The following is a 50327-nucleotide window of genomic DNA, read 5'->3' as shown; positions in this document are numbered from 1 at the left end:
AGAAGTTAAGCCCCGCCACGCCGATGGTACTGCGCAAGTGGGAGAGTAGGTAGCCGCCAACTTATAGGAGAGAAAGCCGGAGAGGGGAACCCCTTCGGCTTTCTCTTTTTGTATATAGGACTCACAACGAGGCAAGGCAGGAGAGACACATGAACGCCCCCAAAGTTCCGAAAAGGTAAAAAGCTGTTCAAAGCGACACTTTTACCCCTCTCCCCCAGCCGTGTCCCGCAGCAAAATATAGGGGAGCTGTCCAAAGGACGGAGGGGTTAAATATACAAACAAAAATCCTTTCCTATCTTTTCACCTCTACCCCGAAGAAACGGTGGTTTCTTCGGTCTTTTCCCGTCGTTCCCGACGCTACTCCATACCCCTGATTTTCGGTTAATAACCCTTTGATAATATCTAATATATAGATTAATATCCTTAAAGGAAATCGTTTGGAGAAGGGTATGACAGCAGTGATTATAATTTTGCGAATGGGATTTTGGGTTGGGGACGGAGATATTCTTAAAAAGCTTTTGATAAAATAGAGATATATAAAAAAGAACGAGGAGTATGAATACTCCCCCTTCCAAATGTTTTCACAACGGAATAATCCTTATTGTGATTTGCTTTCAAATTTGTGTTGACAAATATACATATAATTTTTTTATACTATTGTATTTTTCGATAAATTTTTTTATGTTTACATATTAAATATAATAATACCATAAAATATATAGTAGGCATGAAAAACATCTTAGGATTAGATTTAGGTTCATCGAGTATAGGTTGGGCTGTTATAAGAGAAAATTCAGAAGAACAGGAGTTGGTAGCTATGGGTAGCCGAGTTGTATCGCTTACAGCCGCAGAACTATCTTCTTTTACACAAGGAAATGGGGTGTCTATAAATTCACAGAGGACTCAAAAAAGGACTCAACGTAAAGGATATGACAGGTATCAATTGCGTCGCACATTGTTAAGGAATAAGTTGGATACATTAGGAATGTTACCCGATGACTCTTTATCTCATTTGCCTAAACTTCAATTGTGGGGATTAAGGGCAAAGGCTGTTACGCAACGAATCGAGTTGAACGAGTTGGGGAGAGTTTTGTTACATTTGAATCAAAAACGTGGATATAAGTCAATAAAAAGTGATTTTTCGGGTGATAAGAAAATAACCGATTATGTAAAAACTGTTAAAACCCGTTATGATGAATTGAAAGAGATGAGACTGACTATTGGGGAATTATTTTTTCGAAGACTGACAGAAAATGCTTTTTTTCGTTGTAAAGAACAAGTATATCCCCGTCAGGCTTATGTCGAGGAGTTTGATTGTATTATGAATTGTCAAAGAAAATTTTATCCCGATATATTGACTGATGAGACAATCAGATGTATTAGAGATGAGATTATATATTACCAACGACCGTTAAAGTCGTGCAAATACTTGGTGTCGCGCTGTGAATTTGAAAAGCGTTTCTATCTGAATGCGGCCGGTAAAAAGACCGAAGCTGGCCCTAAGGTAGCACCGCGCACTTCTCCATTGTTTCAAGTATGCCGTTTGTGGGAGAGTATCAATAATATTGTAGTCAAGGACCGTCGGAATGAAATTGTTTTTATTTCGGCGGAGCAAAGAGCAGCTTTGTTTGATTTTTTGAATACTCACGAGAAACTCAAAGGTAGCGATCTCTTGAAACTGTTGGGTTTGTCCAAGACGTATGGTTACCGGTTGGGTGAGCAGTTTAAGACTGGAATACAAGGGAACAAAACCCGAGTGGAAATCGAACGAGCTTTGGGCAATTATCCTGATAAGAAAAGATTGTTGCAATTTAATCTTCAAGAGGAATCTTCGTCGATGGTTAATACTGAAACGGGTGAGATTATTCCCATGATTAGTCTGTCGTTTGAGCAGGAACCGCTTTATCGGCTGTGGCATGTATTGTATTCGATTGACGATCGGGAGCAGTTACAGTCGGTGTTGCGACAGAAATTCGGAATTGATGATGACGAGGTTTTAGAACGACTGAGCGCTATCGATTTGGTGAAAGCTGGTTTTGGAAATAAATCGAGCAAGGCTATACGTCGCATATTGCCATTTTTGCAGTTAGGCATGAACTATGCAGAAGCTTGTGAGGCTGCTGGGTATACCCATAGCAATAACTATACAAAGGCTGAAAATGAGGCGCACGCTTTGCTGGATAGATTACCGGCGATTAAAAAGAACGAGCTTCGGCAACCAGTGGTTGAGAAGATTCTCAATCAAATGGTTAATGTGGTGAATGCGCTTATGGAAAAATATGGACGATTCGATGAGATCCGTGTGGAGTTGGCTCGTGAATTGAAACAAAGTAAAGAAGAACGTTCTAATACATATAAAAGTATAAATAAGAATCAAAGGGAAAATGAGCAAATTGCTAAACGTATAGTTGAATATGGTGTGCCAACTCGATCTCGCATACAGAAATATAAAATGTGGGAGGAATCGAAACACTGTTGTATCTATTGCGGGCAACCGGTAGATGTGGGGGATTTTTTGCGAGGATTTGATGTCGAGGTAGAACATATTATTCCTAAATCATTGTATTTCGACGATAGTTTTGCAAATAAAGTTTGTTCTTGTCGTAGCTGTAATAAAGAGAAAAATAATCGCACTGCATATGATTATATGAAATCAAAAGGCGAAAAAGCCCTGTCCGACTATGTCGAACGAGTTAACACAATGTACACAAACAATCAAATCAGCAAGACCAAGTTGCAAAATTTATTAACCCCAGTCGATAAAATTTCTACCGATTTCATAGATCGACAATTACGAGAGAGTCAGTATATAGCAAGGAAAGCCAAAGAGATTCTGACATCGGTTTGTTATAATGTGACGGCTACGAGTGGTTCGGTTACCAGTTTCTTGCGACATGTTTGGGGCTGGGATACCGTATTACACGATCTTAATTTTGACCGATATAAGAAAGTGGGTTTAACCGAGGTAATAGAGGTAAACCATAGGGGCAGTGTCATTAGGAGAGAGCAAATAAAGGATTGGAGTAAGAGATTCGATCATCGCCACCATGCCATTGATGCACTTACGATTGCCTGTACCAAACAGGCGTATATTCAGCGTCTGAATAATTTGAGAGCAGAAGAAGGACCGGATTTCGACAAAATGAGTTTGGAACGTTATATACAGTCACAACCTCATTTCTCAGTTGCACAAGTCCGTGAGGCTGTTGATAGAATATTAGTGTCGTTTAGAGCCGGTAAGCGTGCGGTGACTCCCGGCAAGCGATATATTCGTAAGAACCGAAAACGTATTTCCGTCCAGTCAGTTTTAATTCCACGAGGTGCGTTGAGCGAAGAGAGTGTATATGGCGTAATTTATGTGTGGGAGAAAGATGAGCTAGGTCATGTTATACAAAAGCAGCGTGCTGTAATGAAGTATCCGATAACCTCGATTAATCGGGAAATGTTGGATAAGGAAAAAGTTGTGGACAAGCGTATTCATAGAATCCTTTCCGGTAGGCTTGCTCAATATAATGATAATCCCAAAGAGGCGTTTGCTAAACCTGTATATATAGATAAGGAGTGTCGTATTCCAATTCGCACGGTTCGTTGTTTTGCGAAGCCGGCGATTAATACGTTAGTTCCACTCAAAAAAGATGATAAGGGAAATCCTGTTGCTTGGGTCAATCCGGGGAACAATCATCATGTTGCTATTTATAGAGATGAAGATGGCAAGTATAAGGAACGAACCGTTACATTTTGGGAAGCAGTGGATCGCTGTCGGGTAGGTATACCGGCTATTGTCACTCAACCAGATACTATTTGGGATAATATACTTCAGCGAAACGATATATCTGAAAACGTTTTAGAATCCTTACCTGATGTAAAATGGCAATTTGTTCTTTCATTGCAGCAAAATGAGATGTTTATTTTAGGAATGAATGAGGAAGATTATCGTTATGCTATGGATCAACAAGACTATGCATTATTGAACAAATATCTTTATCGAGTACAAAAATTAAGTAAAGGTGATTATAATTTTAGGTATCATACAGAAACTTCTGTCGAAGATAAGTACGATGGAAAGCTCAATTTGGAATTGTCTAGGCAGATGGGAAAACTAAAAAGGGTGAGTATAAAGTCGTTATTGGGATTAAATCCTCATAAGGTGCATATCTCAGTTTTGGGTGAAATAAAGGAAATATCATGATCAAACGCACATTATATTTTGGGAATCCCTCGTATCTGAGTTTGCGCAATGCCCAGCTAGTACTGCGTCTGCCAGAAGTGTCGAATAACGACACATTACCCGATACTTTCAAAAAGGCGGCGGAGCGGACGATTCCTATCGAAGATATAGGAGTGGTCGTACTCGATCATTCGCAGATAACAATCACACAAGGATTGCTCGAAGCCCTTCTCGAAAATAATTGCGCTATTATCACTTGCGATAAAAGTCGTTTGCCTGTGGGACTCGTACTACCCCTTTGTGGGAACACGACACAAAACGAACGGTTCCGAGACCAACTTAATGCTTCGTTACCTTTGAAAAAGCAACTTTGGCAACAGACAGTGCAGCAAAAGATTGCCAATCAAGCTGCAATTTTGGAGAGTCGGGGAATTGTAGCCAAAAATATGCGGGCATGGGTGGGCGAAGTCCGTAGTGGAGACATCGATAATATAGAGGCACGGGCTGCCGCCTATTATTGGTCGAGTATATTCCCTCACCTCGATAGTTTTCGCAGAGACAGAGACGGTGATCCTCCCAACAATTTACTCAATTATGGTTATGCCATTCTTCGGGCTGTTGTCGCCCGGTCGCTCGTTATTAGCGGGTTGTTACCTACCTTGGGCATACATCATCATAATCGTTATAATGCATATTGTTTGGCCGATGATGTGATGGAGCCTTATCGCCCCTATGTCGATGGCTTGGTCTGTGAAATCATGGAAAGTGGAAAAGACTATTCGATGTTAACGACCGAATTGAAAGCAAAGCTATTGTCTTTACCAGTGGTAGAGGTAGGCATTCAAGGGCGGCGTAGTCCTTTGATGGTCGCAGTCGCCCAAACTACCGCCTCTTTATACAAATGTTTTAACGGGGAGTTACGTAAAATCATCTATCCAGAATTATAATTAATATGGATAGATTCAGCGAATATCGTATTATGTGGGTATTGGTATTTTTCGATTTGCCAACAGAGTCGAAACGGGAACGTAAATTATATGCCGACTTCCGTAAGAAACTGTTACAAGATGGGTTTACTATGTTCCAATTTTCCATTTATGTACGGCATTGTCCTAGTCGGGAGAATGCCGATGTACATATCCGCCGGGTGAAGCTTTCTTTACCGCCGTTTGGAAAAGTAGGTATTCTCTGTGTTACTGATAAACAATTCGGTATGATGGAAATTTTCTATGGGAAAAAGAGGTAAAGCCACAGGTTTTACCTCAACAACTCGAACTCTTTTGAAAAACAAAAAGCCGGTTTTTTAACCGACTTTTTGATAAAATACAGCTTTAATTTTTAATTCTAATTGATTTTGTAATTGTTTGACTATTAAATTGCTATACAAATTGTGCTGTATTTAATGTGTCAAAGATACAAATTTGAAAGCGAATCACAACTATGCTTGTCCTTGCAGTTACATTTCCGAAGCTGTATTTAATGTGTCAAAGATACAAATTTGAAAGCGAATCACAACCGCCGTACTGCGTACGTCCTGACGCTAAAGCTGTATTTAATGTGTCAAAGATACAAAGAACTTGCGTAATAATGGCAGGATAAGGGTGAAATTTGATAAGTGGTTGGTACATATACCATTTTTGTGTTACCTCACCATATTGTTAATTTCGGCAGAAGGAGCCGTATATGGTGGGTATTAGAGAAAGAAATGCTACCTATCCGTTGCCTTTTTATGGAAGGGAAAGTTGGTAGAAACAGCATCTTTAATCTCTTGCACATACCCTACAACAGCCACAAAGAACGCTTGTTTTTTCTATCATTGCACTGAAAAAGGTAATCATTTTTTCTCGTTGGAAGAAAAATACGGGAATGAGATTAATTGTCAAGTACTTGTTGCCTTGTTCCGCTATGTTCTACATGCCGTTCATTAACTCTGTAAAATTTATTTTTGCAACCAAAGAAATGAGTTATGAATCAGGCAGATGTAAAGGTGTCGTTCTACCTCAAAAAGAGCGAAGCAGATGCCAAAGGGAACTGCCCCGTAATGGCAAGGTTGAATGTCGGCAAGTATTCAGAAGCGGCATTCAGCGTTAAGATGTCTGTGCCACATACAATGTGGCACTCAGGTCGTGCTACGGGCAAGAGTGTCGCAGCACGCGAAATCAACCGTCAGTTAGACGAGATCAGAGCCTCGGCTCTACATATCTATCAAGAACAATCGGCAATACGAGAAGGAGTAAGTGCCGAAGATGTCAAGTGCCTGCTTTTGGGTATGGCTTCGAGGCAGCAGACCTTGATGAGTTATTTCCGCGCCTTTATCAAGAACTTCGAGAAACGTGTAGGTGTGAATCGTGTCGCAGGTTCTCTTCGTGCTTACAAGTATGCCTATATGCATGTAGAGAAATTCCTCAATGAGAAATACAAACTGCCAGATATTCCCTTTACGGCACTCGATCGTTCGTTTATTGAGAAATATGATCTTCACTTACGAACAGACTGCCATTTGGCTCTTGGTACGATAGTCCATCTTACAACCTCTTTTAGAACCATTATCAATGAAGCCGTAGCAGATGGTATTCTTACTTTCAATCCATTCTGGGGTTACGAGCCTGAACGCCCACAGCGTGAACAGAAGTATCTCACGGCAGAGGAATTAGAGTTGATTATGACAACACCATTGCATAATGCAAGACTTTACATCGTCAGAGATTTATTCTTGTTCTCCTGCTACACCGGAATATCTTATGGAGATATGTGTATGTTGACCAAAGAAGATTTGGTAACGGATGAAAACGGCACGCTCTGGATACGGACCTCCCGTAAAAAGACCAAGGTCGAGTATGAGGTTCCGCTCCTTGAGGTTCCCTTACATATACTTAATAAGTATCGTGATGTAGAGCCCAATGGAAAGCTGTTGCCTATGTACAGCAATTCAGACGTAAATCTTTCCCTAAAAAAGATTGCCGCAATATGCGGTATCAACCGTAGAATCGTCTTTCATGCGGCCAGACATACATACGCTACAGAGATTACTCTCTCGCATGGTGTACCATTGGAAACGGTCAGCAAGATGCTGGGACATACACGGGTGGATACCACTCAGATTTATGCCAAAGTAACCGATGAAAAGATTGATGCTGACACTAAAAGGCTCGACAGCAAGATTAGTGAACGCTTTACAATCGCCATTTGAAACCATTAAAGCGACTAAATATGAGAACAGACAAGAATACAGAGAATCAGAACACGAAGCGTCGCAGTACCTTCGCCATATTGTTCTACATCAACCGCACGAAAGTACGCAAGGATGGTATGTGCCAACTATTGTGTAAAGTTAGCATTGATGCTGAATGGGAACAAATCGGTACGAAAGTATCGGTGAATCCTTCTATCTGGAATCCCGATAAGGGTCGTGCCGATGGTCGTAGCGAAAATGCCGTAACGGTAAACAGAGCCATTGACGAACTTACCAAGGGGATAACCGAACACTATAATCATATCAAGAAGAGTTTAGGCTTTGTTACCGCAGAACTTGTCAAGAACGCAGTCAAGGGTATCGGCCAAAAGCCTGTAACATTGCTTGCCCTCTTCCGTGAACATAACGAGGAGTTCAAGAAGCGTGTTGGCGTGGATAGAATCAAGGAGACCTACGATTGTTATCAACGCTCATACAAGCACCTTGCAGCGTTTATTCAGGAGAAACGAGGTGTGGAAGATGTCACATTGCGAAGCCTTGACAAGGTGTTCTATGACGACTTTGAGATATTCCTGCAAAGCGATTGTCGTCTAAGTCCCAAGACGGTACACGAACATTTGTATAGACTGAAAAAGATGACAATGCGAGCCGTCAGTCAAGGCACTTTGCGTAGAGATCCTTACTGTCGACTACATCCACCGTTGCCTAAGCGCAAGAGCCGACATATGAAGTTGGAGGATCTTAAAACCTTGATGTCAACGCCTGTAGATAAGCCTCAATTGCAACGGGTACGCGATTGGTTTATCTTCTCGACTTTTACAGGATTGGCATACGCTGATTTAAGACGGTTATCCGTGAACGATATAACACAGGCAGAAGATGGCAGCTGGTGGATACACATCAAGCGTAAGAAGACTGACACACTATCATCTATTCGTCTGTTGGATATACCACTTCGGATTATCGAAAAGTACAAGCATGAGCGGCAAAGTGATAAGGTATTCAATACCTGGGATCGAAACTATATGTCAATGCTAATGCAGGAGTTGAGTGAGGTGTATGGCTTTCATATTACCTACCACAAAGCTCGTCATAATTTCGGAACGCATATTACTTTATCGCTGGGTGTACCTATTGAGACGGTAAGTAAGATGATGGGACATACCTCCATCACCACCACACAGATTTATGCCCATGTTACGGATAAGAAGGTTGATGAGGATATGAAACGCTTGCGTGAGGTTACAGCAGACAAGAAGATAGAACTCGCAGATGAGGGTCTGAAGTTTGAGAGATGTATCAAATGGAAGCGGACAACAGTATAAAAACAATAGCAACGGCCTCAAATCGGGGTCGTTGCTATTGTTTAGGGTCATACCCATCGCTGTTCCTCTACGCAGCGTTTATGGGAATCATTGAGAATCTTTTCAATCTCAGACTCCTTGTAAAGAGCTTTGCCCTGAACAAGGTAGTAAGGTATTGCACCTGCCGAGCGATACTCCTGCAATGTGCGGCGGCTCACTCTGAGTATCTTGGAGAGTTCCTCATCAGTCAGAAACCTCTCATTGTTCAATGTAGGTTGTACCAGAGTCTCCGTCTTTTGAAGAATTTTGTTTACTCGTCTCAAACGCTCAAGTATCTCCGCGATATGCGGGTCAGTCTTGTCTATAAAAAAGCTGCTCATGGTCTTTTCTTTTTAATGGGGTGATAAGTGCTGTCAATGAATCTCTGAATATCCTCGGGTTTGTAGAATATCTTGTGCTTTATGCGTGCAAACGGTATCAAGCCCTTCTCTCGGTACACTTGCAGTGTTCGTTTCGAGATGCGGAGTATCTGACACACATCCTGGTTATCCATCCAGTTCTTTAGGCCAAGATCCTGATTAGGTCGGCATAGTCTGTTCACTCTATCCTCAAACTCGTTGAAGTGGCTGCATATCTCATCAAATGCCTTCTTATCTATACATACGATTTCCATATTCCATACTTGTTTTGAGGTTAGACATTGGGATTATTTCTCATGCTTGCCGGAAGTGGCAAGCCCTTCTGCTCGAAGAAGTCCTTGACCTCGGAAGCCTTGTAGTATGTGCGTCCGTCAATCATATAGTAGCGGATAAGTTTCTTCTGGCGGTAGCGAGCAAGGGTACGGTGAGTCACGCCAAGCAGTTTGCTCAGGTCGTAGTTATCCAGCAGGGTATCGCCATCGAGACACTCCTTCATCTTGTTCTGTCGCTCCAGCATCTTCTCAATCTTATCGAAGCGTTCCATCAGTTTGTAGAACATCGCATGGGCGGTTTCATTATTTATCTGTAACATCGTATAATCTGTTTAAGTGTAAATAATCGGGTTACTACACCGTGTTGCGCAACAGGTTATACTATCTAAAGGGCATTTGGCGTGCCAACGACATGAAATGACATAAAAAGACACCGATACAGCATTGTGTATCAGTGAAATAAAAATTTTCAGCGTAAAAATCGGGGCTTTTTAAAGTATTGCAAAATGCAAGACTTTTTCGCAATCTGCTATTGCAAAATGCAAGAGTTGCGATAGATGATGCGTGTTATTCCGTTAGGGAAGGTTGTGGTCTTATGAACATTCCAACGGCTCGGAGTAAGGTCATCGAATACGGGTGTACCTTTGCCGAGAATAAGTGGCAGAGTATAGACGACCATCTCATCAATAAGGTTGTAGCGTGATAGTCCACGCATAAACTCTATGCTCTGCGTGTCGGATATTTCAGCGATGTAGATGTCGGATCTGTTCTTGTCGGAGTCTCTTTCAGCAAGCAGGTCAAGCAACGGATAGTTTGGTACAAGACGGTAGATGCTACGCTCGTGCCAATAAGGAAAACCCTTTGAGTCGTTCAACACCCACTGCATCAGGTTCTCGTCAGCTTTCGGAAGAAAGCCGTCCATTGTCACTGCTGTTATGATCTGAATCTTTGCCATATCGTTACCTCCGTTCAAAAAAGAAGCGTGGTCATCACGCATCTAAACAGAGGCTCTGGCAAGCCCAAAGTGATACACGCGATGCCACGCTATGCATACGCATAGCATAAGCATTACGCAATTCATCACTTTAACTTCCACTGCCAGATTTCTGTTTAGGATTCTTGCGAACTTATGTTATGTAAACGGACAGAGACCATTAATGTTCTGTCACGATATTTCAATTTTACGGCTCAAAGATACAACTTTTTGCCGATACGCGGTTCATATTACCCCCACAATCATCATTTTATGCCGTACTTTTTCATCTTACGGTATAGTGTAGATGAGTCTACATTGAGCATTTGAGCCGCTTTTGTCTTAACACCACCACACGACTGCAAGGCTCTGATGATGCTCTGTTTCTCCAGTTCCTCGTCCTTTAACGGAAGCAGTGGAGCCTCCGAAGCATCTGTTTGTATTGCAGGAGTAATGTTCAAATCCGCATAGTCAATGAGCGTATCTTTGGCCATCAATACCGCTCGTCTAATCTTGTTCTGCAACTCCCTGATGTTACCTGACCAGGAGTGTGAGAGCAACAACCGTTCCGCTTCAGCCGTGAAGCCCGTTCTTTTCCTATGAAGCTCCGCCGAATATTTCTCGCGGAAGAAGTTGGCAAGCGGGAGTATATCTTCGGGACATTCACATAGTGATGGTTGGTGTATCTCAAACTCACCTAAACGGTGATACAGATCCTCACGGAAACGACCGTCAGCAATAGCCTTCTCCATATTCTCGTTGGTGGCGGCAACGATACGCACATCTGCCACACGCTCCCTGCTTGAGCCGACAGGCATGAATGTCCCCTCCTGCAATACACGAAGCAATGAGGATTGCATTTCAAATGGCAAAGTGCCTATCTCATCAAGGAATAGCGTACCACCTTTGGCGGCATCGAAGTAACCTCCCTTATCAGTGTCTGCACCCGTAAATGCTCCTTTCGTATGTCCGAAGAACATCGAGGCGGCAAGTTCACGAGGTATCGCTCCGCAGTTCACCGCCACGAAAGGCATATCCTTACGGGTGCTGTGGAAGTGAATGCTTCGGGCGATGGACTCTTTACCCGTACCATTGGCTCCGAGTATCAATACCGTTATGTCCGATGAGGCAACGATTTCGGCAAGATGCTCCGCCTCCCTTGCCTTTGGACTTATACGCTTGAATAGTTCCTTCTCCTTGCTGCGCATCGTTGCTATGGGCTTCAGCAGTTCCTTGACCATCTCCACCAGCTGCTCGTGATATACAGGCTTGGAAAGATAATCTTTTGCACCTATCTTGATAGCCTTGACAGCATCGGTAATGGAGGTATATTCGGTCATTATCACAAATGGAATATCCATCTTCTCCTTGCCAATCCATTCAAGGAGGTGTATGCCGTCGCCTTGTGGCAGACGCACATCTGAAAGTATCAGGTCGAACTGTTCCTTGCGTAGCAGTTTGTGGGCAAAGGGCTCATTCATAGCCGTAGCTACTGAATATCCTTCACGCTCCAGCCAGTCTTTCTGTATATGCGAGAGGGCTATATTATCCTCTACTATCAGTATCCGTTTCTTCATCGGCTATTCTCTCTATCTCTTTACGGGCATCCTCCATTAGACGCTCTATGTGGGTTATAATCTGTCCTGTATGTACCAATAATGCCTGAATATCATTATCCTGTTCCTTCAATGCCTTGCGGTATGCAAGGAGTGTGTTCTCCATTGAGAGCATCTCCCACATCGGCATCATACGATGTACGACATTACGCATGGACTCCACCTTCTCTGTTGTCATCGCAATCTTCAAATCCGTCATATCCTTCTCACAGCTCTCCAGCAGTAATCTCAATACCTTCCTTTTGTCTGTAACCTCAGCAAGCAGTCCGGAGAAATCAGCACTTTCGTTCTGTTCCCTCTCCTTGACTACGGAGGCGAGGTGTTGCAGCAGGTCTACCATGGAGAACGGCTTGAAGATACAGCCGTCAAAGCCAGCATCCAGCAGAGCCTGTCTGTCGCCATCCTCTCTGGCGGTCATCGCCACCACCGGTACGGTTCGGGAATTGCCTATGCGTGATTTACGCAACAATTCCAAGACTCTGTAACCATTGGTGTCGGGCATCTGAATGTCGGTCAGCACAAGGTCGTAGTCCTTATTTCTAATCTCCTCAAAGAGTTCTTTGGCATTGATGCAGGTCTTGCACGAGACACCGTTACGCTCCAGCATCTCCTTGATTACCTCCAACTGCAAGGTATCATCGTCAATGGTGATTACGCTGCCAGGCAGGTGATGCGAGATATCATCCATTACCGTTTCCTCTTCCACACTCTCATCGGTTACAGGCAGAGGCAATTTAACAATGAAGATCGTTCCTGCACCTTGCTTGCTCTCCACCTCAATCGTTCCACCAAGCAGAGTGACAAGACCTTTGGTGATAGGCAGACCAAGACCGTAGCCATCGGCATTATTCTCATTTGTAGCACGCTCGAATGGTACATATATGCGTTTCATCATATCTTCGGAGATGCCGACTCCCGTATCGCTTACCTTCATTGTCAGCCAGCCATTCTCATACGAAGCCTTGAAACATACATTTCCCTCGGATGTGAATTTGACAGCATTGGTGATGAGATTGTTGATGATACGCTCTATCTTGTCCTTATCACCCTTTACCGTGACATTTGTATTTGTGTTGCGATGCTTGAATTGCAGTCCCTTCTCCTTTATCAGGTGTGATACGCTGTCGGCTATTCTCTCCAACGACTCGGACAGGTGGAACGGAACGGGATTCGGAGTCTCCTTGGCTTCATCCAGACGATAGACATCAAGGAGGTTATTTACAAGGTGCAGGACATGCTTGCATAGAATGGTAATGTTCCTGAGCTTGTGGTTGCGTCTCTTCTTGTCCCTCATATCCATAGCCAGCTCTGCGTTACCGCTGATACCGTTGAGCGGGCCACGGATATCGTGCGATATGGTCATGATGATCTTGTTACGCATTTCAAGCAACTCGGCATTTTTGCAGTTGCTTGCCTCCAATTTGCGGCGACCACGCTCTTTACGCCCGTAGTCACGCATAATTACGATGTATGAGAGCAGCAGAGCAAGGAAGATGAAGGCTGTTATACCTCCCAACCATACTTTTGTCCGTTCACGGGTCTCAATGATCTGTTGCTCACGCTCTTGCAGGTCTGTCGTGACACGCTCATCCATTGCAGCAATTAGACTCTTCAGACGTTGGTTGATGTTGAGATTACGCTGTGCCAGACTATCTGCCGTTTCGGATAGTTGCCTGCTCTGCTCGGACTGTTTCCTGATGACATCACGATTGAGGGTGTAGAGTTTCGTGGAAGTTGTGGATTGAGGCGGAGTCTTCTCCTTTTTCTTGAAGAGTCCCAAGAAACCACCTTTCTTCTTCGGGGGCTCCTGCGTACTCTCATAAGCGATGACGGGGACACGCTCGGCAAGTTCTTCGCCAAGTTCAACCTGTTTTTCAAAGAGTTGGAAGATATTGAATAGTTGGATTTCCTTCTCTGCCATCAGATGCCGCAGACTATCTATTCGTTCTCCCGAATAGTAGTTCTTGAACTCGCAGAGAATGCTGTCGACCTCCATGCGTTTGGCACGGTAGAGTGCGGTGTCTGCCTCCTCCCATTCGAGGATCGTCTCACCGAACATCGTGAGGTCGAGCATATGCACGTATGCTTCATGTACATTTTGTCGGAGTCGGTGAATCTCTTTCACTTCACGCTCCAATCTGTTCATCTGTCGCCACTCGTGCAGGTACGTATATACGATACCACCAATTAGGGCGACAATAATAGTATAGCCAATGGCTATCTTCCTTTCTATTTTCATTGCGTCCTATATTTAAGTCGGGTTAGTCCGATCTGTTTATCATATATGCCTTGGCCACAAAATTACTAATAAAGCAAAAAATTAAGGCGACTTTATCATTTCTTAATAGCTGTTCAAGGCTGTGACATAATATAAAACGCTAAAAATGTTGGCTATATTGTTATAAAAGTGGGCGATAGCATAAAAAAAGCCATCATATTTGTGTGAATATGACAGCTACTATTGATTATACCATTATCGGATTGACCTTCATCGTACTGAGGTTAAGATAGAGTCCGTGATGCTCTATCATACCATGTCGGAACATCTTCCAGAGGATATTGCAGCCAAGCTGTGCCAATGTGGAGTTGATGAACAAGTCCTGCTTCTCCAATGCCTCGGCAAGTGAACAGCTCGGACCAGAGTCCTCTTCTTTGATTCGGGCATACTTCACAAGTTTGGTAATGACCTTTAATGACGGTACGGTCTGATAAATTTGTGAGGTGGGTTGCTTTATCTTCTTTGGAATACTGCCTAAGACGACCTGTCCCGATGTTTGCGTATTGCCTAAGTCAAGCCAATACAGAGGTGTCTGATAGTTGGTGTAGTTGCACGCAGGCACAGCCTTGAGGATATTCCAAAGGTCTATTCGTGATTTGATGTTATCCGTACAGGTTATGGTTATATTGGCAAGATGTTCCTGTCGAACATCTTTCATATTGGAGGGATAGAATGCCGGCACAGCCTTCCAGTCATTCCCGAAGAAGTTGTTGATGCGTGTTATCAGGCAATTCGCCTTATTCAGCCCCAAGTCGGAATACCCGAAGAGTTGTCGTCCTATGTTGGCTTCAGTTACAATATCGGGATCATATAGTGTTACGAATAGTCCCGGATGTCCGAGGGCACGAAACGTTACATCCAATCGTGCAAGGTTTGTCAATACTTGTGAGCCTGTACCTCCACCACCTATAAGGTTTACCGTTACGGGGTGTTGTGGTACGAGCAGATAACTGTCGGTATAATGTACTCTTTTCATCGTAGTATATCTTTAAGTTTCAAATTCTTTAGAGGCTTTAACTCTTCGAGGTTGAAGGGAGCATCCTTTGCCGCCTTTGTTACGAGAACAAGGTTACTCTTTGTGGGATTTCCGTTACCTCCGAGATGTGAGAACTCCGTGAGCCAGAATTTCTTCTCCCAATACTCAAGTAATTTGTCGTAGGTAATCTCTGTCGGCTTGTCAATCTTTGCCGAGCCGAGACAGACGCTTGAACCCGTGACATTGAAGAACGGAGCAGCGTAGAGTTCCGTTTCGGGCTTCAGCTCCTTGTCTATGTATGCGTAGATATTCATACGCTCATCGCGCACCTCATAGATGACACCGGGCAGGTTGTACTCGGCATTCTCAATATGTAGCGACTCCTTGAAGAACATCATACGCTTTTGTGGCGGGTTGTACCAGATATATTTCTCGTAGCCCTTACGAGTATCACTCCATAGCATATTTGTTGGGATGCGACCATGCGGTGTGCTGCTGTGCCTTTCGGAATACCCCTTTATCAGTTCGTTGATGAAGTCCACCGTTACGGGACGGCCTTCGCTCATGGCTCCCTCATTATCTATGCTCCTTACTTCAAGGAAGTATGTATCTCCTCCATCTGTGGAGTATGCTATCAATGCCGCACGGGGGCGCAGCATTGTATTTATCTGCTTGGTAAGTTTATTGGTATCCATAGTGATTATCGTATGTAGTGAATAAAATCATCTGCCCACTTGAAGAACCTTTCGGGGTAGGTATCTTCAAGTGTAAAAACCTTGTCGGTCTTTGGAGAGACGGCAAAGGTTGATGCAGGAATAATATCGTATGACTCCTGACGGGAGGAATTATAGAAGTCGATAAGGTGTTCCGTCATTATATCATCGCTGTCATAGACAACTCTTATCTGCTGTTCGAGTGTCATCGGCAGATAATCGGGCTCCTCGTCATAGAACGGGTCATAGCCATAGTACATGATGGCTTTATCCGTCTTTATGAACTCAAGTCCTCTTCTCAGCAGTTCGATAAGACCTTGTTCAAAGCCATTCTTACACTCATATTCTTCTATGGCTTTCGGCAGGTTCTTGTAATAGGACTTTCGCCACACCCTGTCGAGGAGTTTATATGCTCTACCATCCTTGTATGATTTCACGAGCTTTTCCCTCGCTCGCCTCTCTTTGGCATCTTCATCCTCATAGCAGCCTTCAGTCAGCATATCCATAGCCCAGTCCATATCATCCTCATCGTTGATAGTGGTTATACCGTTCTCTTTCATAAAATTATGATAGAATGTGATGACAATGCGTCTGAGTGTGGGATTCAGTTCCTCCACGAACTTTACAGGGAAGTAGTACAGTGTGTACTCACCCCAAGTATGTGTGTTCCACACATTGAAGTATAGACAGCCATTGTCATCTTCGAGGTTGAGATACATACCGCTTTTATTTACGAGGTCGTTCATCTCATTGTAGAGATTGACAATACCTTCACCGATAGTTCTGCCTGGCGTATGCTCCGCCTTTACATTCATCAATTCGGCATAGCGGAAATAAGAATCACGCAGGTATTCGTAATTCTCCTGCGTGATTAGGTTATAACTGTTTCCACAATAGCTCTCCCTCATAATAGTCTGTGGTGCTATGGGAAGAATAGGTGTCTTTAGAAAAGAATTACGGCACCCGTTGGCGCCGTAACTCTCTCTACTCTTGTCACACCGTATCGTACCTCCCGCTTGGTCGATGCGATTATCATCCTTGCGAGCTGTTCCGACTGATGTTCGTCCAATGGTCTGCATGACTTCTTCTTTTTAGTGTCCTTACTCATAGTTATCATCCTTTTGTTCCGATGGTTGTCTTGAACTCGTACACAGCCTTGTCATCCTTGATGGTCGGGCCGTGTACGGTTGCGGTGGTCAGTTCCGGATAGATGTTCGAGTAGAAGCTCATCACACTCTCCGGAGAGTCGTTCGGATTGGGATCAGGAAGTGTAATCATCTCTGTACCTTTCTTAAAGGTGAATGATCGCTGCATTTCGTTTCTTAAAAGTGCCATAGTCTTAAACTGTTTGGGCGTATGCCTGTGAATAATGATTTTCTAACATTGACTGAGGGAAGTCGGGATATTCCTCATAATCCTCGGGGCGGTATGCAGGGCCTTCGTGCATATATGCCTGCTGTAACTCTTCAGGCATAGGAGGCTCTTCATGATGTGGGAACATCGGAATCTCACCCTGCGGATAGTGAGGATGCTGCTGTCCTACATTTTGAGGAGGATAACCGCCTTGTGGCACGGTGAACATAGGCTGCCCGCCATACTGAGGCTGTGGAGGTTGCTGAACAGGTCGCTGTATCGGCTGCTGCACGGGACGCATTACCGTCTGTTGTGGCTGTGGCGGCATCTGTCGTGGTGCTGCCTGCGGCTGTATAGTCTGCTGTGCAGATTGCGGTGCCACATTCTGCGGTTGTGCCACTTGTGGAGCAGGTGCAGGAGTCTCTTCCATCATCTCGAAGAGCGAGCCTTGGTTCATCGCCTTCTTCTGTGCGGCAATCTTCTCATCTACCTCCTTCTGCTTGTCGGCAGTGGCATACATACGAGCCTGCTGAAGTGCGGTGATGGCATCCTTATGATTCTTGGCAGTGATCAGCTCCTCTGCCTTCTTCATATGCTTCTCGTACTTCTCACGCTTCTCCTTCTCCTCTTTGGTCTCCTTAGCCTTGGCATCCTTTGCCGCCTTGCTGTTGGCAGCGGCCTTGTCTGCCTGCTTCTCGAACTCCATCAAATTGGAGATAAGTCCCGTAGCCTTGCGTATAGGCTGCATGATGTGTTGCAGGAACTCTGCATCCATCTCTTCGGGAGTACCAGTTAGTGTCAGCGGAATGATGTGGTTTGCAGCCTCATCTTTCAGCCCATTAGCCTTCGGCAGTGTTGATACAGTAAGTTGTCCGTTCGCTTTGCGGATGACCAGAGTCAGATCTACGCTCTCGGTCATCATCTGTGAAATTGATGTGAAAAACATAACTTTATGATTTAATGTTAATACTGATTGATTTTCTTGTGATGTTCACTGGTTGAAGAACTCTGCAAGCAGTCTGTTACGGTCAGGGTGCTTGCTTATCTCCAGAATGGGATTGAGCAGCTCCGATATATGTACCGGACCTCGTGAGCCTCTTGGCGGCAACTTGATTTCAGGTTCAGTGACCGTTACTCTTCTTCTACGTACCACAGGCATCTGCATCGGTGCCATCGGTACACTTGCGATGATTGCTTGATTCATAGCTTTATCTTTTATTATATGGTTAATACTCGGACTTTGGCAGTCCGTTGAACTACGAGGGCGTTAAGGCTAATGCTTCCGGTAAGGCAAGGTTTTCGGGGAAAATACCGCAGCACGGCGAGGATGATTTTCTCCGAAACCACCTGTGGCCCGACCTTGCTGTCCGATAAGAAGCATTGGCCAACTTTGCCCTGTAGTTCATCGGCTTGCCAATGGCTGGTATTTTCTCTATCCCTTTCTTCATTCATATCCTCATTCTTGAATCGTCCACCTACAAAAAGAGCCGTCCGAGAAGGACAGCTCCCATAACCCATATCGCAATATATCTGCTTATATGTTGTATGTCGATGACAAGACCTTTTCATTGCTTTAAGAGTTAGAAGACCAAGAAACTGAGTATGGCAAAGAGGATTAATGCTGCCATTACGATGCAGGCAATCTTGTATATGAATCGGAAGAAGCCAGGGAAACATACGATGGCTACCGCAGCCCATACGGGTGATACACCTCGTGTATAGAGATAGCTGAAACCTAATGCTGCTACTACGGCTAAGAGTATCATACCTATCCACTTCATTCTCTTTCTTACGGTCGGGTCATTTGTTTTCATATCCTATATTATTTAGTGGGAACAGTCGTTCCCGATTTCGTGGGCTTGGATGTGAATCGCCTCCACCTGCAAGGTTTTCGGGAAAAATACCGCAGCCGTGCGAGGATGATTTTTGCCGAAACCGCCAGCGGCACGACCTTGCGGGGTGGAATGAGGGCGGTTCACTACCTTTGCCTACGAATCGGGATGACTGACATCATCTTTTCTTACCTCTCTTCTTGTCGGGAAATGCCAGCGTTACATTGAACTCATCGTCAAAGGCTACGGCGGCATCGAAGGAGTTGCCTTTCTTTCCCTTGAATCCCTTGATCAGCTTGGTTGTTCCCGATGAGAGCAACTGCTCTAGATGCTGCTCGTTAAGCTCCTTGTTCAGTACCTTGCGGAATACAAGCAGACCGCAATCCGGATTGTCGCACTTGGCGACCTTCGGGCGTATCATCACTTTGCCTGTACCGCATTTGGGGCAAGGGAGGGTACGCTGTTTGGGTGCAGGGAATTTCAGTCCTAGTACCTCGCGTGTTACCTGCGAGGTAAAACTCTCGATGGAGTGCATAAAGGAGCGTGTCTCCAAAGTATGCTGCTCTATTTGAAGGAGCGTCTTCTCCCAACTGCCTGTCAGTTCCACATTGGCAACCTGCATATCCTTGACTGCCTCGTAGATATAGAGTCCCTTCTCAGTAGGTACAAGCGCTTTGCCTGAACGCTCGATGTAGTCGCGCTTGAAGAGTGTCGTGATGATGGCGGCTCGTGTGGCAGGTGTTCCGATACCCAGTTCCTTCATTGCCTCCTTAGCCTTCTCATCGGTGATGTTCCTGCCGCAAGTCTCCATAGCGGCAAGGAGTGTCGCTTCAGTGTATAAAGGTTTCGGCATAGTCTTACGCTGTGCTGTGCCATAGCCCGTAACGGGTATCTGCTCACCCTCGGCGAAGCGTGCCGTACCCTTGTTGGCTTCAGTCTCGTCCTTCTCGGCATCCTCCTTACGGGCAAAGACTGCACGCCAGCCCGGATTGACGATGGTGGTAGAGCGTGAACGGAACTTCATATCCTCGGCAGTCGCCTCCATTACCAATGATTCCTTCTCGCAGCGTGGCGAGAACGCTTCAAGCATACGCCCTGCAATCATCGTATAGACAATCTGCTCGTGGGTGTTCAGTTCCTCAGGCTCTACGCCTGTGATGATGAGTGCGTGGTGATCCGTCACCTTGTCATCATCTACACTACGCATATTCAGATGCTCGAAGTCGAAACGCTTGCCATACTCCTTGAACTCGGGCATAGTGGCAATCTTCCAAAGGGAATCATAGACCTGCTCCATCAAATCGTGCGAGATATATCTGCTACCCGTTCTCGGATATGAGATATACTTCTTCTCATAGAGAGCCTGTGCCACAGAAAGGGTTTTCTCCGCACTCATATCGTGATGCGTGTTGCAGTCCTTCTGCAATGTGGTAAGGTCGTACAGAAGCGGAGCCTGCTGGTAGGTGCGCTTGCGCTCCACCTTCGTGATGAGTGCCGTTGAGTCGGGCGAGAATCGTGCGTGTGCCGCCTCTGCCTGCTCCTTGCTCTTGAAGTCCTCGATATGTGCGAACTGACGGAACTCGCCCAGATGCTCAAGGGTGATGTGCAGTTGCCAATAAGGTGTGGAAACGAAGTCGCGATTCTCCTTGTAGCGACTGCATATCATCGCCAGCGTAGGTGTCTGCACTCGTCCGAGGGAGTTGTTGGGCATACCCGAAGCCAAAGCCAATGCACGGCTGGCATTCATACCCACGAGCCAATCAGCCTTTGCACGACAGTCGGCAGCGTGGTAGAGACTATCGTAAGCCTCGCCATCCTTGAGGTTGCTCATACCTGCACGGATAGCCTCGTCCGTGAGTGAGGAGATCCAAAGACGCTTGAAGGGCTTAGTATATCCGAGATAATGGTAGATGTATCGGAAGATAAGCTCACCCTCACGCCCTGCATCCGTTGCCACGATGATGCTGTCGCACTTGCTGAATACCTCGTCAATAACCTTGAGCTGCTTGGCGGCACCGATGTCCGTTACCATACCTCTGTCGGTCTTGATCTGTCTTACCACAAGCTGGAATGGTTCGGGGAGCATAGGCAAATCCTCATGCGAAGCCTTACCGTATCCGTATGCCGATGGCATGGCGAGGGAAACGAGGTGTCCCAATGCCCAGGTTACAAGATAACCGTTGCCTGCCATGTAACCATCCTTCTTCTCTGTTGCACCGATGACGCGGGCGATGTCCTGACCTACGCTCGGCTTTTCTGCTATAATTGCTATCATAATTATTCGGGAATTAAAGAAGCCGTCTCCCGTCCCGATTACGGTTCGGGAAACGGCTGTCAGGTTAGTAATGGAATCGTGTTACTGCGTGGGGTTGATACCGATGATTTCGAGCAGCGGAGAGTCGTTCTTGCGTACAAGCTGCAAAGTGGCATCCATCACCACATCTACACCGAGGAGTACAAGGCTCAGCGATACGACACCTGTCTTCTCGCCTCGGAGCAGTGTCTCAAGCTCTCCGGCCTGTTCGAGTTCATCCTTGAGGATACCGATACCTGATAGCTCGTCCCAGTTTACATCTTCCACCTTGAAAGGTGCTTTATTCTTATCGTTCATCTTAAAATTCATTTTAGAGTTATACATTGATTTGAGTTGTCCGAGTTATGGATTAGATGCTCTGTCCCTTTGACTGACGCTTCTCCTGTTTTTCGGCTACCACATTACGCTGTGATGCGTTGCGGTTTCGGTCGGGATTCTCGTTATAGAAGTCGAGCTTGTTCTGGTTGGAGTTCAGCTTGACATACTGCGAGATGCTCTTGCCATCGAAGCCCTTCATGCCCTCCACGAGTACCGACTTGCCGCTCTGAAGGTCGGCACGCTGCTGACCGGAGAGCTTGGCACCGAAGATCTCCTTCGGAATCTCGAACTTGGCACGCTCCTCAAAGCCGTCGGGAGTGCGAGAGTACATCAGTCGTCCCGTCTCAAGGTCTGCCTTGATGAACGATGAGAACTCCTCGCCACGGTTGTTCACCATATCATTGAGGAAGATGGCTCGACCTTCACGCAGGTCTTTCTGCTCCTCAGCGGTAAGTTTCACACCGCCTATCTCCTTCGGGATGTAGATTTCTCTTGCACCCTCGGGCGAGTCGGGATTGTAACGTGTGTAGTTAGGTCGTCCTGTCGCCTCATCGAGTTTCACATACGATGAGAAGAGTTCGCCATCCTTACGCTGCATATCCTCCACGAAGATTGCCTTGCCTGCATTGAGGTCTTCAATCTGCTGCTTGGTAAGCTCCACACCACCGAGAGCGGTACGGTTGAAGATACGGTCGTTCTCGAAGATGAAGTCGATACCTCTACGCTCGGCACTTACCTGAATGTGGGCGTTGAACTCGTTGCCCGACTTGGCGGTCATGCCCTCGATATAGACCTTCTTGCCCTCACGCAGGTCGTTCTTCTCCTGGTCGGTGAGCTGCACGCCCTTAATCTCGTTAGGGATATAGACATTCTCAGCACGCATGGCCACCACCTCGTTGGTCATCTTGTCAAGGCTGATGAACGATGGGATATACTCTCCGTTGCGACCTTTGAGTTCCACCACTCGGCCCATATTGCCTGTTTCGAGGAGGTTCTTCTTGTCCTCTTCCGAGAAGATGTGTCCGAAGTAAGGACGCTCCAATTCGGGTTGCTTGCGGATACCGTGGATGGCGAGTACCACCTCACCTGTGTTGGACTGCTGCAACGACAGGCGTGCGTCGGTACGCAGTACGGCAGAGCCGAAGTTAAGGTTGATAGGTACAAGTTGGTTGGTCTTGTAACCTTTGAGCATTGAGTCGAGGAGTCCTCGCTCCTGAAGATACTCACGTGAGAGTCCGAAGTTCTTCAACTGGTCCCAGTTGATCATAGACTCGTTGTAACGATACTGATTGTTCTGCTGCTGGTCGTTAGCTTCAACGACGGGCTGCTGGGTTTGATTTTTCTTTGCCATTTCTTCTGAATTTTGATTGTTAATACTCTGTTCTGTTTGGTTTTTTGGGGTTATCTCATACTTTTTGAGAAACTCTTCCACAGCTTTTGTTTTCTTACCTTCGGCAAGGTCTTCGATGGCCTGCTTGACTTCGGGTTTGTCAAACTCCTCCTCCTTCATCGTGAAAAGACCGAAGTGTGTAGGGTCTTTCAACTGACTCCAGAAGTTCTTGAGGAAATTCTCGAAGAAGGTCGCATAACGGTCAATCTTGAGAAAGGAGTTCTGATGCTCTTTGTCTGCCGGCACGGTGGAATACTTGCCATTCTTGTTGATTTCGGATACCGCCTGAATGAGCAGTTCCATCTTGTCTAAGACCAGCACGATGTCGCTCATCTGCGGGTTCTCGGTGACTTGTGTTTTTGAGGGGTCATCCCTTACATTTTTCTTTGCCATAACTGTGAGTTTTTAGCGTTAATAACTAATGTTGTCACCGCAAATATATATAGCAAAATTTGATAAAACATTGACATTTAAGTCGTTAGACTATACAAGTCATAAGATGTCATCACTTGTCATAGCAGGTACGAAAGCAAAGACACGAAAAAGGGCAAAAGAAGGGTGAAAAGAGGGAAAATGCTCCACACAAAAGCTGAGGTGGAAAGAGCGAAAAACGAAGGCAAAAAAATGTGCGAGAAAGAAGCGGTGTATGACCGAAAAGCAATAACTTTTGTAATATGCAGAGTTGAGAGCTGAGCTGCTTTTGTCCCCACTTAAAAATTGGGGCACTAAAAAGATGGCGGTGGTTGATAGACCTTATAGGAGAATATAGATATGGCAGTCAGGTTGAGAATAGAGATGCGGCATATCTTACCGCAATGGATTTTTGACCTGTTGTACTATGCGTCGTAGGTCGCTTCGCTTGCTAAGTCCCAACCTCTGTCTCAACTCGGACGGCGATACCGGAGCGTTTTTTCGGGTGAAAAATTATCGCAGAGAATTTTTTGCCCGAAAACCCTCGGCTTGAACGTGGAGGTATTGTCCCTCCGAGTTAACTTCTTGAAGGGACTTTGCGAGTGAAGCGGGATTTTCACGCTATATATACTTTTTGTAGCCCATTCTGTCTTTCAATCGTAAAAAACGGAGTAACTTTGCAGTATTATAAAAATATAGTATATGGCATATTTTAATGATAAATTCAAAATGGCAAGGCTTGATCAAAGTCCTTATCTTTTTCATTTCATCAATGGGTATGACCAGTCTCCTCATGAAACATTACGAAAGATTTTGGAAGAAAAGCAACTTGTTAGCAGCAAAGGTTATATATGTTTTTCGGCTTCACCATTAACTGCTATTACAAAATTTTTTGACGTAAAGGTTAAAAGCACTGGAAAACCCATGTATCAACCTTGGGGATTAGGTTTTTCAAGAGATATATTAGTTCGAGATTTTGGAGCTAGAAATGTTATTTATACAGACGGTACGGAGGAAATACCAGATCATTTAGAGTGGAGAACGCAGAAATTGGATGTAGATTCTTATGACTTTGAGTATCTGCGTGAATGGCGAATCAAGAACGGCAAATTTGATTTCTCTGGATTCCCTAGAGGAGATATGATTGTTATAGCTCCTGATTATAATTGTTTAAACGATTTAGTTGTAAGATTTGATATGGAATTCACCCCTTTTGTAAATCATTATACTGGAGATATTGAAGAAGACTGGAGTGAAGTTTGGAAACGAGAATGGAAAGGTCTTTCAGTAGATAAATTAGATTCTAATAATATATTGGATGATTTTGCTGTTTCTGGCTCTACAATTTCTCAAATATTGGAAGAAGATATGCTTGATAAATTACTATCAGATTCACCTTGGAGTGTGCTAACTAATAAATAAAAAGGCTATGGAAGAAATCAAATATTATTGTTACATATGTGATGAAGAACTTACTGATACCAATAATTCAGATGAGCATATTATACTAAATGCTATTGGAGGACATTTACATTCAAATAAACTTTTGTGTAAAAGATGTAATAATACATTAGGAGACACCGCGGATGCAAAATTGGCAGAAGATTTATCCTTTTATACAGATATGTTGAAAGTGAAAAAAGTACGCAAGAATCCGCATAAACAAATTATGTTAGATGATGAAGGTCGTGAAGTTGCAGTTTATAACGCTGGAGAAAAAATAGAATTAAGACGCCCATATGTGGATAAAGAAGAAAATCAAGGTAATATCAGCATACATATAACTGCTCGCAATGAAAAAGAGTTAAAGGGAATTCTTAATGGTCTAATTAGAGAGGGAACAATCTCTCAAGAAGAAGCAGATAAACTTATTGAGAAGGCTGTCACTGTTGAACATAAGCCGATCCTTCATAAACGAAATTGTATTTCGCAAGAAGCATTCCCTAGTATTATAAAATCTGCTGTAAATTATTATTTGTTTAAAACTCAAGATACTCCTCGAATAAAACATTTAATTCCTTATATAGTAGGAGAAAAGGATGCCAAAGAAGTCTTGTATCTTCATCATTTCAAGAAACTTCCATATGATGATACCAAAGAAGAGGTAACTCATATGATTCATATAGAAGGAAGTAAAGATACAGCATTATTATATGCTATGATGGAATACTATGGTATATTCATTTATATTGTAGTTTTAGATTCAAACTATCACGGAGATGATATAAATGAAACATATACATATGATACAGTAGAAGGTTGTGAAATAACTCGAACTTTTTCATTACCTCTTACTCTTGAAGAACTTAATGTTTTTAGAGAACAACCATATGATGAATATGTGAAAAATTTGCCATACATTGAAGAAAGATGTGATAGGGTTATGAATATATGGCAAAGAAGAAAGGATCATGAAGAATTATCAAAAACCATAGAAAAAGCATTTGGGAAATATCCTGACGGATGCGTTATAACGGAAGAAATGATTTCTGAAATAGGAGATGAGATTATGAAATTTGTAGAAAATAAGTTGTCATCTCAAATTTAATAATGCAAAAAAGCCAACTTAAGCCTGCATATACAGACCTAAGTTGGCTTTCTCATTTATAGGAATTAGCAGTTCCTATGTGTGTATGCTCCACCCGTGCATCGGCTCCATCAATACGGCAAATGATTGATCGGGCTTTCCGTGATAGAGCAAGCCTCCAACAATACCCGTTCTGCCATCGGGATATACCTGTCGGAATCCGAATGAGTGTGGAGCCGAGTCATAGTAGAGTTCAATTTCACACGGGCAGTTTGGATTTTCCTCCCATTGTTTCAAGCGGTCAATACATTTTTGCAGCGTGTCGTTCTCGATTTCCTTTGCGTAGGCAACAGCCTTTTCATAACGCTCTTGACATAAAATCTTCATACTTGATATGTTTTAAGGGGTTTATAATAAATCTTCATATACTCCAAAGCCGTAGCAGTCGGCAATGTAAAAGTCCTCACTGCCGATTTCTGCAAGTGACTTCATATCTTCCAGCGTGTCGCAATAGAAGAAAATGTCATCATCCTTTTCGGTATCGGAATCCATTCCGATGGCAATACGCACTTCAACGGTATCGTAGTTATCCTTATAGCGTATAAGACAATCGGCATAGTGAGGCTCGATGCCTCGCTCTGTAAAGAACTTCAAGCATTGGCGACTTATCTCTTTTCTGACTGCATCGGGCTTCTTCCAATCGGAGTCGTCAATAATTTCAAGGCTGAGACCTTCGACAACCAAGCAAGTAGCACCATCTACATTTGTCATAAGTGTACGCTTGCCCATATACTTCTTGCGTTCTTCTTCCCAGTTGGGTAAATCCCATCTTTCTGTGGTCCATTCTCCACGATAATCCTTTGGTTTGCGGAGATACTCTGATAATGTCATTCTAATCATAGTCTATCATTATTTAAGTTATACATTACAGGCGAAGCACTGTATTCTATTTCTTTACCGCCTTGACTGTTCCGTGCAGGATTGTGCAAGGTTGGCGGGAAAAATACCGCAAGCCCCGAGGGGCGAGGATGATTTTTCCACGACACCCACAGGGCTTGACCTTGCTCAATCCGTAAGGCACGGGACAACCTTTGCGGTAAGAAATAGGATACAGATTCTAATCGTTATCCTCTTCGTCCTTCTCGTCTGGCAACAATCGTTTACGCAACTCAGGATCAGCCTTGATTCGTTCCATTTCATCTTGAACTATCTGCTCAACCTCATCTTTGATACGGGAATAGTTACGCTCTATCTGCTCCTGCATAATGTCGTTGCCGTTCTCGTCTTTGAACTCATTGACGATAGGAATCTTCTTGTATGCCTTTGTCTCGGCATTGACCTTTGCACTATCCACGATGATGCGTGAGTGGAAAATCTTCTGGTCAATCTCCTCGCCGAAGTTATCCGCCACGCTACCCACAAATGTGCCTTGCGAGAGGTTGGAAATCTTCGAGGCAGGTATAAGGAAGTCCAACTGAGTATTGATAGAGGTAGATGTGTCCTGACGGTTGATAGATACCGACTGACGCTGCTGGAGTATCTTGCCGAAACGCTCCGATAGGTTCTTTGCAGTCTCGCCAACCACCTGTCCGCTGAAGATATTCCCCACCGTATTTTGGATAACCTTCGCCTCCTTGTCACCATAGTCACGAGCCAACTGCGAGTAATCCTGAAAACCGAGACAAACAGCTACCTTGTTGCTTCGGGCAGTGGCAATGAGGTTGTCGATACCACGGAAATAGATAGTCGGCAACTCGTCAATGATGATGGAACTCTTCAACTGACCTTTCTTGTTCACCAACTTCACGATACGGCTGTTGTATAGACCGAGAGCCGCAGAGTAGATATTCTGGCGGTCGGGATTATTGCCTACGCAGAGTATCTTCGGCTCATTGGGGTTGTTCAAGTCGAGGGTAAAATCATCGCCCGTCATCACCCAATAGAGCTGCGGAGAAATCATTCTCGACAGCGGAATCTTTGCCGATGCAATCTGGCCTTGGAGCTGATCTTGCGCTCCACCTTTCCATGCGTCCATAAAGGGTGAAAGATAGTTTTCCAACGAAGGATAAGAGGTCAGAATCGTAAATATATCCGCATACGGTTTGTTCAGGAACTCAATCGTATGAGGGAAGGTACAATACTTACCGTCCTTGTAGATTCTCAGATACCAGATGATAGCCGCCAAAAGAATAATCGGAGATTCTACGAAGAAGTCGCCCTGTTTCTGAATCCATGTTTTATTCAAGTTAAGCATAATAGTATATGCTGATTCATAGGCATCGCTGATATCAACCATAAACTTCGGGTTAATGGGATTACAGCGGTGTGAGCGACGCGGGTCATCAAAGTTGATGACATAAAAACTCGGCTTTACCTTGTACTTGTCTATGTTCTTCAACAACTCATTGTAGGCAATTACCGACAGGTCATCAAACTTGTAGTCGTAGATGTATGTGGCAAAGCCTTTGGCTATGGTTTGCTTGATGTAGTTGTTCACTACGGCATACGACTTACCGCTACCCGGTGTTCCCAGTACGATGGTTGCTCTGAACGGATTCACGACATTTATCCAACCGTCCCATTCCTTGCCTTGATAGACAAACTTCGTAGGCAGGTTTACCGAATACTCATTTTCCATCAGTCGTGTCTCCTGCATGAAGCTCTCGTTGGCCACATTAAAGACATCTTCCATAAGGTTATGCTTGAACATACGGCTTATCCATACTCCAGACATAAGAAAGAGGATATATCCGACAGTCATAGTAACCGTGTAGATTACCATATTCACGATTGGCGAGAACGGTAAGTCGAGCATCCACCAATTCATAAAGAAGAGTACAAGACCACCGAGGAAGGTCGCATAAATCTTCTGCCAGGTCATCTTCTGATTCTTGACTCCCTTTGTGCCGAGGCACGACAGAGCCAAGAATATGATGGCGAACACCTTTGTCACAAGCAGGTTGCTGAACAGCCCTGCTGTATTCTGAAAGTTGAGCAGTATCTTATCTACCACTCCGATGTTGATACCCATATCCACGATGGCCTGATAGCAGAACCAGTAGATATGTACTACAATAAATATAATGGATATGGCACGCATGAACTCCATGACCTTTGCCAATCCTCTCAAATCATCTTCCTGTTGCATAATAAATTCGTTTTAATGGTTAGTGAAATTGGTTTACGATATGCCGCGTGAACGGCGTTTTTTCTTCTTCCTTTTCTTCTGGTACTGCTTGGCGAGCATCTCCTCCTGCGGATCATTTGCAGGAGCGTCAAACGAGAAGATTCCGAAGGCTTGCTCTATGCCCGATTCAAGGTCTGCCGATGAGAGGCTGTGGCTTTCCGAAAATCCTTGTGGCATATCAGTCCATGGAATGTCGCCCTGCAAGTTGAATAGCTTCTCGAAGTTGTTTGCCGAGAACTCCTTACCCAGACGGGAACCGTTATAGACCTCACGATTGTGGTGGTCGATGAATGTGACACCGTAAATGCGACCTGCATCGTTCTCGCGGAACACCACATCAATGCCCTTGCTGCCAAGCAGACGCACGAACTCCTCGCGGTTGCCACGACAGCCGTGCATTGCCAGAGCCACATCGTTGCGGATTTTGGGTTGCCACCTCTTCGCTCGTAACTCCTGAGCATTGTAGGCGATACGCTTCTCCACACCATCGTAGCCGAAACGCTTGCCGATAAGCGAGGACTTGATGGGCGTGCAGATAGGCTTACCGTTCTCATCGGTCATCGTGTAGATGATACCCGAATAGGGTTTGCCATCGAACTCGCCCTTGACCTGCTTTGCCTCGATGTTGAAGCACGAGAGCATGGCACTGTACTCGCCGAAGGATTGGAAACGGTACGAGGTAAAGACACTCTTGAGAATGTTCGATACCTGCTGCTTTACATCGCCACGGGTGTAGTCCGCTTTCTTGAGATATGGCTCCAACAACTCTCTGCGTTTGTCGGCAATCTGTTTTAGCCCGAACATCTGCTCCAATTCTCGGCAGGCCTTCATCGAGCGGTTCCACTCGTAGGCATCGTCTATCTTCTCACCGTTCTCATTCACGCAGGTAGATACTATATGTATATGTCTGCGGTCTATGTCCTCGTGGAGATAGACAATGTAGGGCTGGTTGCCGTAGCCCATCTTCTGCATATAGGCTCTTGCCAAATCCGCAAACTGACTGTCGGTAAGATTGTCGTCCAATGTCGGATTGAGCGATATATGCAGGATAGGCTTCTCGGTGTTGCGGTTGGCAGCAAGATAACTCTCAAAAGCGAACATCGTCTGCCGGACAATCCTATCAGGGTCATAAAGAGAATCGGTAATCATGCGGTTGCCCGCTATGATGCGTGCCGTATCCTCATTTACCTTCTGCTGATTGTAGATGATGGCTCCGTAGAGTGAAGCACCTCTGTTGATTTTAGCCACCATATCAACCTCCGCTTTTACGATTTAAGTGCCTCTCCTCAAACTCGCGTGTGAGGGCGATAATCTGCTTGCTCAGCACTACCAACTCCAGTGTGGCTTTCTCCAATTTGGCGACAAGGGCGAATGCCCGCTTATCCCCGAAGTTGGCTTTCACAGCTCGTACCGTCTGATTGTAGTTGTTGCCGATGGCTTGGAACTGATGGTAAAAATTCGTGAGGCGTATGTAATAATCCATAGCCGCCTTGTCGAGTTTTACTACCTTTACTTCACGCTCGAAGATTAGAGCCTTTAGAAATTTCGACCTCTCCTTGAATCCTGATTTTTGGAATTGGATGTCGAAGTGTCCGTTCTCTTCCGATGTCAATCGGACCACATAGCGATGTATAGCTGGATCTAATTTCGGTTTCCTGCCTACACCTTTTCTTTGGTTTTTCCTGTTGTTCGTCTGCATACTTTTACATTTAATTGGTTACTAACTTCCGCTATGGATTCACGACTTTGGAGTGAATCCCTCCCCGAGCCGCAGGCGAGTGGCAAGTTTGTTTTGAGTGCCCGAAAACATTTCGGGTGCCTCAAAACACAACTTGCTATGTTCGCTTGAACATGAATTTTCCTTCGTAAAATTGGCTGTCGCCGTTCCCCTCAGAGAGAAGCATCCGAAAACTCCGTTCGTCGTGCGTCCATAGACCTTTCTGGTGCAAAGTTAGACAGGTGTATTCTATTGGTAAATAGCGAGTTATATGCTATGTGGTGACATATGATGACATGTATAGTCAGAGGCTTGACAACATGGTGATTATTCCAATTTTTCGCTATTTCTTTGCGGTGTGAACGGTTGGGAATTACCCTCCGATAACGGAATAATGGTCACACTGTCGGTTGCTTCCGTGAACAGTTGGATAGTTGGAAGCAATGTCGGATATGACAGTTAACGGAAGGTCATGACCAATATACCGACCAGTAGCGGTTGGATAGTCGGAAGTATCCGATAACGGTTGCTACGATGGTCGGAACAACGGAAGATTCTGATAGTGCAAACAACCGCTAATGGATAGTTGGAAGGATGCGTTCACGGGATATTGGAAGAGACAGTTAACTTATTTATTAACAATTTAAATTTTAAGTATTATGAGTAAAGAGTGTTTGTTAGTTGCTATCAGCAACCAGAAAGGCGGGGTTGGTAAGTCAGCCCTTACGGTAGTACTCGCCAGCTACCTTCACTATGAGAAAGACCTTAATGTCGCAATCATCGACTGCGACTCACCGCAGCACAGCCTCGTGCGTATGCGTGAGCGTGACAAGAAGGCAATCTCTGCAAGTCCCTATCATCAGCAGCTTGTGGAGAAGCAATGGGAACGCACACAAAAGAAGGCATATCCCATTATCGGCTCTACGGCAGAGAAAGCAAGAGAGGCGGCGGACAAACTTGCCGAGAAGGAGAACTTGGATATTGTATTTGTGGATCTGCCGGGAACGGTGCAATCAACGGGTGTCTTCCGCACCATAGTTAATATGGATTATGTATTGACACCTTCCATTCCCGATTTGATTGTTATGCAGAGTACACTATCCTTTGCCACCACTGTATTGGACTATGCAAAGAGTCAGAAGGATGTTCCTCTCAAAGACATCATCTTCTTCTGGAACAGACTCAAGAAGCGTAGCAATACGGATGTACTGAAGACCTACTCGCAGATTATGGGAGAGTTGAAGCTATCCGTTCTCGACTCCACTCTGCCTGACCTATGCAGGTATGAGAAGGAGATTACCCATGCGAAAAAGTCATTCTTCCGTTGCACGATGTTACCGCCTCCTGCGAAACTTCTTAAGGGCAGTGGTATCGGTGAATTGGCCGATGAGCTGATTGTGAAACTTAAACTGAAATAGTTATGGCTAAGAAGAAAGTAGAAGTCAATGAGGATATGCTCAAAGACATTATGGTCGGTGATATCCCTGTCTTTGGCAGGGAAAGACCGAACTATCAGGAGCCGAAGGTCATTGAGACCGAGGATTCGGATACAGATTCGGACGAAGGCACTGAGGCGGTAGCCTCAAAGCCGAGTACCCCCAAGCCACGAAAGAAGCGTGAGGAAACAAGTACATATAAAGAGAGGTATCTTGTGAATATACCTGCCTCAAACCGCTCGCATGTATATATCAATCGCGAAGTGGCGGACTGCATCAAACGGGTGTTGCCTGTCATTGCTCCCGATATGAGTGTATCAGGTTACATCAGTAATATCCTTGTGGAGCATTTACAGCAGCACTGGGATGAGATTAACGAGTTATATAACAAAGAGTATTACAAACCATTAAAACCATTTTAAGTATGATTGAAACAATAGTAAATATCACAACAAGAGCTTGTTATTTGGTAACAGCAGGCGTTATCGTAAAGTATATCTATAGTCGATTTGTACGACACAAAAATCATCAGGGAACTAATATTCCTATGGTGAAGAAACAGACCATAGTTGCTCTTGTAGAGAATCCTTCGCTATATGAAGATACTTCTTCTGCAAAAGGAATTGATAAAGCGGAATATAAAAAGAGATTCCTTGGTAGTTATATGATGAAAAATCGCGTCCAGGTCTATATTGATAGAAGTAGTCATGAATGTATGAAGCGATTTTTATCAATTGCTGCACCAGATACGAGTATGGCAGGCTATGTCAGTAGAATTATCAAAGACCATATTGCTGAAAATGCTACGACTATCAATAAGATTTTTGAGGATAGTAAAACTAAACTCTTTTAGCTATGGAAGTAAAGATATATTTTGCAGTAAAGGTCTTATGTGCCTTATTCGTATTCTATCATCTGTGGGTGTTCTTGTTTTGCCGTAAGATTTACGGTTTGTGGGACAAACTGCATAACTGGGCACGCATAACCCGTGTCAGATTATGGAAGTACCGAAAGAAACGAATGGCAGAAAAAGCCAAGCGTGAAAGGCGTAAGAAAATATACGGTAAGGATTTGCTTACGGAAAAGCCTAAACCAATCCAAACAGTAATGCCTCAAAAGGTTGAAGAGAGTCCTCCTGTTGATGATGATCCGAATGAGGTAATGGGAAAGTCCAATATCATATATTATAACGATATTGAAGCTGACCGGAAGATTCCGACCCGTTCTTTACCTTTGAAAGAGGTAGAACTGCCTGTAGATAAGGACATCAATCCCGATGATGTAGAGGATAACATCGAACCTCAGAAGGGTTTGACCGAAGAGGATAAGCGTGAGTTGATGGAGCCTGAAGGAGTAATACCTGATCCGGACTTTGACAAGTCCTTAACATATGAGGATATGAACAACCTTGTGGATGTGCTAAACTCAGATAATCCTGACGAGCAGAAGTCTATTCGTGCAGCATCAACCATCCATCATAAGTTGGCTAATACGGTGATATTGGACTTCCTTGTCAATAAGGTAAGCAATGGAGATAAAGTAAATCAGTTGCTCCAAGAATGTTTGGATGCTAATGGAAATCCTCTGCCTAAACGAAGGAAAGCAAGTAAAGTCAAGTCGTTCGATATAAATAAGTATGCTTAGTATTTGTACATGGTTAATGATTTTTATTACTTAAACAATGTTGGCTGGCACTCCGATGTGAATCGTGGTGCCAGCGTTTTTTATGGAGTCCGCTATTTTAATTAACAAGTAAGGCAAGTATCGTAATGCCTCGTGCATTATGATTCTTGCCTTGCTATGTTGTTTAAGCTATAATTACTCTGCTGTTGCTCTTGGAGGAACTTTTCGGAATCGTTCCTGCAACGTTTCGAGGAACTTGAGCAAATCTGCAAACTCCAGAGCCTCTCCATAGATAAAGCTGGAACGCATATCGCTGTAGTCCACCTCATATTTCGGGACAAGTTCTTCACTTGGAACAATCGTAATGGATTCTGGCAGTCCCTTATCATAATCCACATATCCGACATGATAGAATTTCTTTCTATGCTCTACAATGTCATAATAAAGGTTAGAGTCATTCAATGCCTTATCCATATAATCGGTATGTGATAACTTTTCCAAATCATAGAAATGGCGAGACATACGATATGTTCTTGGCTCTTTCTTTTGGTATTCCTCACAAAGCAAAAATGCCTTCTCTAAGAATGTCCTTGCAGGACTCACGGTCTTGATGGTCTGAACAATATCAGAATCAACATCTTCATTCTTATAGACCTGTTCAACCAATGAAGATATGCGTTTCATTTCGTATGGTTCAGCCATAGAAAGGACACTGATTTCAATCTTCACAGTCGGTATTGCATAGGGAGCGTCGCTATTATAGAGTGATGGATATTGAACAAAAATCACAGATGGGTCTTTATCGTGATCCACCTTCTTTAGTTCACCATTTTCATCAACGACTTCATTTTCTGCAAGTACAATCACATCCAACCCTAAATTTGCCAGTTGTTCTTTCAAGTCATCTTTAAATTCACCGAAAAGATAATCCTGAGCCTTTTCTCTGAACTTGTGGATTTGAGTGTTGCTGGTGCAGTTGGCACACGACAGATTCATTTCATTTAAGAAGAAGTCACGACCAAGAGCCAAGTCAATATCTTCACTGAAACGGTCTATAATATCCCAACCTTTACTCAAACTTGTACCGCCTTTGAAAAGTAGATACTCGGAAGCCTTTGTGTGGAACAAGGCGTACAATATGGCTGTTACCCACCAATCTTTCTCCGCTGCGGCTTCATCAATATTCTTTGCTTCCACAACGCCCTGTATCATGGCCTTGCGTTCATCTATCGAAAAGTCTATCCATTTACTCATTGTCAGTATCCGTTTTGAGGTTTCTTTTTATAATTTGTCTTACCCATACCGGTGCCAATAATAGATCGTGTTCAATTGTTTCTGTTTCAGGTGTTGCAGATAATAGTTGAGCAACTCTTTTTTCCACGCTCTCTGTTATATTATCCTCTCCAATGCTACGAAGAGCCTGTACCAATTCGGGCATTAGTTTTCCTTTGTATGCAAAATTTCTTGGAACGCCATGTTTTAATGTTACAGTTCTATTGCCCAATTTCAGAGTTCTTGGAGTTCCTGATGTTATGAAACAAGCATTCATTGGGACTTGTGTGGAAAATCCCAATCTATTAGCAGCGGTTTCACCTGTTGGAAATACTATAGCCTTATCTCTCTTGGCAATCTCCGTTACCAGTTCAAAAGCAGAAGGATATACCACTCCAAATCGTGTTTTTTTTGCCTTAACATATACGCCTTTGGCTATTCGTGTAATCAAACCCTCTTTCTCAAATTGAGCAAGGAGTTTGGTTACATATTCCACATCAAATTGATGGAATGTAGACACAAAAAACACCTCGCCATATCTTGCGTAGGTTATCTTTGCCTTAACTTTATGTTCCACAGTTCTTTGCATACGATTTTTAGCCTATTTTAAGTCGGAATAAAAGCGTTTTTTTCCGACCACAAAGGTATGAAAATATTGCGAAGTGACAAAAGAATCCATTGTTTATTTCATTACACCTATACTTTTTGCTCTTTAAGCGGGCAAAAACTTGTGATTTTTGGAAGTTTTCGCCCGCTTAACCCGACAATATAAGGTTGAAATTTCATCCTTCAAACAAGCCTTCTTGTCCCTCTTTTTACCCCAAAATCCACCCTTCAAAAGACCCCAAATATGACATCTGACGACACGTTATGACGCGTATAGACCGATTTGAAAATCAATGGATTAAGTGCTATATATTCGCAGTCGAAATCACTTTTTGTATAACTAAAAAACATTTCGACGTATGAAGAAAAAAGTATTATTCGCAGCAGCATTTATGCTTGCAACAGTAGGTGCTTACGCACAGGGTAACGGTATCGCAGGTATCACCGAGGCTACCAACATGGTAACATCGTATTTCGACCCCGGTACCAAGTTGATTTACGCAGTGGGAGCCGTAGTCGGTCTTATTGGTGGCGTGAAGGTCTATTCGAAGTTCTCTTCGGGCGACCCCGACACCTCGAAGACCGCAGCCTCTTGGTTCGGTGCCTGTATCTTCCTCATTGTAGCCGCCACTATTCTCCGTTCATTCTTCCTCTAATATGGCGGTCTATCAAATCAACAAAGGGATTGGTCGTAGCCCCGAGTTCAAGGGGCTACGCAGCCAATACCTCTTCATCTTCGCCGGCGGTCTGCTTGCCATACTCATTGCCTTTATGGTGCTGTATATGGCAGGCGTGAATCAATGGATATGTATCGCACTGGGAGTCATCTCCGCTTCGGTACTTGTCTGGGCGACCTTCCACCTCAATGCCAAGTATGGCGAGTGGGGCTTGATGAAGATGCAGGCTGCAAAGAACCATCCCCGCTACATCATCAACCGCAAGCGATTCTTGCGATTGATTATTCCTAACCTCAAAAACAGAAAGTCATGAGAAATGTAATGAAAGCAGCTACCCTCGAAAGCAAGTTCCCGATTCTGTCGGTTGAGCACGACTGCATCATCAGCAAGGATGCCGACATCACGGTCTGCTATCGTGTGGAGCTTCCCGAACTCTTCACCGTCACACAGGCGGAGTATGAGGCGATACACTCGGCATGGGCCAAGGCGGTCAAGGTCTTGCCGAACTACAGTATCGTGCATAAGCAGGACTTCTTCATTGAGGAGAGCTACACCCCCGAGTTGCAGAAGGAAGACCTCAGTTTCCTCAGCCGCTCTTTCGAGCGACACTTCAATGAGCGTCCTTACCTGAAGCATACTTGTTATCTGTTCCTCACCAAGACCACCAAGGAGCATAGCCGCACAACCAGCAGTTTCAATGCCCTTACCCGTGGCTTCATTATCCCGAAGGAGATGCAGGACAAGGAGGCGGTGAGCCGATTCCTGGAGTGTTGCGAGCAGTTCGAGCGTATCATCAACGACAGCGGATTCATCACGCTCACACGTCTTACGGGCGATGAGATTACAGGCACGGAGTCAACTGCGGGCATCATCGAGAAGTATTTCTCGCTCTCGCAGGAGGATACCACCTGCTTGCAGGACATCACCCTCGGAGCTGGCGAGATGAAGATTGGTGACAACTACCTCTGTCTGCATACGCTCTCCGATCCCGAAGACCTGCCGACAAGCGTAGCCACCGACAGCCGTTACGAGCGTCTCTCGACAGACCGTAGCGATTGTCGCCTCTCGTTTGCCGCACCTATCGGGGTGTTGCTCACCTGCAACCACATCGTGAACCAGTACCTCTTCATAGATGACTCTGCGGAGATGCTGCGTAAGTTCGAGCAGACAGCACGCAATATGCACTCGCTATCGCGTTACAGCCGCTCAAACCAGATTAACCGCGAGTGGATTGAGGAGTACCTGAACGAGGCACACAGCCAGGGGCTGACGGCTATCCGTGCCCACTGCAATGTCTTCGCGTGGAGCGATGACCGAGAGAAACTCAAGCGTGTGAAGAACGATGTAGGCAGTCAGCTCGCCTTGATGGAGGCCAAGCCCCGACACAATACAGTGGATACGCCTACCTTGTTCTGGGCTGCTATCCCCGGCAATGCAGGCGATTTCCCTGCCGAGGAGTCCTTCTACACCTTTATCGAGCAGGCACTATGCCTCTTTATCGAGGAGACCACAGGACAGGATTCACTCTCTCCGTTCGGTATGCGTATGGTGGACCGCTTGACGGGCAAGCCTATCCATCTGGATATTTCGGATTTGCCTATGAAACGTGGTATCATCACCAACCGCAACAAGTTCATCCTTGGTCCTTCGGGCAGTGGAAAGTCCTTCTTCACCAACCATATGGTAAGACAGTATTACGAGCAAGGTACGCATGTGCTGCTTGTCGATACGGGTAACTCTTATCAGGGGTTGTGTAACCTTATCAATGCCCGTACAGGTGGCGAGGACGGTATCTACTTCACCTACGAGGAGAGTGATCCGATAGCCTTCAATCCTTTCTATGTCGAGGACGGTGTGTTCGACATTGAGAAGAAGGAGTCCATCAAGACGCTTATCCTCACCCTGTGGAAAAGGGATGATGAGCCACCGACGAGAGCCGAGGAGGTGGCGCTCTCCAATGCCGTGAACCTTTTCTTGGAGCGTATCCGTGCAGACAAGAGCATCAAGCCCTCGTTCAATACCTTCTATGAGTTTATCCGTGACGAATATCAGGATATTCTCAAGGAGAAGCGTACACGCGAGAAGGACTTCGATGTGTGGGGATTCCTCAATGTCCTGGAGCCATACTACAAGGGTGGCGAGTATGATTTCCTATTGAACTCCGACAAGCAGTTAGACCTCTTGAACAAGCGGTTTATCGTCTTCGAGCTGGATAACATCAAGGACAACAAGGTACTCTTCCCGATAGTGACCATCATCATTATGGAGACCTTCATCAACAAGATGCGTAGGCTGAAGGGCATCCGTAAGATGATTCTCTTGGAGGAGGCGTGGAAAGCCATCAGCAAAGAGGGCATGGCCGAGTATCTGAAGTACCTCTTCAAGACCGTGCGTAAGTTCTTCGGAGAGGCTGTTGTGGTCACTCAGGAGGTCGAGGATATCATATCATCTTCGATTGTCAAGGGCACCATCATCAACAACAGCGACTGCAAGATTCTTCTCGACCAGCGTAAGTATGTGAACAAGTTCGATGAGATACAGGCTTTGCTCGGACTTACCGACAAGGAGCGTGCACAGATTCTCTCCATCAACCTCTCCAATGCTCCCGGCAGGAAGTACAAGGAGGTGTGGATAGGTCTTGGCGGAGCACAGTCGGCAGTCTATGCCACAGAGGTATCTCCTGAAGAGTACTACTGCTACACTACCGAGGAGACCGAGAAGCTGGAGTTGCAGCGGCTCACCGAGAAGTTGGACGGTAATATCGAACTGGCCATCAAGCAGCTTGCCGAGAGCAAGCGAAGCAAGTAACCCTTTTTATCAACCATTAAACATTTGAAGTATGTATAGTAACTTAAAATCAGACGAAAAGAGACGCCAGGAGGTCATCTCGTGCCTCTATTGGTCACTGATGCAGAATTGGAACATTCCGCAGTCGATGCAGGATTACTTCGGACTTACGGAAGATTACCGTCTGTATCATCAGTTGGAGGATATGGATCCTGCAATCTATCGGCAGAAAAGAGCAACGGGAGAGATACCTGATGTGCTTGAGGTGGATGCAAGGCTGACACGAGCCGTGGAGAAGATCTTCGAGAGTATCTGTGAACGACCTCCCGTGCCTTATCTCAACAAACTGAATGATGAGTTGGAGAAGCTGGGGCAGATTGCACATTTCCCCGACAATGTTCACGACACCATCCATATCCGTCCCGATTTCCTTGCCAAGTACGGTATTGACAGGAAGGCTTCTTCGGAAGAGTGTTCTGCCAAGGCTGAAAAGGCATATCGTGAACTCGATGCCCGCTTTGTCAGGATGACAGGCAGAAGACCTTATGCTGATGAGCTTTTCAACGGAATGAAGAAGAGGCAGAGCGACTCTTCCGAGGAGAGACCGTCCCGAAAGCAGCATATCCGACAGAAACCCAAATCAAGAGGTCGCAAGATGGGACTGTGATTTCAGTAAGACAATGATTAAGTATTCACCCTTTAATTCGTAACAGTATGAGATTGAAAATTTTTATACTCTGTCTGGTGGCTCTCTTTGTCAGCCAGACATCGAGGGCGCAGTGGGTGGTGACAGACCCCGGCAACCTCGCACAAGGCATCATCAATGCCACGAAGAACATCGTGCATACATCCTCTACGGCAAGTACGATGATTCAGAACTTCCAGGAGACAGTAAAGATCTATAAGCAGGGCAAGGAGTACTACGATGCTCTGAAGAAGGTGAAGAACCTTGTCCGCGATGCACGCAAGGTACAGCAGACCATCCTGCTTGTGGGCGACATTACCGACATCTATGTAAACAGCTTTGAGCGTATGCTGAACGACCCCTATTTTACGGTGGAGGAACTCAGTGCCATAGCTTTGGGATATACGAAACTGCTCGAAGAGAGTGCCCACCTCTTAAATGACCTTAAATCGGTTGTCAATGAGAACGGACTCTCGATGAGCGACAAGGACCGTATGGATATCATCGATAAGTGTTACAGCGAGATGCTCCAATACCGTGGGCTTGTGCAGTATTACACCAACAAGAACATCGGGGTGTCTTACCTCAGAGCGAAGAAGCAGAACGATGTTGACCGTGTGATGTCCCTCTACGGCTCGCCGAGTGAACGCTATTGGTAAATCTGAAATCCTACGACTATGGTACTATTAGCAGTAAACTTTGAAAATCTGCATCAGATACTCCAGAGTCTGTATGAGGATATGATGCCCCTCTGTTCGCAGATGACGGGTGTCGCCAAAGGACTTGCCGGATTGGGTGCTCTCTTCTATGTCGCCTATCGTGTCTGGCAGTCGTTGGCAAGAGCCGAGCCTATAGATGTCTTTCCGCTCCTGCGTCCCTTTGCTCTCGGATTGTGTATCATGTTCTTTCCGACATTGGTGTTGGGCACACTCAACAGCGTAATGTCGCCCATCGTGACGGGAACGCACAGAATCCTTGAAACGCAGACCTTCGATATGAACGAGTATCGTAGGCAGAAGGACAAGCTGGAATTTGAGGCGATGAAACGCAATCCCGAAACAGCCTACCTTGTGGATAAGGAGTCCTTTGACAACAAGCTCGATGAGTTGGGTGCGTTGGATGCGATTGAGGCTTGCGGAATGTATGTGGATCGTGCGATGTACAATATGAAAAAGGCTGTTCAGAACTTCTTCCGTGAACTGTTGGAACTGATGTTCAATGCCGCAGCCCTTGTCATAGACACGCTGAGAACATTCTTCCTCATCGTCCTCTCGATACTCGGACCTATATCCTTTGCGATAGCCTGTTGGGACGGATTCCATGCCTCACTCACGCAGTGGTTTGTCCGATACATAAGCATCTATCTGTGGCTACCTGTGAGCGACCTTTTCAGCAGCGTGCTTGCACGCATACAGGTACTGATGCTACAGAAGGACATCGAGCAACTGTCTGATCCCAACTTCATCCCTGACGGGTCAAATGCGGTCTATATCACCTTCCTCATTATCGGCATCATCGGATATTTCACCATTCCGACAGTGGCCAACTGGATAATCCAGGCAGGCGGCGGTGCAGGTAACTATGGCAGGAACGTAGCCCAGACAGCGAGCCGCACGGGATCGATTGCAGCAGGTGCGACAGGTGCCGCCATCGGCAACATCGCAGGAAGATTACTTAAACGATAACCTATTAAACAGTATTCAAATGGAATTCAAATCATTTAAAAACATCGAGACCGGCTTCAGACAGATACGTTTCTTCGGCATTGCCTACCTCTTTGTCTGTGCTTCACTTGTGGGCTTCTCGCTTTGGAAGGCATACAGCTTTGCCGAGGCACAACGACAGAAGATATATGTCCTTGACGAGGGCAAGTCGCTGATGCTGGCTCTCTCGCAGGACTTGGAGCAGAACCGTCCTGTGGAAGCAAGGGAGCATGTGAAGCGTTTCCACGAACTATTCTTCACGCTTGCACCCGACAAGAGTGCCATCGAGGGTAATATCCAGAGGGCAATGTTTCTGAGCGACCGCTCGGCATATGAGCACTACAGCGACCTTGCGGAGCAGGGGTATTACAACCGTATCATCTCAGGCAATGTATCGCAGCGTATCGAGGTAGATAGCATAAGCTGCAACTTCAACCACTATCCCTACGAGGTGGTGACATACGCAAGGCTATCCATCATCCGCGAGAAGAGTATCACCGAACGAAGCCTTGTAACCAAAGGGCGACTGCTCAACTCCACACGCAGCGACAACAACCCTCACGGATTCATCTTCGAGGCGTTCCGTGTGGTGGAGAACAAGGACCTGAGAGTCTATGACAGATAACCCAATTATTCACCATTAACATTTACAGCGATGAAAAAGTACATTCAGAAAATCAAGGATTCAATCAACAAGTCTTGGAACAACAAGGCATCGAAGACCAAACGCCTTATCATCTACGGCCTCTTGCTGGCGTATATGGGAGTGGCCCTTTATGTCATCTTTATGCCTGCTCCCGATTACAGATATGAGGAGTATGTCAGAAGTGAGCCGCCTGCCACCAATCTGATTATCGAGGAGGAGGCAACTCCTGCCGACAGCCTCTCGGATGAGAAGATACGGGAGATGGAAGAGTTCTTTAACCAATTTAATTCAGAGAGCTATGAGTAACGATGCAAATGCTCTGAAAAGAAAGGAGCAAATCAAGAAAATTCTTGTGTATGGCGGAATGGTTATGCTATGCCTTGTATCATTCTACTTCATCTTCAAGCCATCGAAGGAGCAGGTGCAGGCGGAACAGCAGAAGGTAGGCTTCAACGCCGAACTTCCCGATCCGCGAGGTGCAGGCATCGAAGCGGATAAGATTGCAGCCTACGAACTGGAGGATATGCGTGTCAAGCAGGAGCAGAAGATGCGTACCCTTGAGGACTTTACGGCAATGACCACCGATGACGAGGAGGAAGAGGTGGTCGAGATACCCGAGGAACCGAGATATACAGGTGGTGGCTCATCCTATCGAAGTGGCAGTAGCAGTCGGAGCAACTCGTTCTCTACATCCACATCTGCCTACAACGACATCAATGCTACGCTCGGCAGTTTCTACGAAGAGCCGCGTGAGGATCCTGAAAAGGAGGCTCTGAAAGTGGAACTTGAGGAGCTGAAGCAGTCGATGGCACAGCAGCAGAACAGCCAGCCGACATATGCCGACCAGGTGGCACTTTTGGAGAAGTCATACGAGCTTGCAGCGAAGTATATGCCCGGAGGTACTGCTGCAACCTCCGAGGGCGCAGCCGAGGAGGTGGAGACCACCACACGAAGTGGCAAGGCGAAGGCACAGCCCGTAGGTCATGTAACGACTCCCGTAGTGTCGGCACTCGCTCAACCTGTAAGCGACTCGGTGATGATAGCACGGATGGCACAATCCGTAGGCAGTGGCTTTCACACTGCGGTAGGCGAAGCACCGAAGCAGACAGCACGTAACACCATCAAGGCGTGTGTGCATGGCGACCAGACGATCATCAGCGGTCAGAGTGTGCGGCTCAGGCTCTTGGAGGCGATGCGTGTCGGAAAGTATGTACTGCCACGAAACACCCTCATCACGGGTGAAGGCAGCATCAAAGGCGAAAGGCTCGACATCGAGATTCTTCAGGTGGAGCATAACGGAACGATCATTCCCGTAGAACTTACCGTCCACGACAATGACGGACAGGCGGGAATCTTCATACCCGGCTCCATGGAGGCGAGTGCGGCAAAGGAGATGGCGGCAAATCTGGGACAGAACCTCGGAACGAGCATATCCATCACCAACCAGTCTGCCGGAGACCAACTGCTATCCGAAGTAGGTCGCGGTGCCATACAGGGCGTGTCGCAGTACATCTCCAAGAAGATGCGTGAAGAGAAGGTACACCTCAAATCAGGATATACACTGATGCTTTATCAAAACAATCAATAACCTATTAAAACATTAAAGACATGAAAAAGATTTTTGTAATGCTTGCCCTCACGATGGGCGTTGTAAGTGCCAATGCACAGTCGGTTGATTCAACCGCAGTAACTAACACAGTAGCCGGTGATGTTACCCTCACTACGGACATCTATCCGCAGCAGGAGGATGGTGACATCTATCACGGGCTGACAAAGAAGCTGACCTTTGACCGTATGATACCGCCTTACGGCTTGGAGGTGACATATGACAAGACCACTCACATCATCTTCCCTGCGGCAGTACGCTATGTCGATCTCGGCTCGCCTAACCTTATTGCAGGTAAGGCCGATGGCTCGGAGAATGTGATTCGTGTGAAGGCTACGGTAAAGAACTTCCGCGATGAGACCAATATGTCGGTGATTACCGAGAGCGGCAGTTTCTACACCTTCAATGTGAAGTACTCGGATGAGCCTCTGCTCCTGAATATCGAGATGAAGGACTTTATTCACGATGGCAGTGAGGTAAACCGTCCCAACAATGCTCTCGACATCTATTTGCAGGAGCTTGGCAGTGAGTCGCCGAAGTTGGTACACCTTATCAGCAAGGCTATCCACAAGGACAACAAACGCCACATCAAGCACATCGGCTGCAAGGCGTTCGGCATCCAGTATCTGTTGCGTGGACTCTACACCCACAATGGTTTGCTCTACTTCCATACGCAGGTGAAGAACACATCGAATGTACCATACGAGGTGGACTTTGTGACCTTCAAGATTGTGGATAAGCAGGTGATGAAGCGTACAGCCATTCAGGAGCAGGTCATCTTCCCTCTGCGTGCCTATGACTATGCCACAACCGTTGCGGGCAACAAGGATGAGCGTACTGTATTTGTGTTCGACAAGTTCACCATCCCTGCCGACAAGGTGCTTGTGGTGGAGATGCACGAGAAGAGCGGTGGCAGACACCAGACCTTCACCGTGGAGAGTGAGGACATCGTAAGAGCAAAGGTAATCAACGAACTTAAAGTGAAGTAACCATGAAAAAGTATCTGTTTCTACTTGTCGCAGTCGTATCGCTTGCCCTGTCATCAGGGCAGGCATACGCCCAGCGTTATCTCCCGAAGATGATGGGTGTGGAACTCAGAGGCGGCTTTGTAAACGGCTCGAAATCTCCGCTCAACTACTACACGGGAATAGCGATGTCGGGATATACCAAGAAGGCTAACCGCTGGGTGGTCGGTGCAGAATATCTGCTCAAGAACTACGACTATCGTGGTACATCCATTCCTCGTGCCCAGTTCACAGCCGAGGGCGGTTACTATCTGAAGTTCTTGTCCGATCCCACAAAGACCTTCTTCCTCTCCATCGGTGGCTCTGCATTGGCAGGCTACGAAACGGTGAATTGGGGCGATAGATTACTACACGACGGCTCTACGCTGCTTGCCAAGGATGCCTTCATCTATGGCGGTGCCATCACCCTTGAATTGGAGAGTTATATAACAGACCGTATTGTCCTGCTTGCCAATGTGCGTGAGCGTGTCCTCTGGGGAGGCTCACTCGGCAAGTTCAGCACTCAATTCGGCTTAGGTGTCAAATTTATAATCAATTAAAAGCGTTATGAAAAAGTTATTTTCCTATATGATGGTTTGCGGTGCCATGATGACCGCTGTATTAGGCTTCACATCTTGCGAGGATGACCTCGATGTTCAGCAAGCCTATCCTTTTAAGGTTGAGACAATGCCTGTACCCAAGCGATTGGTACAGGGCGAGACAGCAGAGATACGCTGTGAGATTGTCCGTGAGGGGTATTTCTCCGATACTCGCTACACAATCCGTTACTTCCAGCCCGATGGCGAGGGTACATTGAGAATGGATGACGGTATGGTGTTACTCCCGAATGACCGCTATCCGCTTGACAGAGATGTGTTCCGTCTGTACTATACCTCAGAGTGTGAAGACCAGCAGACGATAGATGTCTATTTCGAGGATAACCACGACCAGCTCTATCAGCTCACATTCACATTCAATAATGAGGCGAAGGAGGAAGAGGATACCACAGAGGGTAACACGATTACTCCCATAGGAACTATCGTCTCTCCAATCAACATCAATCCTTAAACAACGGTGGCAGGCACTCGCTTGTCGGGTGTCTGCCGCCATAACCAATCACTAAAAGAGAATCTATGAGAATAAAATTGATGATTATTTGTCTGACCTTGCTTTGTGGATATGCCAAGGCACAGACACGTGGCGGCGACTCATCGCCACCACTACCCAAGGAGATTTCTGCGGAACTGTTCGATAAGGCGGTAGCACTTATCAAGGAGTTTGAGGGGTGGCACTCGGCAAAACACTATCCATACATCGGTTATGGTCATAAACTGCTTCCACACGAAAACCTGACAGCCGATATTACCGAGGAACAAGCGGATTCGTTACTCAGAGCCGACCTATTGGAGCGATACAAGTATTTCCGACAGTATGGGAAAGATGCTCTGTTGCTGACGGTTTTGGCTTACAATGTCGGCCATAGCAGATTGTTAGGATATGGTAAACGCCCGAAGAGTAACCTTATCAAGAAAATCGAGTCCGGCGACAGAGATTTTTACGAAGAGTATATCTCGTACCGTTGCTACAAAGGCAAGCCTATTCCCAGCATCGAACGCCGCAGAAAAAGAGAGTTTCAATTGCTGTATATCCCGTAGCCGTTATTTAAAGAGCCTTCCCTTAAGCAATTGAGTGGAGGCTCTTATTGTATCATCTTAAACCAAATCACATTATGGCAACAATTAAAGTAAAACTACGTCCATCATCAGTCGCAGGGCGTGCAGGAACTGTATATTATCAAGTGACTCATCGTAGAGCGACACAACAGATAACAACCAATATCCGATTGCAGCCTGACGAATGGGATGCAATAGGTGAACAGGTTGTTGTAAGTGTTGCAGACAAGAGCATTATTCAGAATCGTATAGATAGTGATATTGCACTATTGAAACGAATTGTCAAAGACTTGGATAATAGCGGAGTAACCTATTCGGTTGGAGATATTATCAAACGCTACAAGTCTCCAGAATGTCATGTGTCTGTATTGGACTTTATGAAGAATCAGATACGGTTGATGCGTAATGCCAATCGTTTGGGTACAGCCCTGAACTATGAGAAAACGATGAAAAACTTCGCCGAGTTTCTTGGTGGAGTCAACTTGCCGTTTTCGGCAATGACGGAACAACTTATTGCGGACTACAATGCCTTCCTTGTGCAGCGAGGGATGGTTAGGAACTCTATTTCATTCTATATGCGTATAATGCGTGCCGTTTACAACAAGGCAGTTAGACACAAGTTTGTTGAACAATCACATCCGTTTACAGAGGTTTATACTGGTATAGATCGTACCCGCAAGCGTGCTGTTTCAGAGTCTGTAATATCGCAGTTATATAAACTGAAATTAACAGAAGATACTCCTCTTGCACTTGCAAGGGATATATTTATTTTCAGCTATTGTACCCGTGGAATGGCATTCGTAGATATTGCCTATTTGAAGAAAGAAAACATTCAAAACGGAGTGATATGTTATGCCCGTCGCAAAACGGGACAATTATTGAGTGTGCGTATAGAACCAAGTATCCAGCGTATAATTGACAGATATTCATCGGCATTATCGCCTTATGTTTTCCCTATTTTGACTTCTACGGACACAAAGGAGGCATACGAAGAGTATCAAGTCGCAATCAACAACCATAATAGACAGTTGAGACGATTATCAAAGATGTTGCCTGCCGGTTGCAAATTGACATCATACACTTCTCGCCACAGTTGGGCTACCGCTGCGAGAAATCATAATGTTCCCATTTCTGTCATCAGTGCTGGTATGGGACATACCTCGGAACAGACAACGCAGATTTATCTAACAATGTTGGAAAACTCGGTGATAGATGATGCCAATCAAGGACTTATCAGGTCTTTATTGGAGTAGTTCCACGAAAGAACTATAATTGCAATGTAAGACCTTGATTAAAAATGTAATGCAAAATAAATAACTGACATTTTCATAACATTTTTAATCATAGCCTACTGATTTATAAAAATTTACAAGCTATACAAACATTCATCTTTTATCTTTATAAAATAACAAAATTTTCATAATTCGTTGAATATAAATTTATTTGGTGTCATCATTTAATTTTTTGAAGAAGAAAAAATAATCGCCTGTTTCTACCTTTCCTTGAACAATTTTTAGTAATTTTGCAAACGGAGTATAGTTCTTTCGTGGAACTATTAGAAATAAATGAATCCATTAGTGTCCCATTTTAACGGGACACTAATGAAACAAGTATTAAAATCCGATTCAACAAATTGTGCCAACAATTCAAAAACAACTCTAATTATGTAAGTATTGATGATTATACAATAGCAGATGATGAAGATATTGCTTACGAACTGACAGTACATGATAAAAGATATGAAGCTGTATTTTACCAAAAGCCATTAGCGATAGATTCTACAAAGATAGCTGAAAAATTGAAAGAAACAGTTTTATCAAAGTACACTCAACAGGAACTGGATAATCCAACAGAAGAAATCCAGAAAGACATATATAAAATGTCTTTAGATTATGCTATAGAAATAGTGTTAAAGAAGCCTGTTTGGTTTATAATTTCTGAATTTGCGGGGGGATACTATATCACCATGTTCTATGATAATGAGTATAATAGGGCAAATGGTGAAGATTTATGATAATAACCATTGAAATAATGTTTAGATGATTATTTACGACAATACTCTAAAGTCATATTTTTAAAAACTTTATAGTATTTGCGTTATTTGGGTAAATCTTTCTCACTCATATCAATATCATCCATTAAAAGAGTATAAATATTGGATAGGGTCATCAAGATATACATTATCAAATCATAGAATAATATCAAATTTATAGTTGTCAATATAAGTTTTATGATACTATCTTTTGATAATAAGCATTATCTTTGCAACATCCCTTGAGAGAAGACATTTGAAACATAACTAAGAAAGAGCCTTATAATGTTGTATGGCTTACTTGATGTATGCAATCCAACCAGGCAATGATTTCAAGCGGGAATTAAAGATTCTACTGGCAAACTGTTCCATAGTAGATGTTGCTGCAATGAAATTTCCTAAGTTGTGGTATACACTTATATTGAACTCACGTTAAAATAAGCAAATAACAATAATATATCATCATCTAATAAAAACTAATTTATGAAAAAATCATTGTTTGTATTTTTCTTGTGTCTGATGTCTTTTGCATCAACAAATGCACAGACTTCCACTTCCAACACGAAAACAACAGTTGCCTCGCCTGACAGTAACGTAAATTTTCGTCTGTATCAAACAAATAACCGTTGGACATTCTTGAAATTGGACACACGAACAGGTGTGATAATGCATGTGCAATATAGTACAGATAGTGATGCTATGCAGTATGAATTGAACAGCATGCCATTAGCAGAAGGCGAAGATGCAAAATCTGGTCGTTTCTTTCTTTATCCGACTGAAAACACTTTTAATTTTATTCTTCTCGATCAAGTAGATGGGAGAGTTTGGCAGGTTCAGTGGAATATAGATAAGAACAAGCGTGGTATTTGGCGGATATATTAGACTAATTCATGACACAGCCTCAGCAAAAACCATATTTGACGTATGCACTTGATGCGGATAGTAAGTTGATACACATTGATAGTGTATCAACAGGTTTGGCATGTAAGTGCTTTTGTCCACATTGTAAAAGTGAATTGGTGGCTAAGAATGGAGGAAGCCGTAAGGTTCATCACTTTGCGCACGCTAACGGAAGTGATTGTGTCGGAGCAATAGAGTCGGCTCTCCACAAAATGGCTAAGGATATTTTGCAAGAACATAAACTTATTATGTTGCCTCCTGTTCGACAAGGTGGAACAGAAAAGCGAACTGTATTCGGTAAAGTAGAAATAGAGGTGTTTGACAGAGAATTGTCTTTGCGCCCTGATTGTATTGGGTATACAGAAAATGGTTGTATTATGTGGGTGGAGTTCAAACGCTCACACGAAGTGGATATCAAAAAGGCCGGCAAGATTATTTCAGCAAAAATAGATTGTGTGGAAATAGATTTAAACTCTTGTGAACTTGACCCTGCAAAAGTTAAAAGTTTCATCGAAAACAGTGGAGAAAGGCGTAAGTGGATTTATAACCACGAGAATTTACATCCATTTCAATTTTACGAAAAGAATAACTACACCTGTTGGTTGAATTAGATTAGAGAATATTTTATCTTTCCAATCGGACGATGATTAACGAAATTGACATATTGCATGAACGTCAATGCTGCGATTTTACCAGCCATGCGGGTAAAGAGGCCG

The 50327-nt window shown here is 44.8% G+C and carries 52 protein-coding genes and 2 pseudogenes; 28 read left to right on the top strand and 26 right to left on the bottom strand.

Features of this window, described 5'->3' with window-relative positions; all coding sequences use genetic code 11:
* The first annotated feature begins 727 nt into the window (after positions 1–727).
* The 5 genes and pseudogenes from cas9 to NBH06_RS13455 all read left to right on the top strand — a co-directional run bounded on the left by cas9 (position 728) and on the right by NBH06_RS13455 (position 8686).
* Positions 728–4189: a type II CRISPR RNA-guided endonuclease Cas9 gene (gene cas9 / locus NBH06_RS13475; RefSeq protein WP_250794786.1), complete on the top strand. Its 3462-nt coding sequence runs from the start codon at positions 728–730 to the stop codon at positions 4187–4189.
* Positions 4186–5115: a type II CRISPR-associated endonuclease Cas1 gene (gene cas1 / locus NBH06_RS13470; RefSeq protein ID WP_046416594.1), complete on the top strand. Its 930-nt coding sequence runs from the start codon at positions 4186–4188 to the stop codon at positions 5113–5115. The genes cas9 and cas1 overlap by 4 nt, the downstream gene beginning before the upstream one ends.
* Positions 5116–5120: 5 nt before the next feature.
* Positions 5121–5452, top strand: a pseudogene (gene cas2, locus NBH06_RS13465) (CRISPR-associated endonuclease Cas2).
* A 682-nt stretch (positions 5453–6134) separates the two neighbouring features.
* Positions 6135–7358 carry a site-specific integrase gene (locus tag NBH06_RS13460; RefSeq protein ID WP_250794784.1) on the top strand — a complete coding sequence of 408 codons (1224 nt, stop codon included), beginning with the start codon at positions 6135–6137 and terminating at the stop codon, positions 7356–7358.
* Between the two features lie 20 nt (positions 7359–7378).
* Positions 7379–8686 (top strand): site-specific integrase, encoded by a 1308-nt coding sequence (locus tag NBH06_RS13455; RefSeq protein ID WP_195664424.1) that lies wholly within the window; start codon positions 7379–7381, stop codon positions 8684–8686.
* 47 nt (positions 8687–8733) lie between these two features.
* On the opposite strand, the gene NBH06_RS13450 is transcribed toward NBH06_RS13455, so the two are convergent.
* The 18 genes from NBH06_RS13450 to NBH06_RS13365 form a co-directional block, all read right to left on the bottom strand.
* The gene (locus NBH06_RS13450) at positions 8734–9045 is read right to left on the bottom strand and encodes a helix-turn-helix domain-containing protein (protein WP_005793988.1); all 312 of its coding nucleotides are present in this window, start codon (positions 9043–9045) and stop codon (positions 8734–8736) included.
* Positions 9042–9338, bottom strand: coding sequence for a helix-turn-helix domain-containing protein (locus NBH06_RS13445; protein WP_005793990.1), 297 nt, complete (start codon positions 9336–9338; stop codon positions 9042–9044). The genes NBH06_RS13450 and NBH06_RS13445 overlap by 4 nt, the downstream gene beginning before the upstream one ends.
* Positions 9339–9358: 20 nt before the next feature.
* A complete protein-coding gene (locus NBH06_RS13440; RefSeq protein ID WP_057327233.1) occupies positions 9359–9676 on the bottom strand; it encodes a helix-turn-helix domain-containing protein in 318 nt (105 codons plus the stop codon).
* Positions 9677–9885: 209 nt separating this feature from the next.
* A complete protein-coding gene (locus NBH06_RS13435) occupies positions 9886–10311 on the bottom strand; it encodes a dihydrofolate reductase family protein (protein WP_057327245.1) in 426 nt (141 codons plus the stop codon).
* Between the two features lie 284 nt (positions 10312–10595).
* Positions 10596–11906 (bottom strand): sigma-54-dependent transcriptional regulator, encoded by a 1311-nt coding sequence (locus NBH06_RS13430; protein WP_195664423.1) that lies wholly within the window; start codon positions 11904–11906, stop codon positions 10596–10598.
* Positions 11875–14184 (bottom strand): ATP-binding protein, encoded by a 2310-nt coding sequence (locus tag NBH06_RS13425; RefSeq protein WP_195664422.1) that lies wholly within the window; start codon positions 14182–14184, stop codon positions 11875–11877. The genes NBH06_RS13430 and NBH06_RS13425 overlap by 32 nt, the downstream gene beginning before the upstream one ends.
* A 226-nt stretch (positions 14185–14410) precedes the next feature.
* Complete coding sequence (locus NBH06_RS13420; protein ID WP_195664421.1) at positions 14411–15199, bottom strand: PRTRC system ThiF family protein; 789 nt, start codon at positions 15197–15199, stop codon at positions 14411–14413.
* On the bottom strand, positions 15196–15894 hold the full coding sequence (locus NBH06_RS13415) for a prokaryotic E2 ligase family D protein (protein WP_195664420.1): 699 nt from the start codon (positions 15892–15894) through the stop codon (positions 15196–15198). The genes NBH06_RS13420 and NBH06_RS13415 overlap by 4 nt, the downstream gene beginning before the upstream one ends.
* Before the next feature lie 5 nt (positions 15895–15899).
* Positions 15900–16991: a hypothetical protein gene (locus NBH06_RS13410; RefSeq protein WP_195664419.1), complete on the bottom strand. Its 1092-nt coding sequence runs from the start codon at positions 16989–16991 to the stop codon at positions 15900–15902.
* A gap of 34 nt (positions 16992–17025) precedes the next feature.
* Positions 17026–17247: a PRTRC system protein C gene (locus NBH06_RS13405; protein ID WP_025018924.1), complete on the bottom strand. Its 222-nt coding sequence runs from the start codon at positions 17245–17247 to the stop codon at positions 17026–17028.
* 4 nt (positions 17248–17251) lie between these two features.
* On the bottom strand, positions 17252–18211 hold the full coding sequence (locus NBH06_RS13400) for a PRTRC system protein E (RefSeq protein WP_195664418.1): 960 nt from the start codon (positions 18209–18211) through the stop codon (positions 17252–17254).
* Positions 18212–18256: 45 nt separating this feature from the next.
* Entirely contained in the window at positions 18257–18469 is a 213-nt protein-coding gene (locus NBH06_RS13395; RefSeq protein WP_195664417.1) for a hypothetical protein, read from the bottom strand.
* Positions 18470–18483: 14 nt separating this feature from the next.
* Positions 18484–18834 (bottom strand): hypothetical protein, encoded by a 351-nt coding sequence (locus NBH06_RS13390; RefSeq protein ID WP_195664416.1) that lies wholly within the window; start codon positions 18832–18834, stop codon positions 18484–18486.
* Between the two features lie 11 nt (positions 18835–18845).
* Positions 18846–19079, bottom strand: coding sequence for a hypothetical protein (locus tag NBH06_RS13385; protein ID WP_005794012.1), 234 nt, complete (start codon positions 19077–19079; stop codon positions 18846–18848).
* A gap of 12 nt (positions 19080–19091) precedes the next feature.
* Complete coding sequence (locus tag NBH06_RS13380; protein WP_250794782.1) at positions 19092–19244, bottom strand: hypothetical protein; 153 nt, start codon at positions 19242–19244, stop codon at positions 19092–19094.
* Positions 19245–19275: 31 nt separating this feature from the next.
* Positions 19276–21372 carry a type IA DNA topoisomerase gene (locus NBH06_RS13375; protein ID WP_195664415.1) on the bottom strand — a complete coding sequence of 699 codons (2097 nt, stop codon included), beginning with the start codon at positions 21370–21372 and terminating at the stop codon, positions 19276–19278.
* A gap of 81 nt (positions 21373–21453) precedes the next feature.
* Entirely contained in the window at positions 21454–21708 is a 255-nt protein-coding gene (locus tag NBH06_RS13370) for a DUF4099 domain-containing protein (RefSeq protein WP_005794016.1), read from the bottom strand.
* Between the two features lie 52 nt (positions 21709–21760).
* A complete protein-coding gene (locus tag NBH06_RS13365) occupies positions 21761–23512 on the bottom strand; it encodes a DUF3945 domain-containing protein (protein WP_005794018.1) in 1752 nt (583 codons plus the stop codon).
* 720 nt (positions 23513–24232) lie between these two features.
* On the opposite strand from NBH06_RS13365, the gene NBH06_RS13360 reads away from it, so the two are divergent.
* Both NBH06_RS13360 and NBH06_RS13355 read left to right on the top strand, forming a co-directional pair.
* On the top strand, positions 24233–24952 hold the full coding sequence (locus tag NBH06_RS13360) for a hypothetical protein (protein ID WP_195664414.1): 720 nt from the start codon (positions 24233–24235) through the stop codon (positions 24950–24952).
* A 7-nt stretch (positions 24953–24959) separates the two neighbouring features.
* The gene (locus NBH06_RS13355; protein ID WP_007834090.1) at positions 24960–26078 is read left to right on the top strand and encodes an HNH endonuclease; all 1119 of its coding nucleotides are present in this window, start codon (positions 24960–24962) and stop codon (positions 26076–26078) included.
* 75 nt (positions 26079–26153) lie between these two features.
* On the opposite strand, the gene NBH06_RS13350 is transcribed toward NBH06_RS13355, so the two are convergent.
* The 5 genes from NBH06_RS13350 to mobA all read right to left on the bottom strand — a co-directional run bounded on the left by NBH06_RS13350 (position 26154) and on the right by mobA (position 30943).
* Positions 26154–26444, bottom strand: a complete 291-nt coding sequence (locus NBH06_RS13350) for a DUF4120 family protein (RefSeq protein WP_195664413.1) — start codon at positions 26442–26444, stop codon at positions 26154–26156.
* Positions 26445–26465: 21 nt separating this feature from the next.
* On the bottom strand, positions 26466–26957 hold the full coding sequence (locus tag NBH06_RS13345) for a hypothetical protein (RefSeq protein ID WP_007834084.1): 492 nt from the start codon (positions 26955–26957) through the stop codon (positions 26466–26468).
* Positions 26958–27174: 217 nt separating this feature from the next.
* Complete coding sequence (mobC, locus tag NBH06_RS13340; protein ID WP_250794780.1) at positions 27175–29205, bottom strand: conjugal transfer protein MobC; 2031 nt, start codon at positions 29203–29205, stop codon at positions 27175–27177.
* A gap of 33 nt (positions 29206–29238) precedes the next feature.
* A complete protein-coding gene (gene mobB / locus NBH06_RS13335) occupies positions 29239–30495 on the bottom strand; it encodes a conjugal transfer protein MobB (protein ID WP_007834077.1) in 1257 nt (418 codons plus the stop codon).
* Between the two features lies 1 nt (position 30496).
* On the bottom strand, positions 30497–30943 hold the full coding sequence (mobA, locus tag NBH06_RS13330; RefSeq protein ID WP_007664665.1) for a conjugal transfer protein MobA: 447 nt from the start codon (positions 30941–30943) through the stop codon (positions 30497–30499).
* A gap of 677 nt (positions 30944–31620) precedes the next feature.
* On the opposite strand from mobA, the gene NBH06_RS13325 reads away from it, so the two are divergent.
* The 4 genes from NBH06_RS13325 to NBH06_RS13310 all read left to right on the top strand — a co-directional run bounded on the left by NBH06_RS13325 (position 31621) and on the right by NBH06_RS13310 (position 34041).
* Positions 31621–32379, top strand: coding sequence for a ParA family protein (locus NBH06_RS13325; protein ID WP_007834075.1), 759 nt, complete (start codon positions 31621–31623; stop codon positions 32377–32379).
* A 2-nt stretch (positions 32380–32381) separates the two neighbouring features.
* Positions 32382–32819: a DUF3408 domain-containing protein gene (locus NBH06_RS13320; protein ID WP_007834071.1), complete on the top strand. Its 438-nt coding sequence runs from the start codon at positions 32382–32384 to the stop codon at positions 32817–32819.
* 2 nt (positions 32820–32821) lie between these two features.
* The gene (locus tag NBH06_RS13315) at positions 32822–33250 is read left to right on the top strand and encodes a DUF3408 domain-containing protein (protein ID WP_007834063.1); all 429 of its coding nucleotides are present in this window, start codon (positions 32822–32824) and stop codon (positions 33248–33250) included.
* Positions 33251–33417: 167 nt separating this feature from the next.
* Entirely contained in the window at positions 33418–34041 is a 624-nt protein-coding gene (locus NBH06_RS13310; protein WP_250794779.1) for a DUF4122 family protein, read from the top strand.
* A gap of 174 nt (positions 34042–34215) precedes the next feature.
* Here NBH06_RS13310 and NBH06_RS13305 read toward each other — a convergent pair whose 3' ends face one another.
* Both NBH06_RS13305 and NBH06_RS13300 read right to left on the bottom strand, forming a co-directional pair.
* Positions 34216–35274, bottom strand: a complete 1059-nt coding sequence (locus tag NBH06_RS13305; protein WP_007834048.1) for a nucleotidyl transferase AbiEii/AbiGii toxin family protein — start codon at positions 35272–35274, stop codon at positions 34216–34218.
* Positions 35267–35881: a DUF6088 family protein gene (locus NBH06_RS13300; protein ID WP_007834046.1), complete on the bottom strand. Its 615-nt coding sequence runs from the start codon at positions 35879–35881 to the stop codon at positions 35267–35269. The genes NBH06_RS13305 and NBH06_RS13300 overlap by 8 nt, the downstream gene beginning before the upstream one ends.
* A gap of 376 nt (positions 35882–36257) precedes the next feature.
* Between NBH06_RS13300 and NBH06_RS13295 the strand changes: the two genes are divergently transcribed.
* From NBH06_RS13295 to NBH06_RS13215, 17 genes are all read left to right on the top strand, one after another.
* On the top strand, positions 36258–36554 hold the full coding sequence (locus NBH06_RS13295; protein ID WP_005794045.1) for a DUF4134 domain-containing protein: 297 nt from the start codon (positions 36258–36260) through the stop codon (positions 36552–36554).
* A 1-nt stretch (position 36555) separates the two neighbouring features.
* On the top strand, positions 36556–36888 hold the full coding sequence (locus NBH06_RS13290; protein ID WP_007834043.1) for a DUF4133 domain-containing protein: 333 nt from the start codon (positions 36556–36558) through the stop codon (positions 36886–36888).
* Complete coding sequence (locus tag NBH06_RS13285) at positions 36885–39383, top strand: TraG family conjugative transposon ATPase (RefSeq protein WP_250794776.1); 2499 nt, start codon at positions 36885–36887, stop codon at positions 39381–39383. The genes NBH06_RS13290 and NBH06_RS13285 overlap by 4 nt, the downstream gene beginning before the upstream one ends.
* 31 nt (positions 39384–39414) lie before the next feature.
* Positions 39415–40029 (top strand): hypothetical protein, encoded by a 615-nt coding sequence (locus tag NBH06_RS13280; protein WP_007834038.1) that lies wholly within the window; start codon positions 39415–39417, stop codon positions 40027–40029.
* 47 nt (positions 40030–40076) lie between these two features.
* Entirely contained in the window at positions 40077–40706 is a 630-nt protein-coding gene (locus NBH06_RS13275; RefSeq protein ID WP_007834029.1) for a DUF4141 domain-containing protein, read from the top strand.
* An 18-nt stretch (positions 40707–40724) separates the two neighbouring features.
* Positions 40725–41732 (top strand): conjugative transposon protein TraJ, encoded by a 1008-nt coding sequence (traJ, locus tag NBH06_RS13270; protein WP_007834027.1) that lies wholly within the window; start codon positions 40725–40727, stop codon positions 41730–41732.
* 19 nt (positions 41733–41751) lie between these two features.
* Entirely contained in the window at positions 41752–42375 is a 624-nt protein-coding gene (gene traK / locus NBH06_RS13265) for a conjugative transposon protein TraK (protein ID WP_007834025.1), read from the top strand.
* 30 nt (positions 42376–42405) lie between these two features.
* On the top strand, positions 42406–42702 hold the full coding sequence (locus NBH06_RS13260) for a hypothetical protein (RefSeq protein WP_007834023.1): 297 nt from the start codon (positions 42406–42408) through the stop codon (positions 42700–42702).
* The gene (traM, locus tag NBH06_RS13255) at positions 42695–43984 is read left to right on the top strand and encodes a conjugative transposon protein TraM (protein ID WP_007834016.1); all 1290 of its coding nucleotides are present in this window, start codon (positions 42695–42697) and stop codon (positions 43982–43984) included. The genes NBH06_RS13260 and traM overlap by 8 nt, the downstream gene beginning before the upstream one ends.
* A gap of 20 nt (positions 43985–44004) precedes the next feature.
* A complete protein-coding gene (gene traN, locus NBH06_RS13250; protein WP_007834015.1) occupies positions 44005–44991 on the top strand; it encodes a conjugative transposon protein TraN in 987 nt (328 codons plus the stop codon).
* Between the two features lie 2 nt (positions 44992–44993).
* Entirely contained in the window at positions 44994–45566 is a 573-nt protein-coding gene (locus NBH06_RS13245) for a conjugal transfer protein TraO (RefSeq protein WP_007834014.1), read from the top strand.
* A 7-nt stretch (positions 45567–45573) separates the two neighbouring features.
* The gene (locus tag NBH06_RS13240; RefSeq protein ID WP_007834013.1) at positions 45574–46074 is read left to right on the top strand and encodes a DUF3872 domain-containing protein; all 501 of its coding nucleotides are present in this window, start codon (positions 45574–45576) and stop codon (positions 46072–46074) included.
* 65 nt (positions 46075–46139) lie between these two features.
* On the top strand, positions 46140–46661 hold the full coding sequence (locus NBH06_RS13235) for a glycoside hydrolase family protein (RefSeq protein ID WP_007834012.1): 522 nt from the start codon (positions 46140–46142) through the stop codon (positions 46659–46661).
* Between the two features lie 74 nt (positions 46662–46735).
* Complete coding sequence (locus NBH06_RS13230) at positions 46736–47932, top strand: site-specific integrase (RefSeq protein WP_007834011.1); 1197 nt, start codon at positions 46736–46738, stop codon at positions 47930–47932.
* Between the two features lie 380 nt (positions 47933–48312).
* On the top strand, positions 48313–48693 hold the full coding sequence (locus NBH06_RS13225; RefSeq protein ID WP_250794772.1) for a hypothetical protein: 381 nt from the start codon (positions 48313–48315) through the stop codon (positions 48691–48693).
* Between the two features lie 501 nt (positions 48694–49194).
* Entirely contained in the window at positions 49195–49593 is a 399-nt protein-coding gene (locus NBH06_RS13220) for a hypothetical protein (RefSeq protein WP_074023947.1), read from the top strand.
* Between the two features lie 8 nt (positions 49594–49601).
* Entirely contained in the window at positions 49602–50222 is a 621-nt protein-coding gene (locus NBH06_RS13215) for a competence protein CoiA family protein (protein ID WP_250794770.1), read from the top strand.
* Here the strand turns inward: NBH06_RS13215 and NBH06_RS13210 are convergent.
* Positions 50219–50327: pseudogene (locus tag NBH06_RS13210) on the bottom strand (IS982 family transposase); the annotation flags it as partial. The gene NBH06_RS13215 and the pseudogene NBH06_RS13210 sit on opposite strands and share 4 nt — an antisense overlap.

Source organism: Barnesiella sp. B2-R-119, assembly GCF_023656675.1.
In the GTDB taxonomy this organism is placed as follows: Bacteria; Bacteroidota; Bacteroidia; order Bacteroidales; family Barnesiellaceae; genus Barnesiella; species Barnesiella intestinihominis.
The sequence above is the reverse complement of the archived record's forward strand: the minus strand, read 5'-3'. Positions and strand labels throughout refer to the sequence as shown.

Bases quoted from the DNA above. Each gene is read 5' to 3' on its own strand.
- cas9 (WP_250794786.1), top strand. From the start codon at position 728: ATGAAAAACATCTTAGGATTAGATTTAGGTTCATCGAGTATAGGTTGG.
- cas1 (WP_046416594.1), top strand. From the start codon at position 4,186: ATGATCAAACGCACATTATATTTTGGGAATCCCTCGTATCTGAGTTTG.
- NBH06_RS13460 (WP_250794784.1), top strand. From the start codon at position 6,135: ATGAATCAGGCAGATGTAAAGGTGTCGTTCTACCTCAAAAAGAGCGAA.
- NBH06_RS13455 (WP_195664424.1), top strand. From the start codon at position 7,379: ATGAGAACAGACAAGAATACAGAGAATCAGAACACGAAGCGTCGCAGT.
- NBH06_RS13450 (WP_005793988.1), bottom strand. From the start codon at position 9,045: ATGAGCAGCTTTTTTATAGACAAGACTGACCCGCATATCGCGGAGATA.
- NBH06_RS13445 (WP_005793990.1), bottom strand. From the start codon at position 9,338: ATGGAAATCGTATGTATAGATAAGAAGGCATTTGATGAGATATGCAGC.
- NBH06_RS13440 (WP_057327233.1), bottom strand. From the start codon at position 9,676: ATGTTACAGATAAATAATGAAACCGCCCATGCGATGTTCTACAAACTG.
- NBH06_RS13435 (WP_057327245.1), bottom strand. From the start codon at position 10,311: ATGGCAAAGATTCAGATCATAACAGCAGTGACAATGGACGGCTTTCTT.
- NBH06_RS13430 (WP_195664423.1), bottom strand. From the start codon at position 11,906: ATGAAGAAACGGATACTGATAGTAGAGGATAATATAGCCCTCTCGCAT.
- NBH06_RS13425 (WP_195664422.1), bottom strand. From the start codon at position 14,184: ATGAAAATAGAAAGGAAGATAGCCATTGGCTATACTATTATTGTCGCC.
- NBH06_RS13420 (WP_195664421.1), bottom strand. From the start codon at position 15,199: ATGAAAAGAGTACATTATACCGACAGTTATCTGCTCGTACCACAACAC.
- NBH06_RS13415 (WP_195664420.1), bottom strand. From the start codon at position 15,894: ATGGATACCAATAAACTTACCAAGCAGATAAATACAATGCTGCGCCCC.
- NBH06_RS13410 (WP_195664419.1), bottom strand. From the start codon at position 16,991: ATGCAGACCATTGGACGAACATCAGTCGGAACAGCTCGCAAGGATGAT.
- NBH06_RS13405 (WP_025018924.1), bottom strand. From the start codon at position 17,247: ATGGCACTTTTAAGAAACGAAATGCAGCGATCATTCACCTTTAAGAAA.
- NBH06_RS13400 (WP_195664418.1), bottom strand. From the start codon at position 18,211: ATGTTTTTCACATCAATTTCACAGATGATGACCGAGAGCGTAGATCTG.
- NBH06_RS13395 (WP_195664417.1), bottom strand. From the start codon at position 18,469: ATGAATCAAGCAATCATCGCAAGTGTACCGATGGCACCGATGCAGATG.
- NBH06_RS13390 (WP_195664416.1), bottom strand. From the start codon at position 18,834: ATGAAAAGGTCTTGTCATCGACATACAACATATAAGCAGATATATTGC.
- NBH06_RS13385 (WP_005794012.1), bottom strand. From the start codon at position 19,079: ATGAAAACAAATGACCCGACCGTAAGAAAGAGAATGAAGTGGATAGGT.
- NBH06_RS13375 (WP_195664415.1), bottom strand. From the start codon at position 21,372: ATGATAGCAATTATAGCAGAAAAGCCGAGCGTAGGTCAGGACATCGCC.
- NBH06_RS13370 (WP_005794016.1), bottom strand. From the start codon at position 21,708: ATGAACGATAAGAATAAAGCACCTTTCAAGGTGGAAGATGTAAACTGG.
- NBH06_RS13365 (WP_005794018.1), bottom strand. From the start codon at position 23,512: ATGGCAAAGAAAAATGTAAGGGATGACCCCTCAAAAACACAAGTCACC.
- NBH06_RS13360 (WP_195664414.1), top strand. From the start codon at position 24,233: ATGGCATATTTTAATGATAAATTCAAAATGGCAAGGCTTGATCAAAGT.
- NBH06_RS13355 (WP_007834090.1), top strand. From the start codon at position 24,960: ATGGAAGAAATCAAATATTATTGTTACATATGTGATGAAGAACTTACT.
- NBH06_RS13350 (WP_195664413.1), bottom strand. From the start codon at position 26,444: ATGAAGATTTTATGTCAAGAGCGTTATGAAAAGGCTGTTGCCTACGCA.
- NBH06_RS13345 (WP_007834084.1), bottom strand. From the start codon at position 26,957: ATGATTAGAATGACATTATCAGAGTATCTCCGCAAACCAAAGGATTAT.
- mobC (WP_250794780.1), bottom strand. From the start codon at position 29,205: ATGCAACAGGAAGATGATTTGAGAGGATTGGCAAAGGTCATGGAGTTC.
- mobB (WP_007834077.1), bottom strand. From the start codon at position 30,495: ATGGTGGCTAAAATCAACAGAGGTGCTTCACTCTACGGAGCCATCATC.
- mobA (WP_007664665.1), bottom strand. From the start codon at position 30,943: ATGCAGACGAACAACAGGAAAAACCAAAGAAAAGGTGTAGGCAGGAAA.
- NBH06_RS13325 (WP_007834075.1), top strand. From the start codon at position 31,621: ATGAGTAAAGAGTGTTTGTTAGTTGCTATCAGCAACCAGAAAGGCGGG.
- NBH06_RS13320 (WP_007834071.1), top strand. From the start codon at position 32,382: ATGGCTAAGAAGAAAGTAGAAGTCAATGAGGATATGCTCAAAGACATT.
- NBH06_RS13315 (WP_007834063.1), top strand. From the start codon at position 32,822: ATGATTGAAACAATAGTAAATATCACAACAAGAGCTTGTTATTTGGTA.
- NBH06_RS13310 (WP_250794779.1), top strand. From the start codon at position 33,418: ATGGCAGAAAAAGCCAAGCGTGAAAGGCGTAAGAAAATATACGGTAAG.
- NBH06_RS13305 (WP_007834048.1), bottom strand. From the start codon at position 35,274: ATGAGTAAATGGATAGACTTTTCGATAGATGAACGCAAGGCCATGATA.
- NBH06_RS13300 (WP_007834046.1), bottom strand. From the start codon at position 35,881: ATGCAAAGAACTGTGGAACATAAAGTTAAGGCAAAGATAACCTACGCA.
- NBH06_RS13295 (WP_005794045.1), top strand. From the start codon at position 36,258: ATGAAGAAAAAAGTATTATTCGCAGCAGCATTTATGCTTGCAACAGTA.
- NBH06_RS13290 (WP_007834043.1), top strand. From the start codon at position 36,556: ATGGCGGTCTATCAAATCAACAAAGGGATTGGTCGTAGCCCCGAGTTC.
- NBH06_RS13285 (WP_250794776.1), top strand. From the start codon at position 36,885: ATGAGAAATGTAATGAAAGCAGCTACCCTCGAAAGCAAGTTCCCGATT.
- NBH06_RS13280 (WP_007834038.1), top strand. From the start codon at position 39,415: ATGTATAGTAACTTAAAATCAGACGAAAAGAGACGCCAGGAGGTCATC.
- NBH06_RS13275 (WP_007834029.1), top strand. From the start codon at position 40,077: ATGAGATTGAAAATTTTTATACTCTGTCTGGTGGCTCTCTTTGTCAGC.
- traJ (WP_007834027.1), top strand. From the start codon at position 40,725: ATGGTACTATTAGCAGTAAACTTTGAAAATCTGCATCAGATACTCCAG.
- traK (WP_007834025.1), top strand. From the start codon at position 41,752: ATGGAATTCAAATCATTTAAAAACATCGAGACCGGCTTCAGACAGATA.
- NBH06_RS13260 (WP_007834023.1), top strand. From the start codon at position 42,406: ATGAAAAAGTACATTCAGAAAATCAAGGATTCAATCAACAAGTCTTGG.
- traM (WP_007834016.1), top strand. From the start codon at position 42,695: ATGAGTAACGATGCAAATGCTCTGAAAAGAAAGGAGCAAATCAAGAAA.
- traN (WP_007834015.1), top strand. From the start codon at position 44,005: ATGAAAAAGATTTTTGTAATGCTTGCCCTCACGATGGGCGTTGTAAGT.
- NBH06_RS13245 (WP_007834014.1), top strand. From the start codon at position 44,994: ATGAAAAAGTATCTGTTTCTACTTGTCGCAGTCGTATCGCTTGCCCTG.
- NBH06_RS13240 (WP_007834013.1), top strand. From the start codon at position 45,574: ATGAAAAAGTTATTTTCCTATATGATGGTTTGCGGTGCCATGATGACC.
- NBH06_RS13235 (WP_007834012.1), top strand. From the start codon at position 46,140: ATGAGAATAAAATTGATGATTATTTGTCTGACCTTGCTTTGTGGATAT.
- NBH06_RS13230 (WP_007834011.1), top strand. From the start codon at position 46,736: ATGGCAACAATTAAAGTAAAACTACGTCCATCATCAGTCGCAGGGCGT.
- NBH06_RS13220 (WP_074023947.1), top strand. From the start codon at position 49,195: ATGAAAAAATCATTGTTTGTATTTTTCTTGTGTCTGATGTCTTTTGCA.
- NBH06_RS13215 (WP_250794770.1), top strand. From the start codon at position 49,602: ATGACACAGCCTCAGCAAAAACCATATTTGACGTATGCACTTGATGCG.